The sequence below is a fragment of the Pseudomonas sp. S2_H01 genome, assembly GCF_054668305.1.
The window spans coordinates 5,229,318-5,285,803 of the sequence record NZ_CP162756.1 but is presented as its reverse complement, the minus strand read 5'-3'; the positions used below and the strand labels follow the sequence as shown (position 1 = coordinate 5,285,803).

Here is a 56,486-nt window from a genome sequence, read left to right as displayed (position 1 = left end):
TCGGCGGCGGCGGCCATGGTCTGGCAACGGCTTATTACCTGTCCAAATACCACGGCATCACCAACATTGCGGTGCTGGAAAAAGGCTATCTGGGCGGCGGCAACACCGCGCGTAACACCGCAGTGATCCGCTCCAACTACCTGACCAGCGAAGGGGTGCGTTTCTACGCCGAATCAGTGCGCATGTTTGAAGGCCTGTCCAACGAGTTCGACTTCAACATCATGTATTCGCACCGTGGCCAGCTGACGTTGGCGCACACGGACGCCACCGTGCGTTCATTCCGCCAGCGTGCCGAGGTCAACAAGCATTTTGGCGGGCGCACCGAGATGATTGACCGCCAGCAAATCCGCGAACTGGTGCCGTCTCTTAATCTCGATCCCGGCCACCTGCCGGTGATCGCCGGTCTCTGGCACATCGACGGTGCCACCGCGCGGCATGATGCGGTGGCCTGGGGTTACGCCAAGCAGGCGGCCAAGCGGGGCGTGGAGATTCACCAGCTCACCGAAGTGCAGGAACTGGTCATCGAAAACGGCACCATCACCGCCGTCAAAACCAATCGCGGCACGATCAAGTGCGGCTGCGCGGTACAGGCCGTCGCAGGCATGAGCTCGCAGCTGATGAAGAAAGCCGGGATTCGCTCGCCGATCCAGACGTTTCCGCTGCAAGCCATGGTGACGCAGCCGTTCAAGCCCTTCCTCGACCCGCTGGTGAGTTCATCTGCCCTGCACTGTTATGTGCAGCAGACCAGCCGTGGCGAGGTGGTCTTCGGCGGCGGTTCCGACCCGTATCCGCTGTTCAACACCCGCTCCACGCTGGACCTGAAAGAAAGCCTGCTGGCCCATGCCATCGAGATGTTCCCGTTCCTGGCCAACGCCAAACTGATGCGCCAGTGGGCCGGGATCACCGACATGACCCCGGATTACAGCCCGATCATGGGCCTGTCGCCGGTCAAGAATTACTACCTGGATGCGGGCTGGGGGACGTGGGGCTTCAAGGCCACGCCGATCTGTGGCAAGACCATGGCCGAGCTTGTCGCCAGCGGCGGGAAGGTGCCGGAGCTGATCAAACCGTTCGGTCTGGAACGTTTTTCGACCTTCCAGCAAGTCAACGAAATGGGCGCGACAGCCGCCAGCCACTGAGGAGCAGGACATGAAAGTGATGAATTGCCCGCTCAACGGGCCGCGCAACATCAGCGAGTTCACCTACGGCGGCGAGTTCAAGCAGATGCCTGATCCGCAAACCTGCAGCGACGCCGAATGGGCCGATTATGTGTTCAACAGCGAAGACATGCTGGGCGTGGTCCGCGAATGGTGGATGCACAATCCCTCCAGCTACTGGTTTCTGGCCGAGCGCCATACCGGCAGCGACGAAATCCTGCGCACCTTCGACCCGAAGGAGCTGTTCAACACCCGCGTGGAATTCACCGCCGCCGCCAAGGAGACCACCCGATGAGCCGCCTTCCCGCACCCATGGGTCTGCTGATCGACCGTAATCAGTCACTGGACTTCACGTTCGACGGCAAGCCCTATCAAGGCTTCGCCGGCGACAGCATCGCCAGCGCCCTGCTCGCCAATGGCCGCTTTCTGCTCTCGCGTTCGTTCAAATACCACCGTCCACGCGGGCCACTAACCATGGCCGGGCAGGACGCCAACACGCTGGTGCAACTGCCGAGCGAGCCCAACGTGCTGGCCGACAGTCACCTGCTGGAAAACGGCGTACAGGTCACCGGGCAGAATTTCAACGGCTCGCTGGACAACGATAAGGACGCTTACCTCGGCAAGTTCTCCAAGTTCATGCCGGTGGGGTTTTATTACCGCTCGTTCTACAAGCCCAAGGGCGCGTGGAAGCTTTGGGAACCGATTATCCGCAAGAAGGCCGGGCTCGGCGTGCTCGACCTGAAATTCCAGCTTGAATACTACGACAAGGCCTATCTGTTCGCGGATCTGGCTGTGATTGGCGCAGGCCCCGCGGGGCTTCAGGCAGCACTGACAGCCGCCAACGCCGGCGCGAAGGTGCTGCTGATCGAGCAACAGCCGGTGCTGGGCGGCTCGCTGACGTATGCCCGCTTCGACCTCGAGGGCACCCGCGCCGAGACGCTGCGCCACGAGCTGGTCAGCGCCGTCGAAGGCCACGTCAACATTCGCGTGCTGAAAAAAGCCACCTGCAACGCCTGGTTCACGGACAATTATCTGCCAGTGATTCAAGGCAAACGCATGTACAAAGTGCGCGCCACGCAGTGCCTGATTGCCAGCGGCTCGTTCGATCAGCCGGTGATCTTCCGCAACAACGACTTGCCCGGCGTCATGCTGACCAGTGCCGCGCAACGCCTGATGAAGCTGTACGCGGTCAAGCCAGGCAAACGCGCGGCAGTGCTGACAGGCAACGACGACGGCTATCTGGCGGCGCTGGACTTGCACGATCAGGGCGTTGATGTGGCCGCGCTGGTGGACATGCGCGGCAACCCCGCCGACCGCACCCTGCTGCTCGCGCTGGAAAAGCGCGGCATCACCTGTCATCTCGGCAGCACCGTGTTCGAGGCACTGCACGAAAAAGGCATGCGCCACGTCAGCGGCGCGGATATTCGCAAGATCACCGGACAAGGCCAGGTGGCCAGCAGCGGTCTGGTTCTGGAGTGCGACCTGCTGTGCATGTCCGGCGGTTACATGCCGGTCTATCAGTTGCTGTGCCAGGCAGGCGGCAAGCTGGCCTACGACGATCAACTGGCCGAGTTCACCCTCAGCGGGCTGCCGAAAAACCTCACCGTTGCAGGCTCTGCACACGGCTATCACGCGCTGGACAACGTGTTTGCCGACGCCATTCATGCCGCCGCCGACATCGTCGTGGCGCTGGATCTGGAGCTTGCGACCAAGCCGCTGGCGATGCGCCCGGAAGCCCAGGTCAACTTCCCATGGCCGATCTTCCCGCACCCCAAGGGCAAGGACTTCGTCGACTTCGATGAAGACCTGCAAGTGCGCGACATCGTCAACGCCACCAAAATCGGCTACCGCGACATTCAACTGGTCAAGCGCTACTCCACGGTCGGCATGGGCCCATCCCAGGGGCGTCATTCGGCGCTGCCAACCGCTCGGCTGGTGGCCGCCTCGACGCAACGCAGCGTCAGCGAAACCGGCGTCACCACCGCGCGCCCACCCTTCGAGGCCGAGAAACTGGCCCATGTCGCGGGGCGTGCGTTCGATCCGTACCGGCAGACGCCGATGCATAAACGGCATGTGGAGGCCGGGGCGAAGATGATGCCTGCGGGGATCTGGCAGCGTCCCGCGTATTACGGCAAAGCCAGCGAGCGCGATACCTGCATGCAGGCCGAAGCGCTGCATGTGCGCAACAAGGTCGGCATCATCGACGTTTCGACACTCGGTGGCTTGGATGTGCGTGGCCCGGATGCCGCCGAACTGCTCAACCGTATGTACACCTTCGCGTTCCTCAAGCAGCCGATTGGTCGCTCCCGTTATGCGCTGATGACCAACGAGCATGGCGTGGTCATCGACGACGGCGTGTGTGCGCGCTTCGGCGAGCACCACTTTTACGTCACCGCCACCACCAGCGGTGTCGATCGCATCTATCAGCAAATGCTCAAGTGGAATGCACAGTGGCGGCTGGATGTGGACATCGCCAACGTGACAGCGGCGATTTCGGCGGTCAACGTGGCAGGCCCGGATTCGCGCAACGTGCTGGAAAAGGTTTGCCAGGACCTGGATTTGTCCGCTGAAGGCTTCCCTTATCTGGGCGTGCGTCAGGGCACGGTGGCAGGGATCAAGGCGCGTTTGCTGCGGGTCGGTTTCGTCGGCGAACTGGGTTACGAAATTCACGTTCCCGCGCGTCACGCATTGAAGCTCTGGGATGCGTTGATGGAAGCCGGCAAGGCCTTCGATATCCGCCCGTTCGGCGTCGAAACCCAGCGCTTGCTGCGGCTGGAAAAAGGCCACGTGATCATCAGCCAGGACACCGACGGCATGACCCATCCCGGCGAGATCGACATGGGTTGGGCGGTGAGCCGGACCAAGCCGTTCTTCGTCGGCCGTCGCTCGGTGGACATACTCGAAGCCCAGCCGCAAAAACGCAAACTGGTGGGTTTCACGCTGCCCAAGGCCAGCCCGCAACCACTGGAAGGCCATCTGGTGTTGACTCACTCAGGAACCGGTCCAGACATCAGCGGCAACGTGACCTCCTGCGAGTACTCGCAATCTTTGGACACAATCATCGGCTTGGCCTACGCGGCGTTCGATCAGAGCCAGCCAGGGCAGCACATTCCGATTCGGGTGGAGGACGGCGTCATCGTCCAGGCCACCGTGGTGAAACTGCCGTTCTTCGATCCTGAAAACTTGCGCCAGGAGCTCTGACATGTCGAGCCTCAACACAGAAAGCTACATCGAACCCATCCCGTTTCAGCTCGGCGCGTCACACCCATGCGTGCTGGTCGAACTGACCGAGGTGCCGCGGGTCGGCTTTCGCGGTCAACAGAGCGCCGCGTACTTGCAGGCGCGAGGTTTTACCCTGCCAGATGCGCCGAACCGGGCAGTCACTCAAGCGGATGGCAGCCATGTGGCCCGACTGTCGCAGACTGAGTACCTGATTCTTGGCAGCCTTGCAGACCGTGGCGAACGCATCGCCGACGAGGAGGCGCGTTGGGAGCTGGACCACAGCGCCAACTACCTGCTGCCCCGGGAAGACAGCCACGCCTGGCTGCAGTTGAGTGGCGTCTGCATCGCCGACGTCATGGCCAAACTCTGCGGCGTCGACCTGCGCGCCGCCGCGTTCCCGCCGGGTACCGTCGCGCAGACTTCGGCGGCGCGGATCAACGTCATCGTGATCAACTTGGGCTCGAAAGGGCAACCGGCGTTCCAGATCCTGTTCGACCGGGCGTCGCTGGCGTACTTCAAAAGTGCGGTGCTGGATGCCATGGCCGAGTTCGATGGGCAGGTGCTGGGGATTGAAGCCCTGGATTGATCGGCAGCTGCGCAGGCCCGGTAGCGGTCTGACGCCTGGGGATTGCGGTGTGTCACTCACATCAAGGCGTCTGGCCTGACGCGTTCGCCAGCAAGCCGGCGCCTACAGGTTCACGGCGACGTCAAAGCCGCCACCGCCGGCACGCCGTGGGGCTACGGGCGGTGCAAAGGCTGTTATCAAGGAGACACCCGATGAACATCGCTGAAACGCCCGACAAAGACACCGGCTACAGCGTCCCTGCCCTCGCCCGAGGGCTCAGTGTGCTGGGCATGTTCAACGCCCGCACGCGCAGCCTGAGCATTCAGGACATCGCCGAGCGGCTGGGTGTCAGTACTTCGGCGGTGTATCGGATTCTGTTCACGCTGACCGACATGGGTTATCTGAACAAGCACAACTCCCAATACGAGCTCGGTGCACGGGTCATCAGCGATGGCTTCAGTTACCTGGCCAGCCGCGACATCGTCGAAGTGGCGATGCCCCACCTCAACCAACTGCGGGACCGTACCTCGTTGTCCTGTCATCTGAGCATTCGCGAGCAGACCGACAGTCTGTACCTGTACCGCGCTTTTGCGGCGCAACGACTGTCGGTGAACATTCCGATAGGCACACGCATTGCCTGTCACTGCACGGCCATGGGCCGCATGCTGCTGACCGCGCTGGATGACTCGGCGCTGGGTGCGTTGTATCAACACATCCGGCTGGACGACTACCCCACGCCGGCACCGCGGACCCTGCCGCAACTGCAAGCATTGATTCAAGGTGATCGCCAACAAGGCTGGGTGCAGCATCGCTCCGACTACTCCACGGCCATTGCTACTTCGGTCAAGGACCATACCGGGCAGGTCAGCGCGGCGATCAACCTGTCAGGCCCCGACGCGGTGATGGACCCCGAGGGGGCACGGGAGAGGTTTCTGGAACTGCTGCTGGAATGCAGTGCGAAGATCAGCCGCGATTGCGGGTTTCGCGATTGAACAGGCGAAAGAGACTTCGTGTCCCGACCTGAGGCCTCAGGTGGTCGGAACCCACTGCAGGAGCGCGCTTGCCCGCGATGACGATCTATCTGCGGCTTATTCAGTGGCTGACACTCCGCAATCGCGGGCAAGCGCGCTCCTACCGGTACATCAGTGATCGAACAGCGCCTGAATCTGCGGATACGACAGGCTGCCCTGAGTCACGTTCTCCGAACGCCCATGTTCAAGAAAACCGCGAGCCAGTTGCTCCGCCTGACCCCACAAGGTCTGCGCGACACCGGACCCGGCGCTCAAACGACGCACGCCCACGGTGGCCAGCTCATCCGCCGCTGGCAGCCCTGGCCGCGCCAGCACGTTGATCGGTAACGCGACCCCCTGAACGATGGCCTGGATCGCTGGGACATCGATGACCGCCGGCACAAAGAGCCCGTCGGCCCCGGCCTGCTGGTAAAGCCTGCCCCGCCTCAGGCTCTCTTCGACGCGCTGCCCTTCAGCCGCCAACCCCGCCAGAAACACATCGGTGCGGGCATTGATAAACACGTCCAGGCCGCCCTTCGCAGCGACGTCCTTGATCGCTTCGATCTTGCGCGCCAACAGCTCCGGTGCATCCGGGCCGTCCTCCAGATTGATGCCGACCGCGCCGACATCCAGCAACCGTTTAACGTGCTCGGCGACGGTGTACGGGTCATCCGAGTAGCCATTCTCGATGTCCACCGACAGCGGCACCTTGATCACCCGGGCGATGCTTGCGGCCACGTTCACCGCCACTTCAATCGGAAACACACGGCCATCGGCATAGCCTTGGGACCAGGCCACACCGGCACTGGTGGTCGCAATGGCTGTCGCCCCAAGGCTTTCGAACAAGCGGGCGCTGCCGGCGTCCCAGGCGTTGGGCAGGCGCAAAACGGTGGCTTGGTGGTGCAGGTCACGAAACGTCTGGGTAGAAGCAGGCATGGTCATCTCTATTGTTCGTTTTTATGCGGCAAGGCGGATGAGTCTAGAACAGCGACGCCTGAGTGGGCGTGACAGGATTCGCGGGCTTTGCCGATCGCTGAGGCATGCCGCCTTCCAGGGTCAGCAGCAGTTCCTTGGCCGCCAGGCCACCGGCAAACCCGGTCAGCGCGCCGGAACGGCCAATCACACGATGACAAGGCGCGACGATGGAGATCGGGTTCTTGCCATTGGCGGCACCGACCGCACGGACAGCGGCCGGGTTGCCGATCTGGAGGGCAATATCCAGGTAGCTGCGGGTTTCGCCAAAAGGGATGGTCAGTAAAGCGCGCCAGACTTTTTTCTGAAACTCGGTGCCGTGGAAGTCCAGCGCCAGATCGAACCGGTGACGGGTCCCGGCAAAATACTCAGCCAGTTGCTGTTCGGCCTGATCGAGGATCTCGCTGCCCTGATCCTCGTTCATGTCACCCAGCAAGACGCGATTGGGACGGTCGTTTTCCCAGAGAATGGCCGCGAGAAAAGGACCTTTTGCGATCAGTTTCAACTGACCGACCGGCGATTCGATGAAGCGATAGGTGAAGGTCATGAGGGCTCCTTGTCGAGCGTCGACCGGGCCTCTCAGACATTTGAGGCGGGCCGGCATGTGCCCATAGTAACCGCGGTGGTTATCGCGGCCATCCCGTTCTTGCGATCAAATTCGGACTCAACCGCCCTTGGCCTTGCCCGCGACGTCCGCCGCCGAATTCCAGATGTGCATCGCCGCGTAAGCGCGCCAAGGCTTCCACGCCTCGGCCCGCACTTTATGCAGCGCCAGCCGCGTGAGGCTAGGGTCGTGCTGGGTCATGAGGTTCATCAGCACCAGGTCCGATGCGGGCCAGGCATCGGGGTCGCGCCAAGCGCGCATGGCGATGTACTCGACCGTCCACGGGCCAATGCCCGGCATCGCCAGCAACTGACGACGCAGTTGTGCGACCTCATCGCCATGGCTGACATTCAGCGAAATCTCGCCACTGGCGACGGCGGCGGCCACCCGCTGCAGCGTTTCAACCCGTTTGCCGGGCATGCCGATCTTGTCCAGATCGACGCGCGCCAGTGCATCCGGCGTAGGGAACCGCCAGGCAAGCTGTTCGACGGGGCTTTCAGGCACCTGCACGCCCGCGCGCTGCACCAGACGCCCGACGATGGTGGTCGCGCCCTTGACGCTCACCTGTTGCCCGACGATGGTCCGCACCACCAGCTCAAACCCCGAAAAAGCGCCTGGCACGCGCAGCCCCGGACGCTTCTGCACCAACGACGCCAGCCAAGGGTCAACCGACAGGCAGCGGTCGATGTCATCCGGCGCCGCGTACAGGTCGAACATGTGCGAGATCGGCTCGACCAGGTCGTCGATGTGCCGACTGACCTCGCCATGCACCGTCGCGATCAGGTGATCCTGCGAAGGCGCCATCGCCACCGAGAGCGTGCCGACGCTGCCTTTGAACTCGATATTGCGCAGGTACACGCCCTCAACCACTGCCTCAACCCCGGCCGTCATCCGCGCCGCGAAGAAGTTGAGCATGCGTTGCCAGTCGAAGGGCGGTTTGAACGGGAGGTGGCGGGAAGCCTGGAGGTGGGATGTTTCGAGCATGGGGAAGCCAGAGAGTGTTCGACCGGCTGAACGCTAGCGCAGTCTCGGGCCAAATACAAAACCTGCAGGCGCCCTCAAGACGCGGAGCGTGGGAACTATCAACAACAGGCGTGGGGCGTCCAGAGGGCTACCACGCGGAGCGTGGGAACGATCAACCTGTGAAGAACGAAAGGCGTTTGAGAAAACGACAGCGCGTCATCACGTTGGACACCCCACCGACCCGTCATTCAGATTCTGCTTATAGTTCTCGTACTGCAGCGTGGCTTTGCCGTTGTTCCATTTCAGCGTCAGCACCAGCACGGAGTCGAAGTCATCGCCCGTCCAGTCCTTGACCAGTTTGAGGTCCTTGCCGGAGGCCTCTTGGGCGACCTTGTTGATCAACTCCGGCAGGTAACCGTGGGACCAGGCGGTGTAGATCGTGGCGTCGTGGTATTTGTCGCGCATGAACTCATCGGCCAGGTCCGTAGTGTCATTGGCCGCGAAGTCGATATTGACCGGCAGGCCCAGCTTGATCGCGCTCGGCCCGACGGTCATCAGGGGGCGAAGGTAGCTGTAGGAATGGTCACCTACGCCCTCTTCCACATGCCGGCTCGGGTTGGCGGCGAAGATGAAGTCGGCTTTGCCGAAGGTCTTCGGCAACACCGTGGAAAGGTCGATGGCGCGGTTCAGGCCTTGGCAGTTCAATTGCCCCAAGCCCATATCGGGTTTTTCGGCGTGCCGCAGGAAAACGAGGGTCTGAGTGCCGTTCTTGGGTTCTGCATGAACGCCCTTGCCCACGGTGAACCAGAACACCGCTGAGCAGATGAGCAAAAAGGGCAACAGAAAATACGCGAAACGCTGGAGCACGTGAGAGGCAGAGGGTGATTTGAAAAAGGTCATAATGGCCCGGGTTCTGATGGTGCATGAGGGGCGGTTTCGCCCTGAGCAACGTCCCTGTGAACTGGCAATTGGCTAACGAATGCAGGCTAGCGAAGCTTTATGTCCGTATGAAGAATGATCATCAGATGGGAAACAGCGTCAGAGGTTGCACGCAACCTGCTGATTTATCGTATTAATCGCCGAACGGTATGTAAGCGGATGTATCAGGGTCAGGGTTACGCGACGGCTTCGCGCCCCCTGTAACGGCTGCAAACGACGGCGCTCACCACCACCGCCAGGCCCGCCACGCTGTACACCCAAGAGGGTGAGGCGATTGGCAGCAACACCCCGGCCAGCAAGGGACCGACACCTGCACCAACATCACGCCAAACGGCATTGCCGGCCAGCGCCTGAACTCGCCCCGCGCCCGGATTGCGCTCCGCGACCAGCGTGGTCACCAACGGCAGTTGCAACGCGCGCAAGATCAAGACACCTCCCGCACCCAGAATCAGCCAGTGAAACCCAAAGGCTGTGAGCGCCAGCGTGGTCAGCCCGGAAAACACCACCAGCATGCGCACGGCCCCAAACGCATCGGCTGCACGCCCGCCCAATGGGCTGAGCAGCATCTCCGAGACATACCGCAGCGCCAGCAGGACGCCCGCAATGAACACCGCGTTGCCGCCGAGCACCGATTGCGCCTGCAAGGACAGGCCGAAAATGAACAACCCGTCCAGCGCCACGCCTTCGATGAAGGACCACATCGCGATGCTGTCAGGCGCCTTGAATCGGCGTCCGCCCGGGCTGGGCATCGCATGGGGAATCTTCGGCAATCCCTTGGCGATGAACAACCCGGCCAACGAGAAGAACGCCAGAATCAGGAAAATCAACCGGGGACCGAAATGCAGGCTGATCAAGGCGCCAATCGGCAGCGCCAGCATGGGTCCGATTGCGATGATCGCCCGCGAGGTCCCTGAGCGGCGTGCAGCGCCACCGGGCTCGGAGGTCGCCAGCGCCTGGGTCGAGAGGTTCAGCGCGCCGAACGTCAGGCCCCACCCCAAGCGCAGGATCAGCAACCACCAGAACCCGGAAATGAACGAATTGCCCAGCGCACACAGTGCTGACACCACAGCCGCCAGCATCACTGTCGGGCGATCACCGTGTTTGGCGTAGAACCGCACCACGTAGCTGTAGCCGAAGATGCGCACCAACCGATTGGCCGCCAACAGGATCCCCGCTTCCGGCAGGCTGATGCCGAACGCATCAGCGTTCATCGGCAGCAGCAGATACAGCAAGACATCGCTGGGCAGGCACAGGCTGAGAACGGTCGCCGAACGGCGTGAAGCGGAATCGGCATCTCGAGCGGCGACAGACATGCGCGGAAAGATCCTGTAACACGTTGAGAGCCGCAGCATGAACAGCGGCAGCGCAACTGACAACCTTTGATCGGGGAATTCTCTAAAAAACACGACGCGTCCTGCGCAGATGTCTGTCCTGCAACAGCCATTCAGCAGCCCTGTTGACCGGGCAACTTTCCCGCCTTGGGAGAAACAGCCACAAGCACGGTTTTCCGCAGGAAACCTGCTCATGGCACAGAGCCTGCAATATTCCAATAACGCAGGCTGACTCGCGCTGACTGCTGAATTCGACATAAGCAGCCCTGTGCAGCTTCCGCCTCTTTCGAATGGAAATCATCCCATGAGCACCTTTCCTCGCTTGCCCACATCCCTGAAGCTGCTGGCTGCGGCACTGACCCTGACGCTTGGGCCTCTGGCTCAGGCCGCTGAGACGCCACCTGCCGAGGTCCATCTGGACTACGCCTACTATTCACCCGTCAGCCTGGTGCTCAAGCATTTCGGCTGGCTGGAGAACGCATTGCCCGATACCAAAGTCAGCTGGGTTTTCAGTCAGGGCAGCAACCGCTCGCTGGAGTACCTGAACAGCGGCGGCGTTGATTTCGCCTCGTCGGCCAGCCTTTCTGCGGTGCTGGCGCGCGCCAACGGCAGTCCGATCAAATCGGTGTATGTCTACAGCCGCGCCGAATGGACAGCGTTGGTGGTGCGCAAGGATTCCCCTTTCAAGAGCGTTGCCGACCTCAAGGGCAAGAAGATCGCCGCCACCAAGGGCACTGACCCTTACCTGTTCACCCTGCGCGCCTTGCAGCAGGCGAAACTGACCAAAGACGATGTCGAGCTGCTGCACCTGCAACACCCGGACGGCCGCATCGCGCTGGAAAAAGGCGACGTCGACGCCTGGGCCGGCCTTGACCCTCACATGGCCGCCAGTGAAATCCAGGCCGGTTCGCGCCTGCTTTACCGCAACAAGGACTTCAACAGCTATGGCGTGGTCAGCGTGACCGAGCGCTATGCCAAGGAACACCCGGAGGCGATCAAGACAGTGATCGCGGCCTACGAAAAAGCCCGCGAATGGGCGCTGAATAATCCGGATGAGTTTGCCCGCTTGCTGGCGACCGAATCGGGCCTGCCGCTAGACGTCGCCAAGCTGCAACTGACTCGCACCGACATCACCCGCCCACAGCTCACCGACAAAGACGTGACGGCGTCGAAAGGCGCCGCACCGATCCTGGTGTCCGAGGAGCTGGTGCGCAAGGGTACGGACGTTGGCCACGTCATCGACGAGCTGATAGCGCCAGACTTTGGCAAGGCCGTGATTGGCAAAACCATTGCCGAGAAGCCATGAACAGTTCCAGGGTCGAAACGTTGAACGCTAACGAGGCTCAACCTGCGCGACAGCCTGTGCGCCTGCCCACGCGATGGCGCACCCGACTCAAAGGCCTGGCCGTGCCGGTGGCGATTCTGGTGTTGCTGGAAATCGTCGTGCGCATCGGCTGGGTGCAGTCGTATCAAATGCCCGCGCCCAGCGAAATCGCCGCCACCCTGACCGACCTTGCCGACGGCGCCTTGTGGAAGCACATCGGCGCCAGCCTGATTCGCGTACTCAGCGGGTTCGCCATCGGCGCCAGCCTTGCGCTGATGTTCGCGGCCTGGGTGGGGCTGAGCCGCGAGGCCGAAGCCTATCTGGAGCCGACGTTTGCCGGCCTGCGATCCATTCCGAGCCTGGCGTGGGTGCCGCTGCTGCTCTTGTGGCTGGGGATCGATGAGACGTCCAAGATCGTGCTGATTGCCATCGGTGCGTTCTTTCCCGTGTACCTGAACGGCGTGGCGGCGATACGCGGCATTGATCGCAAGCTGGTCGAGGTGGGTCGGATGTACCGGTTCAGTCAACGGCAGATGATCGTCCATCTGTTCTTGCCGGCCGCCCTGCCCGGCCTCTTTACCGGCCTGCGCTCAGGGCTGAGCCTCGCTTGGATGTTTCTGGTGGCGGCGGAACTGATCGCCGCCACCAAGGGACTGGGGTATCTGCTCAGTGATGGCCGGGAAACGTCACGCCCGGACATTGTGCTGGCAGCGATTATTGCGCTGGCTTTGTTGGGCAAATTGACCGACGGCGTGCTGGCGATGCTGGAAAAACGCTTTCTGGCATGGCGCGATACGTTCAAGGGGAATCATTGATCTCGCAAATAATGCAAAAACCTGTGGGCGTGAGCTTGCTCGCAATGGGAGTGTTCCAATCGATGAACACGCGTGGGCAATACCGGCCCCTTCGTAAGCAAGCTCACTCCCACGGAAAACCCTGTTCACGCCTGGCATCCACCCTCTGAACCCACCCACCTTTCATCCGATCCGGAGTTGACGACGCACTCGCTTTGGTGTTTCCTGAAACCGGTTTCAGAGCCGAACACGCTTTCCGCAAAAGCCTGCTGATAAATCCAATAAGGGTCAGGCCATGAACAGTATTCCGACACCGGCGCGTGCCCGCGTCACCATGAACGATGTCGCCGACATGGCCGGCGTGTCCAAAGCCAGCGTCTCGCGCTTCATCGGCGAAGACCGGCAATTGCTGTCCGAAGCCATTGCCCAGCGCATCGAACACGCCATCGAAACCCTCGGTTATCGCCCCAATCAGATGGCGCGCGGCCTCAAGCGTGGCCGTACCCGCTTGATCGGCATGCTGGTCGCCGACATCCGCAACCCCTATTCCATTGCCGTCATGCACGGCGTCGAAACCGCCTGCCGTAAACACGGCTACAGCCTGGTGGTGTGCAACACCGACCGCGACGACGAACAGGAACGCCTGCATCTGGCGGCACTGCGTTCGTACAACATCGAAGGCCTGATCGTGAACACCCTTGGCCACCATCTCGATGAATTGCGCGAACTGCACAACGAATTGCCGATGGTGCTGGTGGATCGCAAGGTCGATCAACTGCAAAGCGATCTCGTGGGCCTGAACAATATCTCTGCGGTGAACCAGGCTCTCGACCACCTCCAGCAATCGGGGTATCGCGACCTCCTCATGGTCACCGAACCGCAGGATGGCACCAGTTCGCGGATCGAGCGCGTCGATGCCTTCAAGGCCGGTATCGCCCGGCGCGCCGGCATGCGCGGTCAGGTGCGCGAGACCGGTGACAGCTTGCGCGATCACCTTCGTGAGTTCCTTGCCCAGACCGGTCATGGCCCTAAAGCCCTGTTCACCGGCAACGGCGTCGCGACCCTCAACACCACCCGTCAGCTGCATGATCTGGGCTGCCATCTGTTCGATGACATCGGCTTGATCGCCCTGGACGAACTGGATTGGTACCCGTTGGTGGGCGGCGGGATTACTGCCTTGGCGCAACCGACCCACGACATCGGCGTGACCGCCTTCGAGTGCCTGCTCGGGCGGCTGCGCGGTGATCTGGATGCCGTGAAAACCTATGACTTCCCGGCGCAACTGATTGTGCGCGGCTCCACGCGACAGCGACCCTGAACGCCCCTTTTTGATACCGCAGGTCTTCACGCCTGCCGATTTGAAGAACTTTCCTCGGGCGCCCCCGCTCGAACAAAAATGAAACCGGTTTCAGAGGACAATAACAATGAGCCGATTCCCCGTTGCCATCAGCCTGGGCGCCTTCGGTGCCGACTTCGTCCGCGAGCGCGGCCAAGCAAGTTTCATCCCGCTTCTGGTAGAAGCAGGCGTCACGCGCATCGAACTGCGTGAAGAACTCTTCAACGGTCGCCAAGACCTTGCAGCCCTCGGCGAAGCTATTCGCGCACAAGGTCTGGAATGCCTGTATTCGGCACCGCTGGAGCTCTGGCTTGAAGGGCAGCGTCAACCCAACCCGGCGCTGGAACCGACGCTGCAACGCGCATCGGCGTGTGGCGCTGCATGGCTAAAGGTGTCGCTCGGGCATTTGACCGAGGACAGTGACGTCGCCGCCCTCGCCGACCGTCTGGCCCGTTACGACGTGCACCTTCTGGTGGAGAACGACCAAACGCCACAAGGCGGTCGCATCGAGCCTTTCACCGACTTCTTCGCCCGCGTCGATGCGTTGCAGATGCCCATCGGCATGACCTTCGACATCGGCAACTGGATGTGGCAGGACCAATCGGCCTCCAGCGCCGCTCGCCAGTTGGGCCGTTTCGTCGAATACGTGCACTGCAAAGCCGTGGTGCGCAACCCGGCGGGCAAATTGATTGCCGTACCGCCTGCGCCAACCGATCTGCATCAGTGGGAGCAATTGCTCAAACACATGCCCGGCGGCTTGCCCCGGGCCGTCGAATACCCGCTGCAAGGCGAGGATTTGCTGGAGGTGACACGCACCCAAGTTGACGCCCTCGCCCGACTTGGCCAACCGCTTGTTCAACCTGCTACTGAGGCATTGAGCCATGTCTGAGATCGATATCCTTTCCTTCGGCGAAACCATGACCATGCTGGTCGCCGAGCAGACCGGCGACCTGGCTCAGGTTCGTCATTTCGAAAAGCGCATTGCCGGCGCCGACAGCAACGTTGCCATTGGCTTGTCCCGACTGGGTTTCAAGGTGGCGTGGCTGAGCCGCGTGGGCAACGACTCCATGGGCCGCTTCGTCACCGACAGCCTGCAACAGGAAGGCGTCGATTGCAGCCATGTGACGGTCGATAACGGCCACCCCACCGGGTTTCAATTCAAATCGCTGGAGCTTGAAGGCGCTGACCCCGTGGTCGAGTACTTCCGCCGTGGCTCGGCGGCCAGTCACCTCTCGGTCAACGACATCGTGCCGGAGCTGCTCAAGGCCCGGCACCTGCACGCCACCGGGATTCCCGCCGCCCTGTCCGACACCTGCCGGGAGCTGTCGCATGTGCTGATGACGCAGATGCGCGATGCCGGACGCAGCGTGTCGTTCGACCCCAATCTGCGGCCTTCGCTGTGGTCAAGCCAGGCGACGATGATTCGTGAGATCAACCGTCTCGCCAGCCTGGCGCACTGGATGATGCCGGGCATGGCCGAAGGTGAACTGTTGACGGGCTACGACACCCCGGCCGACATCGCCAGGTTCTATCTGGACATGGGCGTGGAAGCGGTGGTGATCAAACTCGGCGCCAAAGGCGCGTATTACCGCACCCAACTCAATGAAGCGTTCGTGCCCGGCGTGCCGGTGGCCAAGGTCATCGACACGGTCGGTGCGGGTGACGGCTTCGCGGTCGGCGTCATCAGCGCGCTGCTGGAAAACCTCGGTTTCGATCAAGCCACGGCCCGTGGCAACTGGGTCGGCAGCCAAGCGGTGCAGAGCCGTGGCGACATGGAGGGTCTGCCGACCCGCGCCGCGTTGCAAGCCGCCGAACTGAACCCGACATTGCGACGACAAACCGCCTGATCCCCCCGTTTATTGCGTGCACACACTGTTCCCCTTCACCTGCTGCGACAAAAACAACATGCTCAGGGAGCCTGAAATGGAAAAGCTACTCGAAAACGTCAAGCATGCCGGCCTCAAACGCCGGTGGCTGCTGATCATGCCGATCGTCTTCATCACCTACAGCCTGGCCTATCTGGACCGCGCCAACTATGGCTTTGCCGCTGCCTCGGGCATGGCGGAAGACCTGCACATCACACCGGGGATGTCGTCATTGCTGGGGGCCTTGTTCTTCCTCGGCTACTTCTTCTTCCAAGTCCCGGGCGCCATCTACGCGCAGAAGAAGAGCGTGAAGAAGCTGATCTTCGTCAGCCTTATTCTCTGGGGCGGCCTCGCGACCCTGACCGGTATCGTCTCCAACGCCTACATGCTGATCGGCATCCGCTTCATGCTCGGGGTGGTCGAGGCCGCCGTGATGCCCGCCATGCTGGTGTACCTGTGCTACTGGTTCACCAAGGCCGAACGCTCACGCGCCAACACCGTGTTGATCCTCGGTAACCCGGTGACCATGCTCTGGATGTCGGTGGTGTCGGGTTATCTGGTGGCACACTTCAGCTGGCGCTGGATGTTCATCGTCGAAGGCCTGCCTGCTGTCATCTGGGCGTTTATCTGGTGGCGCCTGGTGGACGAGCGTCCCGCGCAGGCCAAATGGCTGACCGAGGAAGAGAAGACCGAACTGCAGGCGCGTCTGGACGCCGAACAGGTCGGCATCAAGCCAGTGAAGAACTACGCCGAAGCCTTCCGTTCGCCGAAAGTCTTGCTGTTGGCCGCTCAGTATTTTTGCTGGAGCATCGGCGTATACGGCTTCGTGCTGTGGTTGCCGACGATCATCAAGAAAGGCATGCAGATGGACATGGTCGAAGCCGGCTGGCTGTCCGCACTGCCTTATCTGGCAGCGGTGATCGGCATGGTGCTGGTGTCATGGGCCTCGGACAAACTGCAAAAACGCAAACTCTTCGTCTGGCCGCCGCTGCTGCTGGCTGCCGTGGCGTTCTACGGCTCTTACGCACTGGGCACCGACCACTTCTGGTGGTCCTACGCCCTGCTGGTGATCGCCGGGGCCTGCATGTACGCGCCTTACGGCCCGTTCTTCGCCATCGTGCCGGAAATCCTTCCGGCCAACGTGGCCGGTGGTGCCATGGCATTGATCAACAGCCTCGGCGCACTGGGTTCGTTCGCAGGCTCTTATCTGGTGGGTTACCTCAACGGCGTCACCGGCACGCTGAGCGCGTCCTACCTGTTCATGAGCGGCGCGTTGCTGGTGTCGGTCGTATTGACCTTGTTGCTCAAGCCGGACAACGCCGCAAAGCCGGTGCTCGATGAACCGACGGCTCGTCGCACGCCCGCGCACCCCTGATCTGGAAATCATTCGATGAAAAAGCACGTTGTTCTTTATAAAAAGCTGTCGGCGCCCCTGATGGAGCGCCTGCAGGCATACGCCGAGGTCACGTTGATCGAGGATCCGAAAAGCGCAGGTGGCCTGGCCCGCCTGCGCGACGCCCTGCCCCAGGCTGACGGTCTGCTGGGCGCCAGCCTTAAGCTCGACGCGCAACTGCTCGATCTGGCGCCGAAGCTCAAAGCGGTGTCCAGTGTCTCCGTGGGGGTCGACAACTACGACATCGACGACCTCACCCGACGGGGCATCCTGTTGAGCAACACCCCGGACGTCCTGACCGAAACCACGGCCGACACCGGGTTTGCGCTGATCATGGCCACGGCCCGTCGTGTGGTGGAACTGGCCACGATGGTGCGCAATGGCGAATGGACGCAGAACATCGGCCCGGCCCATTTCGGCACCGATGTTCACGGCAAGACGCTCGGTATTGTCGGCATGGGAAGGATCGGTGAAGCCGTGGCACAGCGCGGCCACTTTGGTTTCGGCATGCCGGTGCTCTATCACAGCCACTCGCCCAAGCCGGCGGTCGAAGCGCGTTTCAATGCGCAGTACCGCAGCCTCGACGCACTGCTGCAAGAAGCCGACTTCGTTTGCCTGACCGTGCCGCTGACCGCTGAAACCGAAGGCCTGATCGGTGCAAAGCAATTTGCCCGGATGCGCCCCGAGACGATCTTCATCAACATCGCGCGGGGCAAAGTGGTGGATGAGCAGGCCATGATCCACGCGCTGCAGACGGGACAGATTCGCGCGGCAGGCCTCGACGTGTTCGAGCGCGAGCCGCTGCAGGCAGACTCCCCGTTGTTGCAACTGGACAACGTGGTAGCGACCCCGCACATGGGATCGGCCACGCACGAAACCCGCGAGGCGATGGCGCGTTGTGCCGTGGAAAACATGATCAGTGCGTTAAGCGGCGAACGACCGAAGGATCTGATGAACAAGGAAGCCTGGAAACACGCCTGACCCTGTAGGAACGCGCTTGGTCTGGGGCACATCCGGACGATTGCGGTGTTTCAGATCAGATTTCAGTGTCTGATCTGATGCATCGCGAGCACGCTAACTCCCACAAAGATTGCAGTCCGCTTGATGATGTTCGCGCAAGCGAAACCTTCGCCTCAACTCACACCTTGAACCGCGTCACCATCGCCTTCAGGTCCACCGCCAGGCGCGACAGTTCATGGCTGGCCGCGCTGGTCTGGTTAGCCCCTGCCGCCGTCTGCGCGGCCAGGTCACGAATATTCACCAGATTGCGGTCCACTTCACGCGACACCTGCGCCTGCTCTTCCGAAGCGCTGGCGATCACCAGGTTGCGTTCGTTGATCTGAGAGATCGCCTCGGTAATGAGCTCCAGCGCGTCGCCCGCCGAACTGGCCAGGCCCAACGTGGTGCGCGTGCTGTCCGTGTTGCGTGACATCGATTGCACCGCGTCGCCCGTCCGGGTCTGAATACCCGCCACCATTTGCTCGATTTCGGTGGTGGATTGCGCCGTACGGTGGGCCAGTGCACGGACCTCATCGGCCACCACCGCAAAGCCACGCCCCGCCTCGCCCGCCCGTGCGGCTTCGATCGCGGCGTTGAGCGCCAACAGGTTGGTCTGCTCGGCGATCGAACGAATCACATCAAGCACCTTGCCAATGTCGCGGCCCTGCTCCGCCAAGCCTTCCACCAACCCCGTGGTCGCCTGAATCTGCTGAGTCATGTCCTGAATCGACTTGACCGTTTCCACCACCCGGTCACGCCCCTGGCGCGCGGTCTGGTTGGACTGCTGCGAGGCTTCAGAGGTCGACACCGCGTTGCGTGCCACTTCTTCCACGGCGGCGGTCATCTCGTTGACCGCTGTGGCCGCCTGTTCGATTTCATTGTTTTGCTGCTGCAATCCGCGGGACGATTCTTCAGTCACCGCGCTCAGTTCCTCGGCGGCCGACGCCAGCTGGGTGGCAGAGCCGGAGATCAGTTCGAGGGTCTTGCGCAAGTTCTGTTGCATGGTCGCCAGCGCCTTCAACAACTGCGTGGCCTCGTCCTTGCCGTCCACTTCAATCGGTCGGGTCAGATCACCGCCAGCAATCTCTTCGGCAACCCGCACCGCTCTAGACAGCGGGTTGACGATACTTTTAGTCAACAACCAGGCCAACAAGATGGTCATGAGTGCGGCAATAACCGAGACGGATATAACGCCGACATTGGCCCCATCATATTGTTGTTTGGAAACAACCGCCGCGTCGCCGGCGCTCTTCTTGTTAATGGCAATGAGCTGATTAAGCTGGACACCCATAAGGTCGGTGGCGTCCTTCATACGGGTGTTAATCAAGTTGCGCATCTCTTCCATTTTTTCCTGACGCGACAAGTCCAGTACTTGCGCCTGCACATCAAGAAAGGTTGCCAGCGTCGCTTCGAACTGACGATAGACCGTGAGTTCTTCGCCGTCGGCAGGTAACACGGCGTAGTTTTTCTTCGCGTCCTGCAACTTGCCGATCAACTCGGCAATGCGCCCTTCGGTCTCGCGCAGCGCTGCAGGCTCGCGATTGACCAGCGTGCGAAAGGATGTAATGCGCAGGCGCAAGGTGTTTTCCAGCATGTTGCCCAGGTACCCCACGCTGGGCAGCTGATTGGTTTCAATGTCGGTGGTGGCCTGTCGAATCACCGCCATGCGATTGAGAGAGAAAAAGCCCAACCCGATCACCAGCACGGCGATGAAGGCGAACCCCAGGAATGCGCGAGGCGCGATGTTCATGTTTCTAATCGACATGGAATGTCTCTCTTCAAAGATCCGGCTGAGGCGTCCATGCGTAAATCAGGCACTCGAAACTTGAGTTCGTCTCGTTAGTAAAGGGTGGCCGTCCTGTCACACGGAAGTTGATGTCTTGGCGGCCACCTGATCTTCTATCGGCAGAGGACAATCATTTATTCAGTCGACTTTGAAGTTATTTTGAAACGGATGTTTTGATGGATCCCATTTGGCGCAGTAAAACGTTTGCGTGTTAAGCGCGTGTAACACTTTCATTAAAAGCTGTTCTTTTATAGGGGCATTACACGTGGCGAATGCCCCCGCGATCAGATCGGATGCATAGGGAGAAACCTTGAATACTGGCCGTGTGCCTTATTTTGAAATAACGATTCAGTAGTCAGTCGTTATGATTAATCGGATATAACGGAGTTTGACCGATATCAAAGAAACATAAATTTTTTACGGCTGTAGGATTTTTTTCTCATACCTGTCAGAAGTCGGTGCTACCTTTAGCTGACTCGTGAACTGTGGATCCATGATCCGGCGAACGCGGTATTTACAAGATGCATCGTTGTGCTCTGGCACACGCGTTGCGACGTTCCCGGCACCGACACACAGACACTTTTTCCTGCCCTGCGGAGCTCTGGTTTTGCTCGATTGAACGAGGTAGGCCCCATGAACAAAGTCACGTTTCCAAACGCCTGTCAGCTGATGCGTTGGCATTTCCACCCGGTGGGCTTCGAAGCCAACATGGACGCGCCCAGCAGTATGGTTGCGCGTCTGTTCGACCGCGCCAGCGGCGAGACGGTGATCGCGATCGCGGGGATTCCCTGCCAGACGGTCATGAACGCCATGGACGTGGAGCGCATCATCGAGGCCATTGAACTTGAGCTGGAAACCTTCGTTCCGCAGCAGACGCTCTACCTCAATCAAGCCTGACATCTACGGCACGATGCCGTTCTAGCCGTTTGACCCGATGATGACAACTGTCGACGAGCCTTACGGCTACAGCCATCAATGCCCCACATCACTCAGATGATCCAGCCCCGCCAGCATCAACTCGTGCCGGCGAATCGTGTCCAGGCTGGCCTGTGACTCAGACAGGCCAGGCACCGCGTGCCACACCACGAAGTCACGTTGCACATCAAGAAACAGAAAGTAGTCGTTGAACAGCTCCGCCTGGGAGAAACGCCTCTCCAAGGCATCTCGCAGCTGTTCGGGACGTAACGCCCGACCTTCGATGTGCAAAGCGATGCCCCAATCGCGGTGCTCGCGTCGGCTGACGAAGGCCACTCCGGTCGCCACCGGCCAGATTGCCGCGCGTTCGGCCGCGACGTGGGCGTAGAACGCCGCCTTTTCCGATACCCGAATCATGCTCAATCCTTTAATGGCACAACGGTGAAATCCAGTTCGTGATCCCGCTCGTCCAGGCCCTGGCGCATGTCGGGCGGCCACCAGATCACCAGCTCGCGATCATTGGAGTCCGGGCGCTTGCAGGCATACCCCGAACACCCCGAATGGCTCGCACAACCCGTCAGGGTGGCGAACAGCACGAGCAGGAAGACGTAAACGCGCGCGGTCATCGTGTTGCCCCCTTGAGCAGCGAAGGTCGGTTCTGTCTGGCTTTGGTCGACACCTGCGGCTGGCGCAAGGCGATATAGATTTCACTCTCCGCGCCCGGTTGCAACCAGGCGCGTGGCCAGGCGCTGACGCCCATCACCCAACGCCCGCCGCATCGGCTCTCATCGATGCGAACCGGCTTGCTGGTGGTGTTGCGGGCCACGACGACGGCAATGCCCCAGTCTTTTTTCGAGAACCACTGCGACCGCTGTTTATCCAGCACCAGACCCTCACCCGGATCGCACAGGCTGTCGGCCTCGAACGGCAGCGCCTCGCCGCTGCTGAATCCCACGGGCGCCACGCCGTCCAGCAGTTGAGTAAACACGCTCTGCACATCGCCACGGGTGGGCGCTTCGCCGCCGTCGCGACGTTGCTGGATACGCTTCATCTGGTCATCAACATCGTGCGGGTTACTGATTTCGACATAGCGCGACGGGTTGACCTGATCGCCAATCAAACGCGGCGTGAGAATAAACAAGCGCTCGCGCTGGTTGAGCTCGCGATTGCGCGATTGAAACAGCAACTTGCCAATGACCGGAATGTCCCCCAGCAACGGGATCTTGTGGACCTTGTCGGTGGTTTCCAGCCCGTGAAAACCACCAATCACCAACGAGCCGTGCTCGGCGATCACCGCCTGGGTGCTGACATTGCCCTTGCGCACCGCAGGCTGGTCTTCGTTGATCTGCGAGGTGTCGATCTGGCCGTCTTCGATGTCGACGATCAGTTGCACTTGAGACTTGCCGCCCTTGTCCAGCGAGCGCGGGATGACCTGCAGACTCGTGCCTGCGGTGATCGGTTGAATATCGGCGACCCGCTCCGAGGTGGCGGTGAGGTATTCGGTGCGACTGAAGTCGATCACCGCCGGTTGGTTTTCCAGGGTCAGGATCGATGGGTTGCCGATCACCGAGGCAGCCCCGTTACCTTCCAGCGCGTGCAGGTCGGCGGCGAACTTCCCGGCGTCCTGGATGAACAAGGTGGAACCGGTGCCCTGCTCGAACAGGTTGGCGCCGCCACTGACGCTGCCGGCATTGAAATTCCAGCGGCTGGACAATTGCGCCAGCTCGTTGCGGTCGATGTCGAGGATGACCGCGTCGATTTCGATCAGGTTGCGCGGCGTGTCGAGTTGCTTCACCAACTTCTGGTACATCGCCTTGCGCTTGGGCAAGTCATAGATCAACACCGAGTTATTGCGCACGTCGGCGCTCACCCGGATTTTCGAACGGCTGCTGGAACCGCCCGACGAACCCGCGCGTTTGCCACTGGCACCCAGTACCCGATCCAGCCCTTGCTCAAGCGCGCCGGTATCAAACCCACCACTGTCCAGACCGCCATAGTTCAAACCCATGGCGTTGTTGCCGCCGGTCATGCCGCTGGCGGTGCCGCCCCGGCCTTGTAAAAGACTCACGCCATTGATCGACTCACCCCGGGAGCGGCTTTCCAGCAGCTCCTGAAGAATACTGGCGACGCCGGCCACGGTGAGCTGTTGGTCGCGGTAGCGAATGGTGCGATCGGCGGCGTTGGCGTATTTGAGCGGCAACACCACGATGTCCTGTTTCTCGGCCTTTTCCGGCGCTTCAACCTTCTTGCTGTAAGTGCGCACAAAGTCGACGTATTTGGCCGGTCCGCGCACCAGCACCACGCCTTCGTCGGGTAAGGCACCCCAGCCAAAACGCTTGTCCAGCAACCCGACGTCGGACAACGCCTGTTGCAGGTCGTCGACCGCCTCGGGCGACACTTCGATGCGCGCCGAGGTCTGTTCGCGGGTGGGGCTGATGTACAGGGTTTCGTTGTACACAAACCACTGGAAATGGTGCTCCTGGCCCAACCGGTCGAGGAATTCCTGCGGGTTCTGGGCGCGGATACGGCCATCGAGCGTGCCTTGAATCGGCGCCATGTCCAGTCCGATACCGAACTCCTTGGCGAAATCGCCCAGCGCCGTCGCCAGATCGGTCTGCCGCGCGTCATAGGCATACGCTGTGTGTTTCCAGGCGTCGGGCACCGCCGCCAGGGCGGGCGCCGTCACGCCGATCATCAGCAAAGGCAACCACATTAAGGCCTTGCGCATTTCACACTCCTGGTTGCCAGGTATTGAGGGTGGCGCGGGGCGAGGCCGTGGCCGTCGCGTTGCGCATTGAGGTCTGCATGAGGCTCAGCATGGCCGCACGCTGGTTGGCCAGACTTTCCAGACGATCGAGCAGCCGGTCAGGGGTGCAGGGATCCGGCAGCCAGCTGAGCAGCACGACACAACGTGTTTCGGGGTCCATGCCAAGCGCACCGTCGCAGGCACAGGCGACGCTGGCGCCGCCCTGATTGAGCAAGGCATCGAGACGCTGCGGGTCGCTGCCGTCGTAGGGGTCCAACAGATCGAGGCTCAGACGAACGCCCTCCCCGTGCACGGACAAACGCGCGTTGGCGTCGTCGATCCAGCAGTCCAGCGGTGTAAGCGGACGACGCTCACACCACTGAACGAGGATCGCCGTGAAGTCACTGAACGCCATCGATGATTGCTTTGGTGATGCCGTGTTTGGCGCGCAGCCCCTCGTTGAGGATCATGTTCGCCACGTTGGTCTGCTGTGAGGCATCGTTGAAGGCGCGCATGTCTTCCAGAGAACCGCTGTCGGAAGCCGCCTCTGCGGCATCGTCCATATGGCTCTGGGCGCGGGTGAAGGAATGGTCGAGGTGGTTTTGCAGGGATTTGAAACTGATCATGCGGCAACTCCAGCGGAAGGGTTCATTCCCTGAGTGGAAGCTGCCCACGCTCCGGTTCCATCCGCGGGCGCATAAACCGTGAGCCCGGATTCAGGAACGATCATTCGTCGCCGCAGACGCCCAGCAACCCCCTGCGCAGGCTTGTCCAGTCGATATCGAACGCGCCATTGGCGTCACTCAAACGCAAGCTCTGCGGGGCGAGCGAGGGGTCAGCCTTGAGTTGCCAGTGCTCGGCAAACCGACTCTGCGCCAGCCATTGCCTGAGGTCATCGAGCATGTCGGGAGGCGCACCAAGCGTCGCCTGCGCTCCACAGGTCTGGCTGTCCGCCAGATTTCTCACCAGGGCGCGGGTGCGTTCGGCCAGCGTGCTCTCATCCAGCAACCGCGCGAGCGTGCTGTTCAGCAACCCCTCCACGGCCACCATCGATTCGCGCTCAAAGGCCTGGCGTTGCTGATTCAGGCCTTGCAGAAACTGATTGGCGCTCGCCCAGAACTGGCCAAGCGCTTCGTCTTTTTCCTGCTGAGCCTGATGCCGGGCCTCCTCCAGGATCAATGCGGCTTCGCGGCGTGCGTTGCTCAACACCTCGGCGGCCCGTTGGGTATCGGCAATGTCCTCACGTCGCAGGAGCGGTTCAACGAGCACCGCGGACGGCGACAGGACAAGGCGGCGTTTGGTGAGCATAGGGGCATTCCTGAAAGGGTCGCGAGGTTTGGATTCAAGGCGTCGTGACGCGCCACAGCACTGACTGCCAGAGTGTTTGCAGTTTGTTAGATGGCATGTTGGTGGTTGCGGGTTGCACTGCGTGGGGCGGCCAGCTCAGGCGCAAGCGCGACCAGCAATGCTCACCGACCCAAGCGGCCAGCAGCAGGCGCGGATCGTCAATTTTCGGGTCCAGCCATGCGCCCGGCCTCAGCGCCTTGGCCACCGCCCGGCACCAGCCTTCGTGTGCCGACGCAACGCTTGGCGCGTTGGCATCGCCCACGGAGGTGCGGCAAATACGGGCAGCCAGGTGCAGCGCCTGCTGCTGTTGATCCGCCGTGAGTGCCAACCATTGCAGTACCGCATCGACAGGGGCCGGAGGCTGACCAGGTTCGACGTGCGCACTGTGTAAAAAGGAGTTGTGACGGCCGTGTGGGGCGTCAATCCGATCGTCTTCAGGCAACCCGTTAAGCGCGAGGAACCGCGCTTTCCACGCCGGATGCGCCCACTCCCAGGGCGCACACCACCACTGAATCCAGCGCGCGTCGGTGGCGTGCATCACGCACGCACCGGCAAGCTCGAACGCTCACCGCGACGCAGGCCGATGCGCTGCAGCACCGCGGCTCGCCAATCGCCACGAATGCCCAGCACCAGCAACATGATCACCAGCAAGGCGGCGAACGGCACGGCCCAGAGCATGTTTTGCCAGAACCCGAGGTTGTCGCTGTCGATCAGAAACGGTCCGAAGTTGACCAGTCGTTCGGTGTCCTGAAACTCCGCCGCCGGCACGAATACGATGGCGAATTTCTTGGAGTCCAGAGGCTCGCCCGACATCCCGGGAATGCTGCTGGCGACCATCTGCTGAATGCGTCCGCGCACGCTGTCCGGATCCAGTGCTGGCGTGTGCTTGATGAACACGGCTGCCGACGCGGGTTGCACCGGTTCGCCCGGCGCAATGCGCTCCGGCAACACCACATGCACCCGTGCGACGATCACACCGTCAATCTGCGACAACGTCGCTTCAAGCTCTTGCGACAGCGCATAGATGTACCGCGCACGCTCTTCCAGCGGCGTGGAAATCACCCCTTCCTTTTTGAAGATTTCGCCCAGACTGGTGCGCGATCGTCTCGGCAAACCTGCGGCGTCCAGGACACGCACGGCACGGTTGATATCGCCCGTCGGGACGCTGATCACCACACCGGTCTTCTCGCTGCGCTTGCGCGCATCGATATGCTGATCGGCGAGACTGGCAATCACATCATTGGAGTCCTGCTCGGACAGACCGCTGAACAGGTCGGTTTCGTCACCGCAGCCACTGAGCAGCAACATCAGGCACAACAGACCCGCAGTCAGATACTTCACGTCAGACCTCTATTGCAGGTTGGTCAGCTTGTCGAGCGCCTGCGCGCTCTTGTTCACGACCTTGGTCGTCAACGCCATTTGCAACGAGTACTGCGACAGCGAGCGGCTCATCTGGACAATCTCCATCGGATCGTCCGTTGTCGAGGCGTTTCTCATCTTGCGCACCGCTTGCTGAGAGAGCTTGTCAGTGGCGCCCAGCCGCTCGGACAAGGCACTGGCGATCTGTTCGGACAGATGGCTTTGCTGCAACGCCATGTCGGGACGCATGGCGGCATTGAACAGGTCGACATCCGCCTGCGAAGGCGTGCTCACCAATCCCTGATCCATGGACGGCTCAAGATCGGGGGATGACGATTTGAGTTGATTGATGTGGGAAAGGGTCACGGGTGATCTCCAGCAGACGGTGTCGATTATTTAGCGCGAAGCCTGACTGAGAAGATCAGGCGGCCTGGCGGGTGTCGCCCGCGCCCAACAGTGCAGAAACGATTGCCGTGGCCGCTTGAGCCAGGGTGTTCTGCAGGTCGTGTTGCGCGAACAGCTGATTGGGCTGACCGCCCGTGCCGCCGACGCCGCCACTGCCCGAACCATTGCCGCCCTGGCTGGCTTCCAGACCTTTCTCAATCAGCCCGCCGAGCAGCTTGCCAAGGTCCTGTGTCACGCTGCTGCCTGAATTGCCCGGCTGCTGGGCATCATTGACCGGCGTACCTAGACCACCGCCGACGTTGTTGCCGTTGCCCAGGCTCGCGTTCATGCCTTGTTGCAGCAGGCCGCCCAGCAATTGACCCAGTTCCTGAGTCGGGTTGCCGCTGCCAGGCATTTCCAGGGTCGAAAGGCCGTTGGATAACGCATTGCTGTCCAGTGGACTGCCGCCGCCATTCTGTTGCTGCTCCAACTGACCGCCCAGCATGTCCAGCGCGGCACGGAAAGCACCGGTCTCTTTGCTGTCGAGGTAGTTGTCTTCCTTGAGTTCGTTCTTCCAGGAACCGGAATCCGGCGCCGGGAATTTGCTCGAATTCTGGTCCATGAACTGCGCGATCTTGTCCAGCAGCGGCATGTCGTCAGAGGAAAACTTCGTTCCATCACCCTGCTTGCTCAAAAGGTCATCCAACGACGCTTTACCCAGACCGTTGAGGACCTGAGACATCAGATCTGGCTTACCGGAACCCGCGCCACCGCCGAGCCCGAAATCGGCAGCAGCACCGAAGTTGTCGCCCAGTTTGTCTTTGATGACGGCGCTGAGGGCCGCCTTGATCATGTCGGGCGAGCCGCCGCCGAGCGAGGCCAACGGGTTCATCTTTTCCATTTGCTTACCGACCATTTTGCCCAGCGGCGAGTCCTGGTCGAGATGACCGTCCTTGGTCAGGGCCTGTGCGAGTTTGTCGATGACGTCCTTGAGCGACTGCGGGCCTTGCTGCCCACCGATGCCGCCGGTGGAGACGACCGTGCCGATGTGCGCGCCCTGCAGGGGATTGATGTTGGCGTTGAGACTGATCATGAAACCTCCGTATTCAGGTGATTGCCCCCTTGATCAGGGGGCAGTCCAACAGGATCAGAAACTGATGCCCTTGGCGTTCTGGGCGACCGCACTGATTTCCTTGTTGGCGGAGTCGGCCTTGCCGGACGCAATGGCGTTGAGGACGTCCATGGTTTGTTTGCGCTCGGTTTCCTGCTCTTGCAGGCCGATCAGTTTGGCCTGATTGGCATCGGCCTGTTGGCTGGCCTGTTGTTGCGCGGCGACGGACTGGCTGTTGCCGGTCCCTTGAAACAAAGCGGATTGCATGTTGGCGTTCGCCGCCAGGCTGTTGGCGCCCTGAGCGAGGCCACCGACAGCGTTAACACCGGAGTTGAGCATGTTGGTCAAGCTGGACATGGGGTTCAAATTGACAGCCATTTTGCATACCTCTTGATCGACACCAGCGTCATTGCATGGTGTTGATGGGTGGCAGCAAGACTGGAATCGGTTCCGCGGGACATTCAATTAATTTGGGAGAGAGTGGAAGGTGAACATGCCTGTGATCTGAGGGTTGGGTTGGGTTGGATTGGATTGGGTTGGGTGAATATCCATTATTTGCAGTGAGGCAAATATTTGGGTTCTGCCTGACGGCAGAACCCGCATTCAGCCTCACCAGAGAGAAGAGATACGGGATACGGGATAAACACACCATTGCGTCCTCACCTGGAAAAACGCCATCTCAAACATCCAGCTCTTTCATCCGGTGATACAACGTCCGTCGCGGGATATTCAGCTCCTGACTCACCGCCTCGATGCTGTTGTTATGCCGCTTGAGCGCGGCCTGAATCAGCACCTTCTCAATCACCCGCAACTGCGACTTCAACCCCGCGGAAGACACGCCCTCGCCCGCCGATTCACTGCCCAGCAGTGGAACCCCCAGCACAAACCGTTTGGCCGCCGACTTCAGTTCACGGATGTTGCCCGGCCACTGATGATTCAACAGCACATGCCGCAACACCCCGCTCACCTCCGGCACCGATAACCCTGCTTCACGCGCCGACGCCGCAGCAAACTGCCGGAAAAGCGGGATGATGCGCTCGCGCTGAGCCCGCAACGGGGGCAACTTGAGGGTCAGCACGTTAAGCCGAAAATACAGGTCTCGACGAAACCGGCCCAGCTCCACCCACTCATCCAGAGAATGCTGCGCCGACGCAATCACACAGACATCCAGCGCGATCGGTGTGGTCGATCCCAGCCGTTCAACTGAACGCGTCTCCAGTACGCGCAGCAGCTTGGCCTGAAGACTCAACGGCATGCTGTCGATTTCGTCCAGGTACAACGTGCCACCCTGCGCCGCTTCGATGTACCCCACCCGCGAACGATCGGCGCCGGTGTAGGCACCACTGACCACACCAAACAGTTCGCTCTCGGCCAGTGATTCAGGAATCGCCGCGCAGTTCATCGCGACCAGGCGCCCCTTACGCCCCGACAACCCGTGAAGACGTTGCGCTACCGTGTCCTTGCCCGTTCCGGTCTCACCGGACAACAAAACGTCGATGCCCAGTTGTGAAATGCTCTGAGCGACGATCGTCAGGTTCGGCACATGAAGATTGTCTTCCAGCTGTTCATCAAAAAAATCGTACACACTCATCCACGACCTCTGACACTTCAAGCGCCTGTGGCTGCCCCGTGCACCGAGCCTTCACAGCCCTCACCAGGCAACGGGCATTCAGGTGTTACGAAAACAGCGAATCGGACGCGCCGAGGCAGGTCAGACCCAGCTCCTTCATGCGGTGATACAAGGTGCGTCTCGGGATTTCCAGCTCCTGCACCACGGCATCAAGGCTGTGCTTATGGCGTTTGAGGGCGTCCTCAATGAGCATTTTTTCGATGACCCGCAGTTGGGTCTTCAGGCCGGTGTCGGGGTCGCGGGCGGGTTCGGCATCAGCGCCCAGCAAGGGAAACCCCAGCACGAAACGTTTGGCGGCCGACTTCAACTCTCGGATGTTGCCGGGCCAGGCGTGGCTGAGCAGCACCTGCACCAAACCGTTACTGAGCGTGGGCACCGGGCGGCCGAAGTCGCGGGCGATGCTCTGGGTGAACTGGTCGAACAATGGCAGGATCTGTTCCCGACGCTTGCGCAAGGCCGGCATTTGAATGGTCAGCACATTGAGTCTAAAAAACAGATCGCGACGAAACAGCCCTTGTTCCACGAGTTCATCCAGGGAGCGCTGTGCCGAGGCAATGACGCGCAAGTCCACCGGAATGAAGGCGGTGGAGCCCAGACGTTCGATCCCGCGGGTTTCCAGGATCCGCAGCAGCTTGGCCTGCAGGCTTAACGGCATGCTGTCGATTTCATCCAGATACAGCGTGCCGCCAGACGCTGCTTCGATGTACCCCTCGCGAGACCGGCTGACACCGGTGTAAGCCCCGTTCACCACACCGTATAGCTGACTTTCCGCCAACGACTCGGGAATGGCCGCGCAGTTCATCCCGACAAAAGCGCCTGTGCGACCCGACAGCTCATGGATGCGTTTTGCCAGCGTGTCCTTACCTGTCCCTGTCTCCCCACACAAGAGCAAATCCATGCTCAGACTTGCGGTATTGACTGCAATCTGGTGAATGTCCAGCGCTGCATTTTCCCCCAAAGACGCCCAGCCGCTTACATCGATTTCTTCCTTCATCGATACCTCTCAAAGTGGGTGCAAGCGAGTTATTAGTACCACGCATTACACAGGCATCAATATTTAATTTAAGTTCCCACACTCGATGAGAACAGGTTCACAAGGTTCCCCAGTGATATCATTATGATCTTACTTGCTGTACCACTAATACGCCGTCTACTTTCAAACGATTATTTAAATTTAAGACTTGCTTGTGCTACGACAATGTTTTATTGAGGAACACCCGGAAAGGAAAGGTTCTCAATAACCATCAAAATACATTAATAATCAATGGGTTATGCTTAAAAACTGTGCATCTCAGTGCCAGCTTGCCCGGCGTCATCAGACCTCCAGAAGCAAACACCGCCGTCTGACCTTTCCCTGTCGTTGGCAGGATTGTTTGCACCCTCTTGCGAATGAACCCACCGCTTATTTATAAACAACGCGCCCTCTCTATAACATCACACGCAGCACTCAACTCACTTTTCCGCGGCGCATTTATTCGTCATGTAATTAACACTTCAAACTCCTCAACGCACCTTCATAAAACTTCATTTATTATCTATCAGACATTGCAACTTCACTCTAACTAACTGCTCGTTCGGATTACCAACTAAGGAGATTCGGATTTCCGAACATTGCTTTATCCATTCAGCCGGATCCTCCAGAGCCCTTTATTTTCGGGGGCTTCTGAGTAGCACTACGCTTGTATTGACAGCGATCGTGCGCGCAGAGGAGGACGTGATTTGTCTCCAGATCTGGATTGGGATCCAACTAACGGGAAGTGACCCAGCCCACCCTCACACCGTGGCTGATACCGGCCTATTTGACAGAGAAATACGGGCACGATGTTTCAAGATATGTCGAAACAACGCGAAACCGTTCTGTATCAACAGGGTTACACCACGAGGAAAAAGTTCATTGCACTTATAGGGTTCCAGGTGAACGAAAGCCCCTGTGCTGGCTGATAATCGCGATGACATCAGCTTTAGACGGGCTATCGGAGCTGTGTCACCGACGTTACAAAAACGCGGAACGCCCCACTGCAAGGCACAGCGCGCTTGAAGGGTGAGCAGCGGCGCGTACGTAACGCCACGGTCACGGCACCCACCTGACAGACGGCGATGAAGGTGTCGCGCTGATCGCCAGCGTTTCGGCAGAAACGTCGGCGGCGCCCTCCTCCATATTTGCGAGGCCAGCCGCCAACTGCCGCGCTTGATCTCGAGGAACCAGCAGGTGACGCGGTCCATCGATGGTTTTCTTGCGTACAAACGCAGGATTCAAGCCTAGAAGCACGGCTTCATCGACCCCAGCGGCGGCCGCCAACCGGGAAAGGTCGACAGGGTGCGTGAGCTCGATAGCCGTGAAATACGGTGCGTTGGCCACTGGGCTCAATTGCACGCCGTAGGCAGCCGGTTCGCGCACCAGCATCGACAACGCCAGCAGGCGCGGAACGTAATCCTGGGTCTCTCGCGGCAGATTCAGATGCCAATAGTCTGTCGGCAGGCCCCGACGCTGATTCGCCTCGATTGCCCGCGTTACAGTGCCCTCGCCCGCGTTGTAGGCAGCCATTGCCAAGAGCCAGTCGCCATTGAACTGGTCGTGCAGACGGGTCAGATAATCCATGGCTGCTTTGCTCGAGGCCACGACATCGCGCCGGCCGTCGTAAAACGCTGTCTGGCGCAGATTGAAGTCACGCCCGGTCGCGGCCATGAATTGCCACAGTCCGGCGGCGTCGCGAGCAGAGTTGGCTTTGGGGTTGTAGGCGCTTTCGACAATGGGCAACAACGCCAACTCTGACGGCATGTTTCGCTCGTCCAGAGACTGCGCAATGAAATGAAGATAAGGACTGGCCCGCTGGCTGGCATTGCGCAGAAAGGCCGGGTTTTCCAGCAACCAGTCACGCTGACGGACGATCCGCGGGTTAAGGCCGTTGTCATCGACCAGGCTGAAACCTTGCCCCAACCGTCCCCATACATCGCTGCCGTCATAGCGCGCCGGCACAGCGCCCGGTGTCTGAGGATTTACATCGCGATGAAGCCCCGCCACCAGCCGAGGCGTACGCTCAGCGGCGGCCTGCGGCGAGTAGTCGAAGGACTGGCAACCTGCGCAAAGCATGAAGACGCCGAGCGACCCGATGCGTATCTGACAGCCGAGTCGTGACAACCCGGTCGGAAAGGTCAAGGCAGGCCGCATGAAGGGATAATCCTGAGAACGTGATTACCCTAGGTGGTCCAGGCGCCCGGCCGGTTCCCTCTCAACAGCCATCCTCGCGCATGGCCTGGCGTGAACGCGGCAAGCGGCGGCAGGGGTTCACGCGCTCAGGTGCTTTTGCTCCACAGCAATCGTACGCCCCGCACGACGATGGTAGGCCTCGACGTATGCATCCCGCGAGGGCGCCAGATGCGCACGACACAACTCGACAAGGCGCTGGGCGTCGGCGGCCTTGAGCGCGTCGATGATCGCCCAGTGTTCCCGGCGCGCACGCTCCAGTTGTTCGGGAAGCACCAGCGAGGACGATCGAATGGAGTGGGCACGCTGGGCGTGGTCCTGAATGGCTGCGACCAACACCGGGTTGTCGGACAGCGCAAACAACTGTCGGTGGAAACGCATGTTGGCGCGAAACACCAGGCGCAAATTGCCAGCGGCGATCTGCGCGTCATGCTCCTGCTGGGTCGCTTCCAGTGCGTCAAGCTGATCGAGTGGCACCGGAAAACGGATCAATTGCACGCACTGGCATTCGAGCAGTTCACGGACTGCGTACAAATCCTCCACTTCTTTAACGGTGTACGCGCGAACCAGTGCACCGATGTTGCGCTTGCGCTCCACCAGGCCCATACGTTCGAGCTCGACGAGCACTTGGCGCACAACGTGCCGTTTGAGGTTGAAGCGTGCGAGCAGTTCGTCTTCGACCAGGCGTTCGCGCGGGTGCAGAAACCCCAGCACGATTTCCTCTTCGAGGGTTTGCACGGCCCTTTCAAGGCCGCTTTGGGGATCATCGAGTTCCAGGGATTGCATAGCGGGTACAGCGCTCACGTGATCAGGATTGACCGCGTCAGACTGCCACAAACCCTCGTCCGACGCAGCTTGGTTTCGGCCTCATGATGAAAAACACAAGGCGCTTGCATCGCCTCGGCGTTCCGTGATTACATCGCCTTCACGGATTATCAATAATATATCCAATAATAAAATCAACCGAGGTGACCATGCCTGAGCACGATCCTGTCATCAAACCCCAAGGCATCCGCAAGGGGCTGACCAACTATGGCGACACCGGCTTCGCGCTGTTTCTGCGCAAGGCGTTCATCAAAGGCGCGGGCTACACCGACGACGCGTTGAATCGCACCATCGTCGGCATCGCCAACACCGGCAGCGGCTACAACCCCTGCCATGGCAACGCCCCGCAACTCATCGAGGCGGTAAAACGTGGTGTGATGATGGCCGGCGGGCTGCCGATCGATTTTCCGACCATTTCCATTGCCGAAAGCTTTTCGCAACCCACCAGCATGTACCTGCGCAACCTGATGTCCATGGACACCGAGGAGATGATCCGTGCGCAACCGATGGATGCGGTGGTGCTGATCGGAGGCTGCGACAAGACGGTTCCCGCGCAACTGATGGGTGCAGCGTCGGCGAACGTGCCCATGGTGCAACTGGTGACCGGTGCCATGCTCACGGGTGGCCATCGGGGCGAACGCGTAGGCGCGTGTACCGATTGTCGGCGCTTTTGGGGTCAGTACCGGGGCGATCAGATCGACGAGCAGGAAATCACCGAGGTTAACGACAAGCTGGTGGCCAGCGTCGGCACCTGTTCAGTGATGGGCACGGCCAGCACCATGGCCTGCATCGGTGAGGCGCTGGGCATTGTGATGCCTGGCGGCGCCTCGCCACCGGCCGTGACGTCCGACCGTATCCGCATTGCCGAGCTCAGCGGACGTCAGGCGGTGATCATGGCCCGGAACGGTCTGACGCCGGACAAGATCCTCACCGAGAAAGCCTTCGAAAATGCGCTGCGGGTGCTGCTGGCCATTGGTGGTTCGACCAACGGCATCATCCACCTGACGGCCATTGCCGGGCGTATGGGGTTCGACATCGACCTGGAGGCGTTTGATCGCATGAGCCGGGAAACGCCGGTGCTGGTCGACCTCAAACCGTCCGGCCAGCACTACATGGAAGACCTGCACCGCGCCGGGGGACTGCAGACCGTACTGCGCGAACTGCGCCCGCAGCTGCACCTGGACGCCTTGACCGTGACCGGCCGCACCCTGGGCGAAGAACTCGATGCAGTGCCATCGTTCAAGCAGGACGTGGTCCGCAGTTTCGCCAACCCGATCTACCCGGCCGGCGGCATTGCCTTCCTCAAAGGCAACCTGGCGCCCGATGGGGCGATCATCAAACAGTCAGCTGCCGACCCGGTGTTGATGGAGCACGAAGGCCGTGCCGTGGTGTTCGAGAATTCCGAAGACATGGCCGCACGCATCGACGACCCGGAACTGGACGTCAACGCTGACGACATTCTGGTGCTCAAGAACATCGGTCCCATCGGCGCTCCGGGCATGCCGGAGGCCGGTTACCTGCCGATTCCGAAAAAGCTCGCGCGCGCTGGCGTCAAAGACATGGTGCGGATTTCCGACGGTCGCATGAGCGGCACAGCGGCGGGCACCATCGTTTTGCACGTCACGCCTGAAGCCGCGCTGGGCGGGCCTTTGGCGCTGGTGCGCAACGGTGACCGAATTCGCCTGAGCGTGGCCGAACGCAGCATTGAGCTCAAAGTCTCCGCCGAGGAACTGGAACAGCGTAAAGCGCACTGGGTACGCCCTGTTCCTCAGGGCGCCGAGCGCGGTTACCGCAAGCTGTTCTTCGAGCAGGTGACGCAGGCCGACAAAGGCTGCGACTTCGAATTCCTGCGCCCGCCGCAGATGATCGCGCGGGTCCCCGCCCGCGATTGATCAGCACCGGTTTCCCCCTGAATGTGCACCGCTGCGTGAACCCGCGCAGTGGCGCACTGACTCAAACAATAAAAACAGGACCGCCGTCATGACCACACGCCCCACTCGAATCAGGTACCTGATTCTGTTGATACTGTTCATCGTCACCACTCTCAATTACGCAGACCGCGCAACGCTCTCCATCGTCGGCTCTACCTTGCAAAAAGACCTGGGCCTGACCCCTGTTCAAATGGGGGTCATCTTCTCGGCGTTCGCGTGGGCTTATGTGATCGGGCAAATCCCCGGCGGATGGCTGCTGGACCGCTTCGGTTCCAAGCGGGTCTACGCCTGGAGTATTTTTCTCTGGTCGATCTTCACCCTGCTGCAGGGCTTTGTCGGTGTGCTGAGCGTAAGCGCCATCGTCGTGGCGTTGTTCATCCTGCGATTTATGGTCGGTCTGGCAGAGTCGCCGTCTTTTCCGGGCAACAGCCGAATCGCTGCCGCCTGGTTTCCCACCGCCGAGCGCGGTACCGCCGCCGGAATATTCACCTCCGCGCAGTACTTCGCCACGGTATTGTTCGCCCCGTTGATGGGCTGGATCACCTTCCAGTACGGCTGGCATTACGTGTTCCTGATCATGGGTGGCCTGGGGATCCTGATGTCGCTGATCTGGCTCAAAACCATCCATGCCCCTCGCCAGCACCCTAAGGTCAATGAGGCCGAACTGCAGCACATTTCCAGTGGCGGCGGCCTGATCGAAATGGACCAGATCGGGGTCAAGAATGAATTCACCCGTCCCCGCTGGACCCACTTCAAGCAACTGCTGACCCATCGCATGATGCTCGGGGTTTTCATTGGTCAGTACTGCATCAACACCCTCTCGTATTTCTTTCTGACGTGGTTCCCCGTTTATCTGGTGCAGGACCGTGGCATGTCGATCCTCAAGGCTGGACTGGTCGCGTCCGTGCCGGCGATTTGCGGGTTCCTCGGCGGCGTGCTCGGCGGCATCATCTCCGACGGCATGCTGCGACGGGGCCGCTCTCTGACCTGGTCACGCAAGACGCCGCTGGTGCTGGGCATGTTGATGTCGACCAGCATGATCGCCTGTAACTACATCGACGCTGAATGGTTGGTGGTGACCGTCATGGCCATCGCCTACTTCGGCAAAGGTTTCGGTGCTATCGGCTGGGCGGTGGTGGCCGACACCGCGCCCAAACAGATCGCGGGCCTGTGCGGCGGGATGTTCAACGGATTTGGTAATACGGCCGGCATCACCACCCCCATCGTCATCGGTTTCATCCTGCAATCGACCGGATCGTTCGAAGGCGCATTGATCTTCGTCGCCGCTAACGCGCTGGTGGCGATGTTCTGCTACCTGGTGATCGTCGGAAAAATCGAACGCATGACGCTCAAGGATGAGCCGGGCGAAACGCCGGTCACCTCCGGTGAGTCGTTGACGAGTAAACGCTGAGTCCAGCCGGCCGAACGCTGGATCAGCGATTCGCCCACCCTTCCACCGTACGGACCAGATCGGTCAGATCGCGATCTGCGCCGTCCTGCTGCGCGGCAACGTTCCACAGTTGCCGCGCAGCATTGCCGAGCCACATCGGCACGCCCAGCGCCTGACACTCCTCGACGGCGAGGCCCACGTCCTTGCACACGCTGGAAATGGGAAATCCGAAATCGAAGGTGCCCGGCAGCACATGCTTGGGAAATTTGTCCAGCGTCGCGCCATTCTTGCCGCTGCCGGCGTTGATCACCGCCATCATCACTTCGGGGTCCAGCCCTCCTTTGACGCCTGCAACGAAAGCTTCACTGGTGATCGCAAAAGCCGTCGTGGAGAGCATGTTGTTCAGCAACTTCAGCAGTTGGCCTTGCCCCGGCTGCTCGCCGACGATGAACACCTTGCCGAACACATCGAACAACGCCCGCACCCGTTCAACGACGTCGGATTTGCCCGCTATCATCAATGCCAGTGTGCCGTTCTCCGCGCCTGCTGCTCCGCCGCTGACGGGCGCATCGACGGTTTCGATACCTTTGGTTGCGAGCGCACTGGCCACCTCCTGCTCGGCGCGTGAACCCACCGTCGACAGGTCCACCAGAATCCTGACCGCACCGCCTTCGATAATGCCATCGGCACCAGTCGCCACGGCCTTGAAAATCGCCGGGCTGGGCAAGCTGGTAAAAATCACTTCGGCACTGTCAGCCACTTCTCGCACACTGGAGGCCACTCGCGCTCCGAGCGCCGCGAGTTCATCCAGCGCGCTCTGATCTTTGTCGTAAATCACCAGTGAATGCCCGTGTTGCAGCAGTCGCCTCGCCATGGGGCGCCCCATGACGCCCACCCCGATAAAACCCAATTGATGATCGGCCATGATGATTTCCTGATGGTTAGAGACTGGCCAGGCGCATCAGCGCGCCAGCGTCGGTTGAATGATCCAGTGCCCACAGCGCGTCGAGCAACGGCTGTGGCTCGCAGCCCGAACGGCCGTAGGCGACCAGTTCCCGCAATTTGTTTTCCAGGAACTGATCACTCAGCGGCGCACCCAGACTGCCCAGTGACACGTCGATGGTTCGGCTGAGGGTTTCTCGTGATGCGAAGAAAATCCGGACGTGTGCAGACTCCACCGCATAATCGGTGTCATCGATGAACTGCAAACGCCCATACAGCGCCCGCAGACGCTGATCGCTCACGGCGGCATCGCTGAACTCGCCGAGTCCTGCCTTGCCGGTGGCCAGGCTGACGGCCACCGCGTGCTGCGCACTGACCTGAGATTGCCGTCCCAGAACGATGTCCGGGCGATCGGTGCGCTGACGCAATAAAGGGTGGCCGGTCAGCTCGATACGCACGATGTCTTCCAGCGCCCAAGTGCGGTCCCGTGACAGCTCAAGACACGCCTGAATCACCGGATTGAGCACCACACCGCAGGGGTACGGCTTGTAGGTGTTGGCAAGCAACGCCCACGACTCGCCCAGTCCGCTGCTGACCTCGCTGTAGCGAGGCTGCTCGCCGAAGACGTTAAGAAACCCTCGTTCACCCTCCAGTGGTTGCTCTGGCCCGGCGAAACCTTCCTCGGCCAGCAACGCCGACAGCACGCCATTGCGTGCCGCATTTCCGACACCGATGCTCTTGGCCGCGCTGCCCAGGGTTTCCACCAGCCCCGACGCCTGAGCGCTGGCGTTGCCCAAGGCCCAGACCAATTGTCGGGCGTTGAGCCCGAGCACCTTGCCCACCGCTGCCGCCGCGCCAAACACGCCGCAGGTCGCGGTGATGTGCCAGCCTCGACGGTAATGCTCAGGGGAAATAGCCATGGCCAACCGACACTCGACCTCTACCCCCAGTACGAAGGCCAGTAAAAAATCCTCCCCACTGATCTGCCGGGTTTCAGCCAGTGCAAACAACGCGGCCGCAACGGGCGCGGTCGGATGAAGAATGGTCGGAATGTGCGTGTCGTCGTAATCGAACACGTTGGCACTCATCGCATTCAGAGACGCCGCATTGAGCAGGTCCATCGATTCACTGCGACCGACCACGTGGGCCTGATTGCCCGCGTTGTAGTGCGAAAACAGCTTCACCGCCCTGACGACATCCGGGTCGCTGCAGCCGGCCATGCAGACCGCGAAATAGTTAACCAGCGCCCGCTTGGCTTCATGCCCCACAGACGATGGAATGTCGGCCCAGGTCGTGCGTTCGATGTACTCGGCAAGTTGATGACTTAATGCATGGGTCATGCGGTATTCCCGATTCGTGTTGGGGTGTTTTTTGGGTGACACGCACTTACCCCGCCATCCATCCATCGTCCACCGGCAGGGTCGCACCGGTGATTGATGCGGCGGAATCGCTGCACAGGTACACGATCAGATCGGCGACGTGGCTCGCCTCGACAAAACGCCCGGTGGCCTGCTTGCCGTTAAGAAATTCACGGGTGGCGGTTTGCCTGTCCAGCTGTTTCTCCGCCATCAAGGCATTCAAACGGCCTTCGATATTCGGTGTCAGCACCGACCCCGGACACACCGCGTTGCAGGTGATGCCCTGGCCCTGGGTTTCCACTGCCACGGCCCGGGTCAGGCCCAGCAGCGCAGTCTTGGTGGTGACGTAATCAATGCGGTTGGCAATAGCGCGCGAGCCGTAGGCTGAAGACAGATTGAAGATGCGCCCCCATTGCCGCTCGCGCATGCCTGGCAACACTAACTGGGTAGCACGAAACGCCGCTGTCAGGTTCACCGCCAGCGCCTGATCCCAGCGCTCCAGAGGAAATGCCTCCAGCGGCGCAAAGTGCCGGACCACCGCGTTGTTGATCAACACGTCCACCCGGCCTGCGGCATCGATGAGCGACTCGATTTCATGGGGGTGGGCGACATCGGCCCTGACGTAGCGGACCCCCACATCATGGGCACGCATCAATTCATCGCACGTCTGACGCATCCCGTCAGGGTTCGCCAATCCGTGCAGAACCACGTCGAACCCCGCTGCTGCGAGGCCCTTGCCCATCGCCAGACCCAGTCCGTCTGAAGACCCTGTCACCAGCGCGACACGCCCCTTCATACGCCTGCCCCTCGTGAATCGATGCGCACCGCAAACGAGGGATCGCCGGGATCAACCGGCGCGAAGCGATTCATGACATCCGGGTCGTGCCCCGGTACGGCTACAGCACCGGGACGTTGCAACCACTCGCGAATCTGCACGTAGCCCTGATACATGTCAGCCAGGCTGTCGAGAACGGCGAACGGCCTGTCCTGCTCAAGCTCTTCGTAATAGTGAATGGCGTCCGATGCCAGAATCACCGGCCCTCCCGGCATCTCCACCACCACCGCCAACTGCCCCGGCGTATGCCCGCCGAGTTCGTGCAATTCGATGCCGGGGATCAACGTGTTGCGAGGCCCATCCAGCAAAGTGATACGGCCTTCACGGTGCAAGGCTTGAATCCGCTCGATGTCCAGCGGATCGATGTGATGGGCATACTGCGGCCGCTTGCCCATGTCGGTGCCCCAAAACTCGAACTCGCACCGCGACATGACGATGCTGGCGTTGGGGTACAGCCCCAGATTGCCGGCGTGGTCGTAGTGCGCGTGGGTCAATACCAGCAGCTTGACCTCCAGCGGATCAATGCCCAACCGCGCGAGCGCGTCGGCCGGCGCAACCACGGGCTGTCGGCGCCGTGCAGTGGCCGCTTCCGGGCTGAACCCGGTGTCGATGACGATAGTCTGCCCGGCGTTGCGGAAGATCCAGAAAAAGTAGTCCATGGTGATTTCCGCGTCGGGCTCGCGGTACGCACGGAAGTTGTAATAACACTCGCTTTTGGTGGTCTGCCGAGTGCCGTAGCGCACGATAATGATCTCTGGATCGATCCAGTCGGGTTTGCTTGGGCTCGATTGCGTGCTCTTTGATGGCGTGTCCATAAAACAACTCCAGATAAAATCCAGGCAGATTCAGATGTTGACGTTTTGCGGGGCGCGTTCGACGGGCAGCGGCACGTCGGCAATGTCTTCCAGCGAACGGTTTTTCGTTTCCGGCCCGATCGTCGCCACGATCACCGCCTGCAGCAGCAACGTCCCGGCAATCAGCGAAATCACGCCGACAATGCCGAACCGGGCAAACACCGCTGCGATCGCGTATGGCACGAGAATATTGACGCCTCGCCCGATGGCGTTGCACAGCCCCGCACCGCGCAAGCGCAGCTCCGTCGGGAACAGCTCCGGTACGTAGCTGGCGACGCTCAGCGAGGACAGCACGTAAATGCAGCAGGTAATTGCGAAACCGGCCGCGATGATTGCTATCTCGGACTGGGCAAAGGGATAGCTCACGCCAAAGCCGATGCCGACCAGCGAAAACAGCACGATGCCCCACTTGCGGCCCAACCGCTCGGCAAGCGCAAACGCGATCAACGAACCCAACGGGCCGCCCGCAAACATCAGGGTGGTCAGGCCCAGAGAGTTCGATACGCTGTGGCCCTGTTGCACGAGAAAGGTCGGGATCCAGCTGACAAAGGCATAGTTCACCGTGAACAACCCGACCAGTACCGTGATGCCGGTGATCGTGCGCTTAAGCAGTCGGCGGGAGAACAAGTCGCGAATGCGCGCAGGGGTTGCCGTGGTTTCTGCCAACGGTTCCTGAGCCACGTAGCTGTTTGGGCTGACACCGCAGCGGGTCTCGATGGTGGCGACGATCTTTTCCGCCTCTGCCGCGCGTCCCTGAGAGGCCAGCCAGCGGGGCGATTCCGGCATCGACTTACGAAGAAACCACACGACCAGGGCGCCCACGCCGGCAATCGCAAACATCCAGCGCCAGCCGAAATGCGGGATGATCAGCCAGCCCAGAAACGCCGCCAGAAACAGCGACGTGTTGATGATCAGATTGAGGACAGTGCCAAAGCGGCCGCGCCAGTCGGCAGGAATGAATTCACTGAGAGTGCCGTAGCCCACGACGATCTCCGCCCCCATGCCAACGCCCATGACCAGACGGAAGAAAATCAACCAGTACATCGAGGGCGCCAGCGCTGCTGCAATCGAGGCGAAACCATAGATACCGAGGTTGAACTGGTAGGTAAAGCGACGTCCGAAACGATCGCCCAAGACCCCGGACAACCAGGCGCCGGCCATCATGCCGATGAAGGTGACCGACACGAAGGTGGCGTTCAGTGCCAGGGTCGATTCATGGCTGTTGATCAATGCCGCGAGCACTGATCCGGCGATGTAAATGTCGAACGAGTCGAAGAACATGCCAGCTGCGATCAAGCCGAGCAGCCGGTAGTGAAACCCCGATAACGGCAAACGATCCAGGCGTGCGCCGATGCTGGATGTTGTATTCATGTGCGTGCCTCGTTGTTATTTTTATGAGTGGTCATCAAAGCGTTGCTACACGCCCGGTCGTGGTGGCGCCTTCACGTTGCACGTGTGTGTCATCAGGTTGAGCGGTGGTTCGGTTCCCCCAGCGCCTGTTCGAGCATGGGCGCCGCTTCCAGCGCGCCATGGATGCCGATGACACTGACGATCTCCAGCATTTCCATGATTTCTTCCCTGGTCGCGCCATAGCGCAAGGCATTGCGCATGTGCAACTTGAGGCCCGGTACGTACAGGTGCGTGGCCGCTGCATCGAATGCGCAATACATCAGTTCCTTGACCTTGGGCTCCAGCACCCCCGAACGCCAAGGCACCGATGAAAACTCGACGTACGCCTCGAACAGTTCCGGGTCCAGTTCAAGCAGCCCTTCCCACGACGAATGCCAGTAACCGCGGTTATCGATGAAACGGGACTTAAGCGCTTCTCGACGGGCATCGAAAGGCTCGGGACCTTCACGCATGCCCTCTTCCTCCAGCACCTCAAGCAACACCGGCACGCCGACATTGGACGCGTGTATGCCCACGGTGCTGATCAGCTCAAGCACTTCGGTCAGCTCTTCGCGGGTGGCGCCATGCTGGACGGCGACACGCAGATGCTCCTGGATGCCAGGCCGGTACAAGTGCGTGGCCGCTGCGTCGGCAGCGATGGCAATGAACGCCTTGACCTTGCCGGGCAGGTGATTCTTCTGCCACGGCACGGCAGCGAAACCGGCGTAGGCCTCGACGAAGCCGGGATCGAGCCTGAGCAGGCTGTCCCACGCCAGGTTCCATGTCCCGCCACTGCGGGCGAAGGCATCTCTGGCCTTTTGTTGTTTTTCTGTGAGGTTCATGCGTACTTTCCCCTAACCGAAACAAGCGCTATCCAAGGCATGCGGGCCCACTGAGGGCGCACATTCATTCGCGAAAAACCCAGCAGGCGATACCGACGCGTCGATCCTGATGGCCAATCGCGAATGAAGGTGTTCTCACAGGCCTCCTCCGTCAGATCCGGGATTTTTCAATCCCCCGAACGCAGGTAGTCCGTGTCCGCCACCGCTTCCTGCCAAACGGTCTTGCCGATGGAGGTCGCCGTGTGAACCATGAAATTTTTGGTGTTGGCGCCATGCCAGTGCCGTTCGTGCGGACCGATCCAGACCGTGTCGCCCTGGCGTATCGCCTGCGGCTCACTGCCTTCCAGGCAAATCCAGCCGCTGCCGGCGGTGACATACAGCACCTGCCCCTGTTCGTGGTAATGCCAATAGGTGCGCGCACCGGGATTGAACGACACGTTATTGATCGTCACCCCATCGGTTGCGGGCATCACCGGGTCTGCCCAGACCACGCCAGTAAAGGTGCTGGAACGTTGCTCTGAAACGGCGCCTTCGATGCTGCCGTGAAAAACCTTCATGCGTTCTCTCCTGTGTTCATTGCTTGACGCGATTCGTGCAGGCGCACCCCACCGGACATGTCGCCAATGGCATCCACCACGCGATTGCTGATCAGGTCGCCATAACCCAGCGCTACCTGCAGGCCAAAACTGGCCAACGGCCCGGACGCATTGAGCGAAGCGACACCCAATTCACGAACGCGGTCCAGGTACAGCAACACATCCTTGCTCATCAACTTGCCGGTCAGTCCACCCTCCAGGTAGTTGCCATCGACGATGTGCGGGAATCGGTTGAGCGTGGCGAAGTTCACCCCGCTGCTGCTGTTGAGGACATCGAGCAATTGATGCAGGTCCAGCCCGGCCTTTTTGCCTGCGACCATCACCTCCGCCGTCGCGGCGAGGCTCACCGCATTCAGGAAGTTATTCAGCAATTTGGTCGTGTGCCCGGCACCGCTTTCCCCCATCACAAAGACCTTGCTGGCGATGGGCTTGAACACCCAGGCCAGCGCATCGACGGTGGCGGCATCGCCACCGACCATCAGCGTCAATGCGCCCTTTTCGGCCGCTGCCGCACCGCCGGAAATCCCGGCATCGATGTACTGCGCACCGCGCTCGGCAAACAGACCGTGTAAGCGCAAGGTCGAACTGGCCGCTGCGGTGCTCAGGTCGACGACGATCTGGCCTTGGCGACAGTGAGCGAGCAGCCCTTGCGGACCTTCGACGACCGCCTCGACCACCTTGCTGTCCGGCAATGACAGCAACACCACGCCGGCCTCGACCGCGACGTCGGCGACAGAGGACGCCACCTGTGCCCCCGCCGCTTCTATTCGCCGGGCGTCAGTGTCATAACCGAGCACATTCAGACCGGCATTCACCAGGCAGCGCGTCATGCGCCCGCCCATGTTCCCCAGACCGATGAAACCCAATGTCTTGTTGTCCACGACAGCTCTCCTCAAGCGCTCACGTTGTAGTGAGCCTTAGAAATCCACGTCTTTGGTTTCCGGCCCCATGTAGGCGCCGATGGTTGCAATCACACCGCCGACCACCAGCAACACGGCAGGCGTGACGGAAAACGGCATGAACTCGCCCAGCCAGGCCATATAGAAGGCGTAGAACGATGGGATGATCACCGACAGACTGAACCCGACACCGAATCCAGTGGCGCGTACATCGGTCACAAAACGCTCGTTGATGTAGGTCACGATCACGCCCCAGGGTGCGGTCACCAGCACCGACAGCACGCAGACGAGCGTCATGATCACCGGCAGCGAAAGGCCCTGGACGTTGGCGAGCACGTACATGATGGCGGCACCGACGGTGGCGATGACCGGCCCCAGGATGATGAAGAAACGGCGGCGTCCGATCTTCTGTCCGATCATTCCCGAGCCGATGTAACTGAAAAACAGCACCGAGTAAGCGATCAGCAACGTGCCCGTCACCTCCATCCCTGACAAGTGCAGGATGTTTCTGAGCAGGCCGGTGGGCAGGAAGATGGTAATGACGTTCTGGGTCAGCCAGAAACCGGTCATCATCAGCAGTACCTGCAGCAGGTTGCGTCCGCTCTTGCCTTTAAGCAGATCGGTCAGCGGCAGTTTTTCACGGGGTGTGTTCCCGGCTTCGCTCTCCCATATCTCCGATTCCGACACCGCGTACACGTAATACAGCGCCAGCACGCCAGCCAGCACCGCGCCGATCACGAACGGAATCCGCCACCCCCATTGCACATAAGGCGAGCCGGGGCCATCGAGCGGAAACAGGATGAACATCAACATTGCCACCAGATTGATGCTCACATACGCCAACGGGAACCCGGCAATGATCAGACCGCCGACAAAACCGCGCTGATGCTTTTTGGAATACTCGATGGCCAGCGGCATCGCACCGGTGTAACCACCGCCGAGGAAAATCCCGTCGACAAAACGCAGCAGCACCAAGGCCCAGTAAGACGCAATGCCGATGGTCTCGTAACCGGGCAGCAACGCGATCAACAACGTGACCACGCCAAAGCCGGACACTGAATAAATCGACGCCATGCGCCGTCCGGTCTTGTCGGCGATCATGCCGAACAGCAATGCACCAATCGGACGACCCAGCAACGTGGTGATAAACACCAATGAGGCGAGAATCGCGGCCATGCCTGGCGACAACTGAGCGGGCTGAAAGAAAAACAGCACCGGGGACAACACCACTACCGGCAAGTAAATGTCGAACATGTCGATGTATTCGGAAAAGAATGCGCCCTTGATGGCGTTCCTTCTTTTCTTCTCGATCGACTGATCGGTTTCAGCCACCGAGCTGGCTGGGGCGTAGGTGCTCATGACGTTTCCTTATAGTTATTGTCGGACGCAAGCAGGGGGTCGTGGTGTCAGGGTTCAGCGTGCCGAGGTTTCGGCTTCATAAGCCTTGATCGCTTCGGAGGCCACGCGAAACGCCGCAAGGCCCAGCGGCGCGCCGCAATAAATCGCTGCCTGCATCAGCACCGCGCGAATCTCCTCCTGCGTCACCCCATTGCGCAGTGCGCCGCGCACATGAATGCCAAGTTCATGGTGCTGACTCATGGCCGTGAGCATGGCGATGTTGATGATGCTGCGGGTCTTGAACGGCAATGTCGGGTCGCCCCAGATTTCACCCCAGCAGTACTCGGTGACGAGTTTCTGCATCGGCCGGTTGAAGTCGTCGGCCGCTTCCCACGATTTCTCGACGTGGCGGTCGCCCAGTACTTCCTTGCGATTGTTGAAGCCCTGATTGAAACGTTCGTTGTTATCCATTATTCCCACCTTGTTCGTACGATCGACTGATTGTCATACAGTTAAAACAGGTAAATTTTTTTGAGGTGTTCCTGTGCGTGCTACTGCAGCGCTCAGTGCATTGAATCAGGTCCCGTAGCCCACCAGTGACTTCACTTCCAGGTACTCGCGAAGACCGTACTCGCCCCACTCGCGGCCGTTGCCGGAGCGCTTCACGCCGCCGAACGGCGCTGCGAAATCGGCGGGCGGATAATTCAGGTGCACGCTGCCGGCCTGCAATTGACGCGCAACCTGGCGGGCACGCTGCTGGTCGGACGATTGCACATAGGCGGCCAATCCGTAGTGGGTGCCGTTGGCGATGGCAATCGCCTCGGCTTCCGAGTCATAGGGAATCATCGACAGGACCGGACCGAAGATCTCCTCCTGAGCGATGCTCATGTGCGGCCTGACGTAGGCAAACACGGTGGGTTTCACGTAATAGCCTTTCTGGATACCGTCTGGCAGACCAACACCGCCGGTAACCAACTGCGCCCCTTCGTCGATGCCGTTCTGAATCATCGCTTGCACCCGGCGAAACTGGGCGCGATTGACCAGCGGACCGAGGTGGGTGCTCTCATCCCCCGTGGCGCCCACGTGGTAGCCCTCGGCCGCGACCCTGGCGATCAGAATGGCCTGATCCATAAGCGAACGCGGGATCAGCATGCGGGTTGGAATCGAGCACGACTGACCGCTGTTGGTGAAGCACGCCGCGACGCCACGGGTCACGGCATCCTGAAGATTGACGTCATCGAGCAGAATATTCGCCGACTTGCCACCGAGTTCCTGCGCCACGCGCTTGACGGTGTCTGCCGCCGACTTGGCCACAAGGACGCCTGCGCGAGTCGAACCGGTGAACGAGAGCATGTCGATGTCGGGGTGTGACGACAGTGCTGCACCCACACCGGGGCCGTCGCCATTGACCAGGTTGAAGACCCCGGCCGGAACGCCCGCTTCGTCCAGCACTTCAGCGAACAGCAGGCTGCTCAGCGGTGAATATTCACTGGGTTTGAGCACCATGGTGCAGCCAGCGGCCAGCGCCGGGCCGACCTTGACGACGATCTGATTGATCGGCCAGTTCCATGGGGTGATCAGACCACAGACACCGACCGGTTCGTGGCGTATCAATGTGCTGCCTTGCGCTTCTTCAAACGCAAAGTGCTGCAGCACGTCGATCAACTGGTTCAAGTGCAGCCAGCCGCGCGGCACCTGGAATGTTCTGGAAAAGGTTATCGGCGCGCCCATTTCCAGACGCATCGCCTGAGCGAACGCCTCCTGACGGCGCTCATAGATCGAAACGATGCGTTTGAGCAATGCAATGCGGTCGGCCACGCTGGTCTGCGCGAATCCTGGCAGCGCCTTGCGCGCGGCAGCCACCGCACGATCCACGTCGCGGGCGTCCCCCAGCGCCAGGCGCTCGACCACGGCCTCGGTGGCCGGGTCAATGACGTCGAACCAGGTCGGCGATGCCGGCTCGACCCAGCGGCCGTCTATATAAAAGCAGGCTGCACGGGACATTTACTCGCCTCCTCGCTCGCCTTCCTTCGCCAGCATGCGGTACATCTCGGTGTGATCCGTGGTGGGCGTTGCCTCCTGCGCCACCTCGTTCCACACCGCGATTGCGCTTTGGCCGAAGGTCAGCGGGTAATCCAGCGCATCGGACAGGCCTTTGGCAATCTTCAGGTCTTTGTTCATCAGCTGCATGGAAAACCCGGAGCCGAACGTGCCGCTGAGCATGAATTGTTTGGCCTTGTTCAACGAGGTGTTGGTGCCGCCGCTGGACGCGTTGAGCACATCGACCATGACGGCCGGCTCGATACCAAAACGCTTGGCCACGTGCAACGCTTCGACGGTCGCCATAAGCCCGGCGGCAGAGACGAAGTTGTTCAGTGCCTTGGCCGCGTGACCGGCACCGGCGTCGCCAATGTGCAGGATATTCTTGCCCATGGCGTCCAGCAGTGATCGGCAGCGTCGCATGACCGTTTCGTCACCACCGACGAGAATGGCCAGGCTGCCATCAACGGCACGTTTGACCCCACCGGAAACCGGGGCGTCGAGGTATTCAAGGTTCAGGGTTTTGAGCGTCTGACCCAGTTCGCGAGAGCGTGCCGGCTCCGAAGAGCTCATGTCGATCACCACTGAACCGGCCTTCAAGTACGCCGCCCAGCCACCGTCGGCCAGCAGCACGTTCTCGACGATGGCCGAGTTGGGCAGCATGGTGATCAAAACATCGAGGGTATTGGCGTTTTCAGGGGTGAGCGCGGAGGCATTCAGGGCAGCCTGCACATCGCGCAGCCGTGCGGTATCCGCGTCCGCAAGCAATAGCTCAAACCCGGCCTTGGCCAGGCAGGCCGTCATCGGCGTGCCCATCATGCCCAATCCGATGAAACCGATTCGTTGCGGTTGCGTCATGTTCGTGCCCTTTGATTTTTATGTTCTTTTCAATCGGGTCGAGGCGATGTCACGCAGTGTTCTGAAGCGGTGACCCACGCCAACCGTTGCGACAAAACTATAGGATTGTCATACAGTCGGTCAATAGGCTAGTTTACAGTTTCCTACCAGCGGCACCTTTGAGGAGTAGAACGAATGATTGTCGAATTGCGCACCTATCACTGTGCACCAGGGCGTCTGCCTGCCTTGCACGAGCGTTTTACCAGCGCCACCTTGGGGTTCTTCGAGAAGTACGGGATCAAACAGATCGGTTTCTGGACCAACCTGACCGGGCCAACCAACCAGTCGCTGACCTACCTGTTGCAATGGGAAAACCTGGCCGAGCGCGAAACGAAGTGGAATGCGTTTCAGAGCGATCCCGAATGGATCGCCAAACGTGCGGCGAGTGAAGCACAGGCGATTATCGTGGAGCGGATCGAGAACCAGTTCCTGGCGCCGACGGCTTATTCGGCGTTGCGTTAAACCTGGCTGTGACTGTGCCCATCCGACAGTCTCAATGGCGAGGGTGCCTGGGTTCGGTCTGACGCCGAACCTTCAGTCACTTAATCGGCGGACGAAATCAATAGATACGCGGGTCAGAAGCGCCGGTTACTGCACTGAATGCCCCGCATCCACCGCCAGCATTTGCAGCACGTTCTTCGACGCGTTCTCGACGTGCAACAACGCCGCCGCACAGGCGCCTTCTTCGTCCCGCAACTGAATGTTGCGCACGATTTCCTGAAGCTCGGCCAGGGTGTGCGGCATCCGCCCTTCCCGGCCCAACGACAGTGCGCGGAGCAGGCTCACGCGGTTGTTCAACTGCTCCAGCATGCCGCCGACCACCCGGCTCTGCTCGATGTCCAGCAGCACATGGTAGAAACGTCGTTTGATGTCCAGCAATGCCGCACCGTCGAGGGTCGCGGTGTGGGATTGTTCGACGAACTCATCGAACACTTCAGCCAGTTCGCGAACGTCTTCATCACTGGCATGGCGGACAAAATTGCGCACTGCCAATACTTCCAGGGCGCCGCGCACGTCGTAAATCTGTACCGCATCGTTAGCATCCACCGACGCGACGTAAGCACCGCGATGTGGCACCTGCTCCACAAGCCCTTCGGCCTCAAGCTGCCGCAACGCCTCACGCAGCGAGGTGCGGCTGACGTCCAGCGCGGTGTACAGCTGCTGCTCCACCAGTCGATCACCGGGTTTGAAACGACCCGAGATGATTTCATTGCGCAGTGCATCCTGCACTTGATGCCGCAAAGACGACGCCTGGCGTTGTACTTTCATGCTGTATTCCCGAAGACCTATGAATTTCATGGCTGCCACCCTTCTCGAGGAAGAAGACGCCGGATCGACTCTGGCGACCGATCCTCATGATCGGCCCCGCCAGAAGCAATCGTATTGTATTACAGCTCTTTTCGGAAAATTAAAATCGGTCTTCTTCAGCGGGGGCGCACCACGTCTTCAGGAGGGTGATTCATCAGCGGCGTTCACCACACCGCAATCGTCGAATCCGCCCTCGGCTCGGTCCCTCCGCACAACACGCCGCTGACGGGATCGCGCACGATGATCTGCCCACGACCGTAATCGGTGGAATCGTAGGTGATGCTGATGTCGTGCCCTCGCCGGGCCAGCCCTGCCGCCAGAGCCTTCGACGCGCCCTGCTCGATGCCAATTTTCATGCCGCCCAGCCACTGCCAGCGCGGTGCGTCCAGCGCCGCCTGCGGGTTGAGGTCGAAGTCCACCAGGTTCATCACCATCTGCACATGCCCCTGGGGCTGCATGTAACCGCCCATGACACCAAACGGACCGACCGCCTGATCGTCCTTGGTCAGGAAGCCGGGAATGATCGTGTGGAAGGTCTTTTTGCCCGGTGCCAGGCAGTTGGCATGGCCTGGATCAAGGCTGAATTCCTGCCCGCGATTCTGCAACGCGAGGCCGCTGTCCGGCAGTACTACCCCAGAACCGAAGCCGTGGTAGTTGCTTTGAATGAACGACACCATGTTGCCCTCGGCATCGGCCGTCGCCAGATACACCGTGCCGCTGGCCTGCGGGTCACCAGGTTGGGGTGCTTGCGCCTGATCGCCGATCAATGCCCTGCGCTGGTCGCTGTAGCGGTCGCTCAACAGATCAGCCACTGCCACGCGCATGTGATCGGGATCGGTGATGTGGTGCAGGCCGTCGCTGTAGGCCAGCTTCATGGCCTCCAGCTGCCGATGCCAGGTCAGCTGACTGTCGCGATGATCGAACGTAAAGCCCTCGAGTATCTTCAAGGTCATCAGGGCCACCAGACCCTGGCCGCTGGGCGGGATCTCCCAGACGTCGTAGCCGCGATAACGGATGCTGATCGGGTCGACCCACTGCGCACGAAAACCCGCCAGGTCTTGCGCCCTCAAATAGCCGCCGGTTGCGCGGGCATGGGCGTCGAGTCGTTGTGCCAACGCCCCGCGATACAGGCTTTCGCACTCGGTGGCGGCCAGTTCTTCCAGGGTCTTCGCCTGGGCCGGATTGCGGAACAGCTCCCCGGCTTTCGGCGCGCGCCCGTCGATGAGGAAGGTCTGGAACCAGCTGTCCATCACCGGATCGCGATGAGCACTGAACTCGTCGAACGCGATTTGCCATTGATGAGCAACCACCGGGGACACCGGAAACCCGTCGCGGGCCAGGCTGATCGCTGGCTGGAGGAGCTCGGCAAACGGCAGTTTGCCAAAGCGTCGAGACAGCTCTGCCCAGGCCGACGGACAACCAGGCACCGTCACCGGTGTCCAGCCGTACATCGGCATCTGTTCATGCCCGGCCGCCTTCACAGCCTCGATACTCAATGCCGCCGGCGCATGGCCGTTGGCGTTCAGTCCGTGGAGCAGGCCCTTGCACCAGACCAGCGCGAAGGCGTCGCCGCCAATCCCGCAACCCGTCGGTTCGACCACGGTCAACGCGGCCGCTGTGGCAATGGCGGCGTCGATCGCATTGCCGCCCTTTTGCATGACTTCAATACCCGCTTGTGCCGCCAGCGGTTGCGACGCGGCCACCATGCCGCGGCGAGCGAACACGCTCTGGCGTTGCGACGGATAGGGGTATTCGTGAGCAGAAAATTTCAACATGACGAACGCTCTTCAGAAAACTGGATTCATTGCCCGGACTTAATGCGGTTCCATTCACGCGTGATCAGGCGCTGGATGTTGTCCGGCAGATCGGCAGACACGAAAGTGTGGTTGATCACCTCGTCGCCAGGATAGATCCCCGGATTGCCGCTGACCTTCGGGTCCATCAAGGCAGTGGCGTCGGTGTTCGGGTTGGCATAACCGACGTAGTCACTCACCGGCGCGATGACTTCCGGACGCAGCAGGTAATTGATGAACGCATGGGCGTTGGCGACGTTGCCGGCATCCTTGGGAATCGCCAGCATGTCGAACCACAGGTTCACACCTTCCTTGGGAATCAGGTAACGGATGTCGACGTTCTTCCCGGCTTCTTTGGCGCGGGTCTGCGCCTGCATCACGTCGCCCGAATAACCGACCGCCACGCAAATATCGCCGTTAGCGAGGTCAGCCGTGTACTTGGACGAGTTGAAGTAGGTCACCGACGGGCGCAGTTTCATCAGCAAGGCAGAGGCCTTTTTGTAGTCGTCGGGTTTCACGCTGTTGGGGTCAAGGCCCAGGTACAACAGGGTCTGGGGAATGATCTTCACCGGCGCGTCGAGAAACGCCACACCGCAGCTTTTGAGCTTGGCCAGGTTGTCCGGGTTGAGCACCATCGACCACGAATCCAGCACCACGTCCTTGCCCAGCACCGCGCGCACTTTCTCTTCGTTGTAGCCGATCCCAACCGTGCCCCACATGTACGGCACGGCGTAACGATTGCCCGGGTCCGCGGCTTCCAGACGCTTCATCAGGCGCGGGTCCAGGTGATTCCAGTTGGTCAACAATGACCGCTGCAACGGCTGGTACGCACCCGCGCGAATCTGCTTGGACAGAAACTGGCTGGAAGGCACCACCAGGTCATACCCCGAATGCCCCGACAGCATCTTCGCTTCGAGCATTTCGTTGGTGTCGAAGATGTCGTACTGGACCTTGATCCCGCTGTCCTTTTCGAAGTTTTTCAGGGTGTCGGGGCCGATATAGTCCGACCAGTTATACATCTTCATCACGCCGTCGGCGGCATGCGCCACCGGCAGGAAGGCAACAGAGCACAGAGCAGCGGCAAAGCAGAATGAACGCATGACGATTTCCTTGTGAGCGTTACAACACGCGGCTGAGAAAGGCTTGGGTACGGGGATGGGTGGGACGGCTGAAAATCTGTTCGGGCGGGCCTTGTTCGATCAGTTCGCCCTGATCAAGCACCACCACACGGTCGGCGACTTCGCGGGCGAAGCCCATTTCGTGGGTCACGACCACCATGGTCATGCCGTCTTCGGCAAGCTCCTTCATGACCTGAAGGACTTCACCAACGGTTTCCGGGTCCAGCGCACTGGTCGGTTCGTCGAACAACATGGCCTTGGGTTTCATGGCCAGGGCGCGGGCGATCGCCACCCGCTGCTGCTGACCACCGGACAGCATCGAGGGGTAATGCGCGGCCTTGTCTGCCAGGCCGACCCGGGCCAGCAGTTCACGGCCCTGGATCAATGCCGCCTCACGCGAAACACCGAGCACGTGAATCGGCGCTTCGATGATGTTTTCCAGTGCGGTCATATGTGCAAACAGGTTGAAGCGCTGGAACACCATGCCGATATCACGCCGCTGGCGTGCGATATTGCGTTCCGAATCGCGCACCAGACTGCCGTCGGCGCGTTCGCGATAGCCCATCGGCTGGCCATTGACCCGGATGCGCCCGGACTGGATGTCTTCCAGCAGATTGATGCAACGGATAAACGTGGTTTTCCCCGAACCCGAGGCGCCGATCAGCACCACCACTTCCCCGCGACGGACCTGCAGGGAGATGCCCTTGAGGATTTCCAGATCGCCGAACGACTTGTGAACGTCCAGCGCTTCGATAATCAGTTCTTCGCTTTGATGCGCCATCTCAACGCCCCCTCAACAGTTTCATCGCACTGCGGCCAAACATGCGTTTCGCCGCCGGGGGTTGACGATCGGACTGGCCGAAGCGGTGTTCCAGCCAGCGCTGGAAAAACCCCCACAGCGTAGTGAGCATCAGGAAATAGATCGCGACGACCAGGTACAACTCAAAGACCCGGAACGTTGCCGACGTCACCATTTGCGTGCTCAGCAGCAACTCCTGCACGCCGATCACACTGACCAGCGTGGTGTTTTTCAGCATCACGTTGAACTCGTTGCCCAGTGGCGGCACGATCACCCGGAACGCCTGTGGCAGCACGATACGGCGCATCAATTTGCCGAAGGTCATGCCCAGCGACCGGCCGGCCTCATACTGGCCCTTGTCCACCGCACCGATGCCCGCGCGAATGATTTCGGCCATGTAGGCGCCTTCATTCAGGCCTAGGGCGATGATCGCCGCCTGAATGTTGCCCGGCACGATGAACCAGCCCAGGTCGATGTCCTCGAAACGAAAGATGCCGCCCGCCGCCAGCGCGGTGTAGAGAAAGACGATCTGCACCAGCAACGGGGTGCCGCGCATCAGCCAGACGTAAAAGCGAACCGGCAGGTTCAGCAACGGATTCTTCGACAGGCGCATCAAGGCCGCGATCAGGCCCAGCGTGCAGCCGAGCAGCATCGCCAGCACGCTGATCAGGCAAGTCAGCCACAGCCCGGTGAGGTACACCCCGCTAGGCTGCAACAGGTACTGCCAGAACACTTCCCAATTGAAATTCATCGGTCTATTCCGTTCTGCGGGATTTCAATCGAGCTTGTCGCTTTCGACGTGCCATTTGGCGAGAAGCTGCGTGTAGCTGCCATCGCTGCGCATGTCGCTGATCACCTGCTGCACGGCGGCGGTCAGTTGCGGGTCGTCCTTGCGAATACCCAGCCCGGTCAGAATCCGGCTGAAAGCGGGAACGCCTTCCTGGAACAGGTCGGGCGCCATGTTGGCGTAGTAACCGGCGGTTTCCACCGTGGTGCCATACGCGTCGACCTGGCTGATGCGCAGCGCCTGGAAGGCATCGGTGTCGGTGTTGTACACGACCAGTTTGAGCGGCGGCTTGCCGGCCTTGGTCAGGGTTTCATTCTGGGCGTCCAGCAGGGTCTTGATGGTGGAGCCATTGAGCACCGCGACCTTGTGCCCCGACAGATCGTCCAGCGACTTGATGCCTTTCGGATTGCCTTTGGGCACCACCACCGACTGGCTGGAGTACATGTAGTTGACGATGTTGATCACTTCCCGGCGCTCGGGTTTGTCGAACAGCTGATCGACGATCATGTCGCACTGTTGCGCCAGCAACGCCGGTACCAGGCCGGAAAACGGAATAACCCGCCACTCGACTTTCTTGCCACCCAGACGCTTGGCGATTTCCACCCCGAGATCGATGGTCAGGCCCACCGGTTTCTGCGCAGCATCGAATGACACCAGCGGTGGCGAGTCCATACCGGAGCAATAGGTGACCTTGTCGACCTTCTGCAGACGGTCCGGCACGGTCGGGTTTGCGAACACCAGAGGTGCACACAGACTCAGGGAAACGAGGGCGGCGAGCGCGGCGGGTTTGTGCATGACGAAAGCTCCGATTTCGGTGAGAAAGTAAGGGCAGTTCTAAACGTCGATACAGGGTGACCGGGTGTCTCTGGCGGACTGGCTGCCCGCTTCTGGTGTTGAAAGAGAGTCAGGCGCTCATGCTGGTTTCTGCTGTTCGAGAAACGCAATCAGGCTGGGAATCGTGCCGTCGATGTGGTCGCGCAAGACGAGTTCCGCCTGATCGGCATCGCCCGCGCGCAGCGCCTCGAGAATGACCGCGTGTTCGTCGCGGGCGCTCAACGGCTTTTCCCCATGCTCCAGCCAGACCCGCATGTGCGGTTCGATGGCCGTATACAGCGCAGAAATCTGGCGCATCAGTCGCGCACGGCCGCTGATGCTGCAGAGGTATTCATGGAATGCACGGTGGCGCCCAACCCACTCCGAACTGTCGTCGCGGTAGTCGTCCATGTCGTCGAGCAGGCGTTCGAGGTGGGTCAGGTGGCGCTCTGTGATTTTTGGCACGGCGACCCGAATCGCCAGCCCTTCCAGAGCGCTGCGCATTTCGAACACTTCGCGCATTTCTTCAATGTTCAACCCGCTGACCACCGCGCCGCGATTAGGCCGCAAGGTGACGAGCCCATCGGCCGCCAAACGCCGAAACGCCTCGCGTACCGGCATGCGGCTCATGCCGATCTCCGTGGCGATGTCTTCGGCGATGAGCCGTTCGCCCATGCGGTACGTGCCCTTGCAGATGGCATCCAGCAAAAAGGCGTAGGCCTCTTCTTCAGCGGTGACAGGTGGGCGGTCGGCATATCCGGGTAGGAGTCGCATG

General features: G+C 60.6%; 55 protein-coding genes and 1 pseudogene (1 of these 56 only partly in view). 16 read left to right on the top strand and 40 right to left on the bottom strand.

Annotation, left to right across the window (positions count from 1 at the left end):
* The 5 genes from AB4N84_RS23550 to AB4N84_RS23530 all read left to right on the top strand — a co-directional run.
* Positions 1-1,139, top strand: partial view of an FAD-dependent oxidoreductase gene (locus tag AB4N84_RS23550; RefSeq protein WP_460043429.1) — the 3' portion only. Its footprint begins 103 nt before the window's first position; 1,139 of the gene's 1,242 nt are visible here — the last part of the coding sequence; the start codon falls outside the window, past its left edge; it ends in the stop codon at positions 1,137-1,139.
* Positions 1,140-1,149: 10 nt separating this feature from the next.
* Entirely contained in the window at positions 1,150-1,452 is a 303-nt protein-coding gene (locus AB4N84_RS23545) for a sarcosine oxidase subunit delta (RefSeq protein ID WP_460043428.1), read from the top strand.
* A complete protein-coding gene (locus tag AB4N84_RS23540; RefSeq protein ID WP_460043427.1) occupies positions 1,449-4,358 on the top strand; it encodes a 2Fe-2S iron-sulfur cluster-binding protein in 2,910 nt (969 codons plus the stop codon). The genes AB4N84_RS23545 and AB4N84_RS23540 overlap by 4 nt, the downstream gene beginning before the upstream one ends.
* Before the next feature lies 1 nt (position 4,359).
* Entirely contained in the window at positions 4,360-4,965 is a 606-nt protein-coding gene (locus tag AB4N84_RS23535; protein ID WP_460043426.1) for a sarcosine oxidase subunit gamma, read from the top strand.
* 191 nt (positions 4,966-5,156) lie between these two features.
* Positions 5,157-5,936: an IclR family transcriptional regulator gene (locus AB4N84_RS23530; protein WP_460043424.1), complete on the top strand. Its 780-nt coding sequence runs from the start codon at positions 5,157-5,159 to the stop codon at positions 5,934-5,936.
* A gap of 150 nt (positions 5,937-6,086) precedes the next feature.
* On the opposite strand, the gene AB4N84_RS23525 is transcribed toward AB4N84_RS23530, so the two are convergent.
* The 5 genes from AB4N84_RS23525 to AB4N84_RS23505 all read right to left on the bottom strand — a co-directional run bounded on the left by AB4N84_RS23525 (position 6,087) and on the right by AB4N84_RS23505 (position 10,745).
* Positions 6,087-6,890 carry an isocitrate lyase/PEP mutase family protein gene (locus tag AB4N84_RS23525; protein WP_460043423.1) on the bottom strand — a complete coding sequence of 268 codons (804 nt, stop codon included), beginning with the start codon at positions 6,888-6,890 and terminating at the stop codon, positions 6,087-6,089.
* Between the two features lie 43 nt (positions 6,891-6,933).
* The gene (locus AB4N84_RS23520; protein ID WP_460043422.1) at positions 6,934-7,473 is read right to left on the bottom strand and encodes a methylated-DNA--[protein]-cysteine S-methyltransferase; all 540 of its coding nucleotides are present in this window, start codon (positions 7,471-7,473) and stop codon (positions 6,934-6,936) included.
* 117 nt (positions 7,474-7,590) lie between these two features.
* Entirely contained in the window at positions 7,591-8,514 is a 924-nt protein-coding gene (locus tag AB4N84_RS23515) for a DNA-3-methyladenine glycosylase family protein (protein WP_460043419.1), read from the bottom strand.
* Between the two features lie 198 nt (positions 8,515-8,712).
* Positions 8,713-9,393, bottom strand: coding sequence for a hypothetical protein (locus AB4N84_RS23510; protein WP_074750026.1), 681 nt, complete (start codon positions 9,391-9,393; stop codon positions 8,713-8,715).
* 215 nt (positions 9,394-9,608) lie between these two features.
* Complete coding sequence (locus tag AB4N84_RS23505) at positions 9,609-10,745, bottom strand: MFS transporter (RefSeq protein ID WP_074750024.1); 1,137 nt, start codon at positions 10,743-10,745, stop codon at positions 9,609-9,611.
* A 322-nt stretch (positions 10,746-11,067) separates the two neighbouring features.
* Here AB4N84_RS23505 and AB4N84_RS23500 point away from each other — a divergent pair, with 322 nt between their 5' ends.
* From AB4N84_RS23500 to AB4N84_RS23470, 7 genes are all read left to right on the top strand, one after another.
* Positions 11,068-12,069 (top strand): aliphatic sulfonate ABC transporter substrate-binding protein, encoded by a 1,002-nt coding sequence (locus AB4N84_RS23500; protein WP_460043418.1) that lies wholly within the window; start codon positions 11,068-11,070, stop codon positions 12,067-12,069.
* A complete protein-coding gene (locus tag AB4N84_RS23495; RefSeq protein WP_460043417.1) occupies positions 12,066-12,902 on the top strand; it encodes an ABC transporter permease in 837 nt (278 codons plus the stop codon). The genes AB4N84_RS23500 and AB4N84_RS23495 overlap by 4 nt, the downstream gene beginning before the upstream one ends.
* Before the next feature lie 274 nt (positions 12,903-13,176).
* Positions 13,177-14,199: a LacI family DNA-binding transcriptional regulator gene (locus AB4N84_RS23490; protein WP_460043415.1), complete on the top strand. Its 1,023-nt coding sequence runs from the start codon at positions 13,177-13,179 to the stop codon at positions 14,197-14,199.
* Between the two features lie 106 nt (positions 14,200-14,305).
* Positions 14,306-15,106 carry a sugar phosphate isomerase/epimerase family protein gene (locus AB4N84_RS23485; RefSeq protein ID WP_460043414.1) on the top strand — a complete coding sequence of 267 codons (801 nt, stop codon included), beginning with the start codon at positions 14,306-14,308 and terminating at the stop codon, positions 15,104-15,106.
* Entirely contained in the window at positions 15,099-16,064 is a 966-nt protein-coding gene (locus AB4N84_RS23480) for a sugar kinase (RefSeq protein WP_460043412.1), read from the top strand. The genes AB4N84_RS23485 and AB4N84_RS23480 overlap by 8 nt, the downstream gene beginning before the upstream one ends.
* Before the next feature lie 76 nt (positions 16,065-16,140).
* Positions 16,141-17,457: an MFS transporter gene (locus tag AB4N84_RS23475; protein ID WP_460043411.1), complete on the top strand. Its 1,317-nt coding sequence runs from the start codon at positions 16,141-16,143 to the stop codon at positions 17,455-17,457.
* 15 nt (positions 17,458-17,472) lie between these two features.
* Positions 17,473-18,456 carry a 2-hydroxyacid dehydrogenase gene (locus AB4N84_RS23470; protein ID WP_460043409.1) on the top strand — a complete coding sequence of 328 codons (984 nt, stop codon included), beginning with the start codon at positions 17,473-17,475 and terminating at the stop codon, positions 18,454-18,456.
* A gap of 157 nt (positions 18,457-18,613) precedes the next feature.
* On the opposite strand, the gene AB4N84_RS23465 is transcribed toward AB4N84_RS23470, so the two are convergent.
* The gene (locus AB4N84_RS23465; protein ID WP_460043407.1) at positions 18,614-20,239 is read right to left on the bottom strand and encodes a methyl-accepting chemotaxis protein; all 1,626 of its coding nucleotides are present in this window, start codon (positions 20,237-20,239) and stop codon (positions 18,614-18,616) included.
* Positions 20,240-20,875: 636 nt separating this feature from the next.
* Here AB4N84_RS23465 and AB4N84_RS23460 point away from each other — a divergent pair.
* Entirely contained in the window at positions 20,876-21,157 is a 282-nt protein-coding gene (locus AB4N84_RS23460; RefSeq protein ID WP_074750007.1) for a DUF1652 domain-containing protein, read from the top strand.
* A 75-nt stretch (positions 21,158-21,232) separates the two neighbouring features.
* Here AB4N84_RS23460 and AB4N84_RS23455 read toward each other — a convergent pair whose 3' ends face one another.
* From AB4N84_RS23455 to AB4N84_RS23385, 15 genes and pseudogenes are all read right to left on the bottom strand, one after another.
* The gene (locus tag AB4N84_RS23455) at positions 21,233-21,592 is read right to left on the bottom strand and encodes a type III secretion protein HrpV (protein WP_074750005.1); all 360 of its coding nucleotides are present in this window, start codon (positions 21,590-21,592) and stop codon (positions 21,233-21,235) included.
* Between the two features lie 2 nt (positions 21,593-21,594).
* Positions 21,595-21,801, bottom strand: coding sequence for an HrpT family type III secretion system protein (hrpT, locus tag AB4N84_RS23450; RefSeq protein ID WP_062389021.1), 207 nt, complete (start codon positions 21,799-21,801; stop codon positions 21,595-21,597).
* Positions 21,798-23,903, bottom strand: coding sequence for a type III secretion system outer membrane ring subunit SctC (gene sctC, locus AB4N84_RS23445; RefSeq protein WP_460043405.1), 2,106 nt, complete (start codon positions 23,901-23,903; stop codon positions 21,798-21,800). Before sctC ends, hrpT begins: the two co-directional genes overlap by 4 nt.
* A gap of 1 nt (position 23,904) precedes the next feature.
* Complete coding sequence (locus AB4N84_RS23440; protein ID WP_074750001.1) at positions 23,905-24,336, bottom strand: type III secretion protein; 432 nt, start codon at positions 24,334-24,336, stop codon at positions 23,905-23,907.
* Entirely contained in the window at positions 24,323-24,547 is a 225-nt protein-coding gene (locus AB4N84_RS23435; protein ID WP_074749999.1) for a type III secretion protein, read from the bottom strand. The genes AB4N84_RS23440 and AB4N84_RS23435 overlap by 14 nt, the downstream gene beginning before the upstream one ends.
* Positions 24,548-24,647: 100 nt before the next feature.
* On the bottom strand, positions 24,648-25,229 hold the full coding sequence (gene sctL / locus AB4N84_RS23430) for a type III secretion system stator protein SctL (protein WP_460043403.1): 582 nt from the start codon (positions 25,227-25,229) through the stop codon (positions 24,648-24,650).
* Positions 25,230-25,263: 34 nt separating this feature from the next.
* Positions 25,264-25,806, bottom strand: coding sequence for a type III secretion protein (locus tag AB4N84_RS23425; protein ID WP_460043402.1), 543 nt, complete (start codon positions 25,804-25,806; stop codon positions 25,264-25,266).
* A complete protein-coding gene (sctJ, locus tag AB4N84_RS23420) occupies positions 25,806-26,609 on the bottom strand; it encodes a type III secretion system inner membrane ring lipoprotein SctJ (RefSeq protein WP_460043400.1) in 804 nt (267 codons plus the stop codon). The genes AB4N84_RS23425 and sctJ overlap by 1 nt, the downstream gene beginning before the upstream one ends.
* Before the next feature lie 9 nt (positions 26,610-26,618).
* Positions 26,619-26,936: a type III secretion system inner rod subunit SctI gene (sctI, locus tag AB4N84_RS23415; RefSeq protein WP_460047110.1), complete on the bottom strand. Its 318-nt coding sequence runs from the start codon at positions 26,934-26,936 to the stop codon at positions 26,619-26,621.
* Between the two features lie 112 nt (positions 26,937-27,048).
* A complete protein-coding gene (locus tag AB4N84_RS23410) occupies positions 27,049-28,104 on the bottom strand; it encodes a type III secretion system effector HrpZ (protein WP_460043398.1) in 1,056 nt (351 codons plus the stop codon).
* 54 nt (positions 28,105-28,158) lie between these two features.
* Positions 28,159-28,500, bottom strand: coding sequence for a hypothetical protein (locus AB4N84_RS23405; protein ID WP_460043397.1), 342 nt, complete (start codon positions 28,498-28,500; stop codon positions 28,159-28,161).
* A gap of 301 nt (positions 28,501-28,801) precedes the next feature.
* A complete protein-coding gene (locus AB4N84_RS23400; protein ID WP_460043395.1) occupies positions 28,802-29,713 on the bottom strand; it encodes a sigma 54-interacting transcriptional regulator in 912 nt (303 codons plus the stop codon).
* Between the two features lie 85 nt (positions 29,714-29,798).
* Positions 29,799-30,746, bottom strand: coding sequence for a sigma 54-interacting transcriptional regulator (locus tag AB4N84_RS23395; RefSeq protein ID WP_460043393.1), 948 nt, complete (start codon positions 30,744-30,746; stop codon positions 29,799-29,801).
* A gap of 1,128 nt (positions 30,747-31,874) precedes the next feature.
* Positions 31,875-32,921: pseudogene (locus AB4N84_RS23390) on the bottom strand (transglycosylase SLT domain-containing protein); the annotation flags it as partial.
* Between the two features lie 117 nt (positions 32,922-33,038).
* Positions 33,039-33,695, bottom strand: a complete 657-nt coding sequence (locus AB4N84_RS23385; RefSeq protein ID WP_460043391.1) for a GntR family transcriptional regulator — start codon at positions 33,693-33,695, stop codon at positions 33,039-33,041.
* 236 nt (positions 33,696-33,931) lie between these two features.
* On the opposite strand from AB4N84_RS23385, the gene AB4N84_RS23380 reads away from it, so the two are divergent.
* A complete protein-coding gene (locus tag AB4N84_RS23380) occupies positions 33,932-35,674 on the top strand; it encodes an IlvD/Edd family dehydratase (RefSeq protein ID WP_460043389.1) in 1,743 nt (580 codons plus the stop codon).
* A gap of 88 nt (positions 35,675-35,762) precedes the next feature.
* The gene (locus AB4N84_RS23375) at positions 35,763-37,124 is read left to right on the top strand and encodes an MFS transporter (protein ID WP_460043387.1); all 1,362 of its coding nucleotides are present in this window, start codon (positions 35,763-35,765) and stop codon (positions 37,122-37,124) included.
* A gap of 22 nt (positions 37,125-37,146) precedes the next feature.
* On the opposite strand, the gene AB4N84_RS23370 is transcribed toward AB4N84_RS23375, so the two are convergent.
* The 12 genes from AB4N84_RS23370 to AB4N84_RS23315 all read right to left on the bottom strand — a co-directional run bounded on the left by AB4N84_RS23370 (position 37,147) and on the right by AB4N84_RS23315 (position 49,054).
* A complete protein-coding gene (locus AB4N84_RS23370; protein ID WP_460043385.1) occupies positions 37,147-38,028 on the bottom strand; it encodes an NAD(P)-dependent oxidoreductase in 882 nt (293 codons plus the stop codon).
* A 16-nt stretch (positions 38,029-38,044) separates the two neighbouring features.
* Positions 38,045-39,385, bottom strand: coding sequence for an MmgE/PrpD family protein (locus AB4N84_RS23365; RefSeq protein WP_460043384.1), 1,341 nt, complete (start codon positions 39,383-39,385; stop codon positions 38,045-38,047).
* Positions 39,386-39,431: 46 nt separating this feature from the next.
* Positions 39,432-40,199: an SDR family NAD(P)-dependent oxidoreductase gene (locus AB4N84_RS23360; RefSeq protein ID WP_460043383.1), complete on the bottom strand. Its 768-nt coding sequence runs from the start codon at positions 40,197-40,199 to the stop codon at positions 39,432-39,434.
* The gene (locus tag AB4N84_RS23355) at positions 40,196-41,053 is read right to left on the bottom strand and encodes an N-acyl homoserine lactonase family protein (RefSeq protein ID WP_460043382.1); all 858 of its coding nucleotides are present in this window, start codon (positions 41,051-41,053) and stop codon (positions 40,196-40,198) included. The genes AB4N84_RS23360 and AB4N84_RS23355 overlap by 4 nt, the downstream gene beginning before the upstream one ends.
* A 30-nt stretch (positions 41,054-41,083) precedes the next feature.
* Positions 41,084-42,463, bottom strand: coding sequence for an MFS transporter (locus AB4N84_RS23350; protein ID WP_460043380.1), 1,380 nt, complete (start codon positions 42,461-42,463; stop codon positions 41,084-41,086).
* Positions 42,464-42,555: 92 nt separating this feature from the next.
* A complete protein-coding gene (locus tag AB4N84_RS23345) occupies positions 42,556-43,323 on the bottom strand; it encodes a carboxymuconolactone decarboxylase family protein (protein ID WP_460043379.1) in 768 nt (255 codons plus the stop codon).
* Between the two features lie 167 nt (positions 43,324-43,490).
* On the bottom strand, positions 43,491-43,880 hold the full coding sequence (locus tag AB4N84_RS23340) for a cupin domain-containing protein (RefSeq protein WP_460043378.1): 390 nt from the start codon (positions 43,878-43,880) through the stop codon (positions 43,491-43,493).
* Positions 43,877-44,800 (bottom strand): NAD(P)-dependent oxidoreductase, encoded by a 924-nt coding sequence (locus AB4N84_RS23335; RefSeq protein ID WP_460043377.1) that lies wholly within the window; start codon positions 44,798-44,800, stop codon positions 43,877-43,879. Before AB4N84_RS23335 ends, AB4N84_RS23340 begins: the two co-directional genes overlap by 4 nt.
* Before the next feature lie 36 nt (positions 44,801-44,836).
* Positions 44,837-46,177 carry an MFS transporter gene (locus AB4N84_RS23330; protein WP_460043376.1) on the bottom strand — a complete coding sequence of 447 codons (1,341 nt, stop codon included), beginning with the start codon at positions 46,175-46,177 and terminating at the stop codon, positions 44,837-44,839.
* Positions 46,178-46,231: 54 nt separating this feature from the next.
* Complete coding sequence (locus AB4N84_RS23325; RefSeq protein WP_074749959.1) at positions 46,232-46,627, bottom strand: carboxymuconolactone decarboxylase family protein; 396 nt, start codon at positions 46,625-46,627, stop codon at positions 46,232-46,234.
* A 105-nt stretch (positions 46,628-46,732) separates the two neighbouring features.
* On the bottom strand, positions 46,733-48,160 hold the full coding sequence (locus tag AB4N84_RS23320; protein WP_460043375.1) for an aldehyde dehydrogenase family protein: 1,428 nt from the start codon (positions 48,158-48,160) through the stop codon (positions 46,733-46,735).
* Positions 48,161-49,054, bottom strand: a complete 894-nt coding sequence (locus AB4N84_RS23315; protein WP_460043374.1) for an NAD(P)-dependent oxidoreductase — start codon at positions 49,052-49,054, stop codon at positions 48,161-48,163.
* A 174-nt stretch (positions 49,055-49,228) separates the two neighbouring features.
* Between AB4N84_RS23315 and AB4N84_RS23310 the strand changes: the two genes are divergently transcribed.
* Positions 49,229-49,555, top strand: coding sequence for an NIPSNAP family protein (locus AB4N84_RS23310; protein WP_460043373.1), 327 nt, complete (start codon positions 49,229-49,231; stop codon positions 49,553-49,555).
* A 126-nt stretch (positions 49,556-49,681) separates the two neighbouring features.
* Here AB4N84_RS23310 and AB4N84_RS23305 read toward each other — a convergent pair whose 3' ends face one another.
* From AB4N84_RS23305 to AB4N84_RS23275, 7 genes are all read right to left on the bottom strand, one after another.
* Complete coding sequence (locus AB4N84_RS23305; RefSeq protein ID WP_460043371.1) at positions 49,682-50,362, bottom strand: GntR family transcriptional regulator; 681 nt, start codon at positions 50,360-50,362, stop codon at positions 49,682-49,684.
* 203 nt (positions 50,363-50,565) lie between these two features.
* Entirely contained in the window at positions 50,566-52,176 is a 1,611-nt protein-coding gene (locus tag AB4N84_RS23300; protein WP_460043369.1) for a gamma-glutamyltransferase family protein, read from the bottom strand.
* Between the two features lie 26 nt (positions 52,177-52,202).
* The gene (locus AB4N84_RS23295; protein ID WP_074749947.1) at positions 52,203-53,294 is read right to left on the bottom strand and encodes a polyamine ABC transporter substrate-binding protein; all 1,092 of its coding nucleotides are present in this window, start codon (positions 53,292-53,294) and stop codon (positions 52,203-52,205) included.
* A gap of 19 nt (positions 53,295-53,313) precedes the next feature.
* On the bottom strand, positions 53,314-54,093 hold the full coding sequence (locus AB4N84_RS23290) for an amino acid ABC transporter ATP-binding protein (protein WP_460043367.1): 780 nt from the start codon (positions 54,091-54,093) through the stop codon (positions 53,314-53,316).
* A gap of 1 nt (position 54,094) precedes the next feature.
* Positions 54,095-54,862, bottom strand: a complete 768-nt coding sequence (locus AB4N84_RS23285) for an amino acid ABC transporter permease (protein WP_460043366.1) — start codon at positions 54,860-54,862, stop codon at positions 54,095-54,097.
* Positions 54,863-54,886: 24 nt separating this feature from the next.
* Positions 54,887-55,693 carry an ABC transporter substrate-binding protein gene (locus AB4N84_RS23280; RefSeq protein WP_460043365.1) on the bottom strand — a complete coding sequence of 269 codons (807 nt, stop codon included), beginning with the start codon at positions 55,691-55,693 and terminating at the stop codon, positions 54,887-54,889.
* 117 nt (positions 55,694-55,810) lie between these two features.
* Positions 55,811-56,485: a GntR family transcriptional regulator gene (locus AB4N84_RS23275; protein ID WP_460043364.1), complete on the bottom strand. Its 675-nt coding sequence runs from the start codon at positions 56,483-56,485 to the stop codon at positions 55,811-55,813.
* Between the last annotated feature and the right edge of the window lies 1 nt (position 56,486).

Bases quoted from the DNA above. Each gene is read 5' to 3' on its own strand.
- AB4N84_RS23320 (WP_460043375.1), bottom strand. From the start codon at position 48,160: ATGTCCCGTGCAGCCTGCTTTTATATAGACGGCCGCTGGGTCGAGCCG.
- AB4N84_RS23525 (WP_460043423.1), bottom strand. From the start codon at position 6,890: ATGCCTGCTTCTACCCAGACGTTTCGTGACCTGCACCACCAAGCCACC.
- AB4N84_RS23295 (WP_074749947.1), bottom strand. From the start codon at position 53,294: ATGCGTTCATTCTGCTTTGCCGCTGCTCTGTGCTCTGTTGCCTTCCTG.
- AB4N84_RS23370 (WP_460043385.1), bottom strand. From the start codon at position 38,028: ATGGCCGATCATCAATTGGGTTTTATCGGGGTGGGCGTCATGGGGCGC.
- AB4N84_RS23470 (WP_460043409.1), top strand. From the start codon at position 17,473: ATGAAAAAGCACGTTGTTCTTTATAAAAAGCTGTCGGCGCCCCTGATG.
- sctC (WP_460043405.1), bottom strand. From the start codon at position 23,903: ATGCGCAAGGCCTTAATGTGGTTGCCTTTGCTGATGATCGGCGTGACG.
- AB4N84_RS23435 (WP_074749999.1), bottom strand. From the start codon at position 24,547: ATGATCAGTTTCAAATCCCTGCAAAACCACCTCGACCATTCCTTCACC.
- AB4N84_RS23340 (WP_460043378.1), bottom strand. From the start codon at position 43,880: ATGAAGGTTTTTCACGGCAGCATCGAAGGCGCCGTTTCAGAGCAACGT.
- AB4N84_RS23530 (WP_460043424.1), top strand. From the start codon at position 5,157: ATGAACATCGCTGAAACGCCCGACAAAGACACCGGCTACAGCGTCCCT.
- AB4N84_RS23440 (WP_074750001.1), bottom strand. From the start codon at position 24,336: ATGGCGTTCAGTGACTTCACGGCGATCCTCGTTCAGTGGTGTGAGCGT.
- hrpT (WP_062389021.1), bottom strand. From the start codon at position 21,801: ATGACCGCGCGCGTTTACGTCTTCCTGCTCGTGCTGTTCGCCACCCTG.
- AB4N84_RS23395 (WP_460043393.1), bottom strand. From the start codon at position 30,746: ATGAAGGAAGAAATCGATGTAAGCGGCTGGGCGTCTTTGGGGGAAAAT.
- AB4N84_RS23505 (WP_074750024.1), bottom strand. From the start codon at position 10,745: ATGTCTGTCGCCGCTCGAGATGCCGATTCCGCTTCACGCCGTTCGGCG.
- AB4N84_RS23535 (WP_460043426.1), top strand. From the start codon at position 4,360: ATGTCGAGCCTCAACACAGAAAGCTACATCGAACCCATCCCGTTTCAG.
- AB4N84_RS23515 (WP_460043419.1), bottom strand. From the start codon at position 8,514: ATGCTCGAAACATCCCACCTCCAGGCTTCCCGCCACCTCCCGTTCAAA.
- AB4N84_RS23290 (WP_460043367.1), bottom strand. From the start codon at position 54,093: ATGGCGCATCAAAGCGAAGAACTGATTATCGAAGCGCTGGACGTTCAC.
- AB4N84_RS23480 (WP_460043412.1), top strand. From the start codon at position 15,099: ATGTCTGAGATCGATATCCTTTCCTTCGGCGAAACCATGACCATGCTG.
- sctI (WP_460047110.1), bottom strand. From the start codon at position 26,936: ATGGATCAGGGATTGGTGAGCACGCCTTCGCAGGCGGATGTCGACCTG.
- AB4N84_RS23455 (WP_074750005.1), bottom strand. From the start codon at position 21,592: ATGATTCGGGTATCGGAAAAGGCGGCGTTCTACGCCCACGTCGCGGCC.
- AB4N84_RS23490 (WP_460043415.1), top strand. From the start codon at position 13,177: ATGAACAGTATTCCGACACCGGCGCGTGCCCGCGTCACCATGAACGAT.
- AB4N84_RS23345 (WP_460043379.1), bottom strand. From the start codon at position 43,323: ATGAACCTCACAGAAAAACAACAAAAGGCCAGAGATGCCTTCGCCCGC.
- AB4N84_RS23280 (WP_460043365.1), bottom strand. From the start codon at position 55,693: ATGCACAAACCCGCCGCGCTCGCCGCCCTCGTTTCCCTGAGTCTGTGT.
- sctL (WP_460043403.1), bottom strand. From the start codon at position 25,229: ATGCTCACCAAACGCCGCCTTGTCCTGTCGCCGTCCGCGGTGCTCGTT.
- AB4N84_RS23545 (WP_460043428.1), top strand. From the start codon at position 1,150: ATGAAAGTGATGAATTGCCCGCTCAACGGGCCGCGCAACATCAGCGAG.
- AB4N84_RS23380 (WP_460043389.1), top strand. From the start codon at position 33,932: ATGCCTGAGCACGATCCTGTCATCAAACCCCAAGGCATCCGCAAGGGG.
- AB4N84_RS23400 (WP_460043395.1), bottom strand. From the start codon at position 29,713: ATGAGTGTGTACGATTTTTTTGATGAACAGCTGGAAGACAATCTTCAT.
- AB4N84_RS23315 (WP_460043374.1), bottom strand. From the start codon at position 49,054: ATGACGCAACCGCAACGAATCGGTTTCATCGGATTGGGCATGATGGGC.
- AB4N84_RS23305 (WP_460043371.1), bottom strand. From the start codon at position 50,362: ATGAAAGTACAACGCCAGGCGTCGTCTTTGCGGCATCAAGTGCAGGAT.
- AB4N84_RS23330 (WP_460043376.1), bottom strand. From the start codon at position 46,177: ATGAGCACCTACGCCCCAGCCAGCTCGGTGGCTGAAACCGATCAGTCG.
- AB4N84_RS23325 (WP_074749959.1), bottom strand. From the start codon at position 46,627: ATGGATAACAACGAACGTTTCAATCAGGGCTTCAACAATCGCAAGGAA.
- AB4N84_RS23310 (WP_460043373.1), top strand. From the start codon at position 49,229: ATGATTGTCGAATTGCGCACCTATCACTGTGCACCAGGGCGTCTGCCT.
- AB4N84_RS23355 (WP_460043382.1), bottom strand. From the start codon at position 41,053: ATGGACACGCCATCAAAGAGCACGCAATCGAGCCCAAGCAAACCCGAC.
- AB4N84_RS23540 (WP_460043427.1), top strand. From the start codon at position 1,449: ATGAGCCGCCTTCCCGCACCCATGGGTCTGCTGATCGACCGTAATCAG.
- AB4N84_RS23360 (WP_460043383.1), bottom strand. From the start codon at position 40,199: ATGAAGGGGCGTGTCGCGCTGGTGACAGGGTCTTCAGACGGACTGGGT.
- AB4N84_RS23405 (WP_460043397.1), bottom strand. From the start codon at position 28,500: ATGGCTGTCAATTTGAACCCCATGTCCAGCTTGACCAACATGCTCAAC.
- AB4N84_RS23475 (WP_460043411.1), top strand. From the start codon at position 16,141: ATGGAAAAGCTACTCGAAAACGTCAAGCATGCCGGCCTCAAACGCCGG.
- AB4N84_RS23350 (WP_460043380.1), bottom strand. From the start codon at position 42,463: ATGAATACAACATCCAGCATCGGCGCACGCCTGGATCGTTTGCCGTTA.
- AB4N84_RS23510 (WP_074750026.1), bottom strand. From the start codon at position 9,393: ATGACCTTTTTCAAATCACCCTCTGCCTCTCACGTGCTCCAGCGTTTC.
- AB4N84_RS23365 (WP_460043384.1), bottom strand. From the start codon at position 39,385: ATGACCCATGCATTAAGTCATCAACTTGCCGAGTACATCGAACGCACG.
- AB4N84_RS23410 (WP_460043398.1), bottom strand. From the start codon at position 28,104: ATGATCAGTCTCAACGCCAACATCAATCCCCTGCAGGGCGCGCACATC.
- AB4N84_RS23275 (WP_460043364.1), bottom strand. From the start codon at position 56,485: ATGCGACTCCTACCCGGATATGCCGACCGCCCACCTGTCACCGCTGAA.
- AB4N84_RS23495 (WP_460043417.1), top strand. From the start codon at position 12,066: ATGAACAGTTCCAGGGTCGAAACGTTGAACGCTAACGAGGCTCAACCT.
- AB4N84_RS23375 (WP_460043387.1), top strand. From the start codon at position 35,763: ATGACCACACGCCCCACTCGAATCAGGTACCTGATTCTGTTGATACTG.
- AB4N84_RS23300 (WP_460043369.1), bottom strand. From the start codon at position 52,176: ATGTTGAAATTTTCTGCTCACGAATACCCCTATCCGTCGCAACGCCAG.
- AB4N84_RS23285 (WP_460043366.1), bottom strand. From the start codon at position 54,862: ATGAATTTCAATTGGGAAGTGTTCTGGCAGTACCTGTTGCAGCCTAGC.
- AB4N84_RS23485 (WP_460043414.1), top strand. From the start codon at position 14,306: ATGAGCCGATTCCCCGTTGCCATCAGCCTGGGCGCCTTCGGTGCCGAC.
- AB4N84_RS23465 (WP_460043407.1), bottom strand. From the start codon at position 20,239: ATGTCGATTAGAAACATGAACATCGCGCCTCGCGCATTCCTGGGGTTC.
- AB4N84_RS23520 (WP_460043422.1), bottom strand. From the start codon at position 7,473: ATGACCTTCACCTATCGCTTCATCGAATCGCCGGTCGGTCAGTTGAAA.
- AB4N84_RS23425 (WP_460043402.1), bottom strand. From the start codon at position 25,806: ATGCACGCCACCGACGCGCGCTGGATTCAGTGGTGGTGTGCGCCCTGG.
- AB4N84_RS23500 (WP_460043418.1), top strand. From the start codon at position 11,068: ATGAGCACCTTTCCTCGCTTGCCCACATCCCTGAAGCTGCTGGCTGCG.